This window comes from Limnohabitans sp. T6-5 (genome assembly GCF_003063315.1).
In the GTDB taxonomy this organism is placed as follows: Bacteria; Pseudomonadota; Gammaproteobacteria; order Burkholderiales; family Burkholderiaceae_C; genus Limnohabitans_A.
Window position 1 is genome coordinate 1,265,530 of the sequence record NZ_NERV01000001.1, and the last position, 54,777, is coordinate 1,320,306.

At 58.3% G+C, this 54,777-nt stretch carries 57 protein-coding genes, 2 tRNA genes and 1 pseudogene (2 of these 60 cut by a window edge); 37 read left to right on the forward strand and 23 right to left on the reverse strand.

Features of this window, described 5'->3' with window-relative positions:
• Positions 1-37: the 5' end (the start) of a phage integrase N-terminal SAM-like domain-containing protein gene (locus B9Z51_RS05405; protein WP_108372433.1), read on the reverse strand. 353 nt of this gene lie to the left of the window's left edge; the window shows 37 of its 390 coding nt (coding positions 1-37); the start codon lies at positions 35-37; its stop codon lies beyond the left edge, outside the window.
• Positions 38-777: 740 nt separating this feature from the next.
• Between B9Z51_RS05405 and B9Z51_RS05410 the strand changes: the two genes are divergently transcribed.
• From B9Z51_RS05410 to tatC, 8 genes are all read left to right on the forward strand, one after another.
• The gene (locus B9Z51_RS05410) at positions 778-2,019 is read left to right on the forward strand and encodes a serine protease (protein WP_108372435.1); all 1,242 of its coding nucleotides are present in this window, start codon (positions 778-780) and stop codon (positions 2,017-2,019) included.
• Positions 2,020-2,207: 188 nt separating this feature from the next.
• Positions 2,208-2,597, forward strand: coding sequence for a phosphoribosyl-AMP cyclohydrolase (hisI, locus tag B9Z51_RS05415; RefSeq protein ID WP_108372437.1), 390 nt, complete (start codon positions 2,208-2,210; stop codon positions 2,595-2,597).
• A 5-nt stretch (positions 2,598-2,602) separates the two neighbouring features.
• The gene (locus B9Z51_RS05420; RefSeq protein ID WP_108372439.1) at positions 2,603-2,971 is read left to right on the forward strand and encodes a phosphoribosyl-ATP diphosphatase; all 369 of its coding nucleotides are present in this window, start codon (positions 2,603-2,605) and stop codon (positions 2,969-2,971) included.
• Positions 2,972-2,994: 23 nt separating this feature from the next.
• Positions 2,995-3,357 carry a hypothetical protein gene (locus tag B9Z51_RS05425; protein ID WP_108372441.1) on the forward strand — a complete coding sequence of 121 codons (363 nt, stop codon included), beginning with the start codon at positions 2,995-2,997 and terminating at the stop codon, positions 3,355-3,357.
• Positions 3,358-3,376: 19 nt separating this feature from the next.
• Positions 3,377-3,733 (forward strand): histidine triad nucleotide-binding protein, encoded by a 357-nt coding sequence (locus B9Z51_RS05430; protein ID WP_108372443.1) that lies wholly within the window; start codon positions 3,377-3,379, stop codon positions 3,731-3,733.
• 98 nt (positions 3,734-3,831) lie between these two features.
• Positions 3,832-4,068, forward strand: a complete 237-nt coding sequence (gene tatA / locus B9Z51_RS05435) for a Sec-independent protein translocase subunit TatA (protein WP_108372445.1) — start codon at positions 3,832-3,834, stop codon at positions 4,066-4,068.
• Between the two features lie 26 nt (positions 4,069-4,094).
• On the forward strand, positions 4,095-4,562 hold the full coding sequence (tatB, locus tag B9Z51_RS05440; RefSeq protein WP_108372447.1) for a Sec-independent protein translocase protein TatB: 468 nt from the start codon (positions 4,095-4,097) through the stop codon (positions 4,560-4,562).
• Between the two features lie 42 nt (positions 4,563-4,604).
• Positions 4,605-5,387 (forward strand): twin-arginine translocase subunit TatC, encoded by a 783-nt coding sequence (tatC, locus tag B9Z51_RS05445; RefSeq protein ID WP_108372449.1) that lies wholly within the window; start codon positions 4,605-4,607, stop codon positions 5,385-5,387.
• Positions 5,388-5,499: 112 nt separating this feature from the next.
• On the opposite strand, the gene B9Z51_RS05450 is transcribed toward tatC, so the two are convergent.
• Positions 5,500-6,651, reverse strand: coding sequence for a S1C family serine protease (locus B9Z51_RS05450; RefSeq protein ID WP_108372451.1), 1,152 nt, complete (start codon positions 6,649-6,651; stop codon positions 5,500-5,502).
• Positions 6,652-6,797: 146 nt separating this feature from the next.
• Here B9Z51_RS05450 and B9Z51_RS05455 point away from each other — a divergent pair, with 146 nt between their 5' ends.
• Positions 6,798-7,550 (forward strand): Nif3-like dinuclear metal center hexameric protein, encoded by a 753-nt coding sequence (locus tag B9Z51_RS05455; RefSeq protein ID WP_108372453.1) that lies wholly within the window; start codon positions 6,798-6,800, stop codon positions 7,548-7,550.
• A gap of 22 nt (positions 7,551-7,572) precedes the next feature.
• Positions 7,573-8,622: a 4-hydroxythreonine-4-phosphate dehydrogenase PdxA gene (gene pdxA / locus B9Z51_RS05460; protein ID WP_108372773.1), complete on the forward strand. Its 1,050-nt coding sequence runs from the start codon at positions 7,573-7,575 to the stop codon at positions 8,620-8,622.
• Between the two features lie 14 nt (positions 8,623-8,636).
• Here pdxA and mscL read toward each other — a convergent pair whose 3' ends face one another.
• Positions 8,637-9,053 (reverse strand): large conductance mechanosensitive channel protein MscL, encoded by a 417-nt coding sequence (mscL, locus tag B9Z51_RS05465; RefSeq protein WP_108372455.1) that lies wholly within the window; start codon positions 9,051-9,053, stop codon positions 8,637-8,639.
• A 140-nt stretch (positions 9,054-9,193) separates the two neighbouring features.
• Here mscL and petA point away from each other — a divergent pair, with 140 nt between their 5' ends.
• From petA to B9Z51_RS05495, 6 genes are all read left to right on the forward strand, one after another.
• Positions 9,194-9,790, forward strand: coding sequence for a ubiquinol-cytochrome c reductase iron-sulfur subunit (petA, locus tag B9Z51_RS05470; RefSeq protein WP_108372457.1), 597 nt, complete (start codon positions 9,194-9,196; stop codon positions 9,788-9,790).
• Between the two features lie 11 nt (positions 9,791-9,801).
• On the forward strand, positions 9,802-11,211 hold the full coding sequence (locus tag B9Z51_RS05475; protein ID WP_108372775.1) for a cytochrome bc complex cytochrome b subunit: 1,410 nt from the start codon (positions 9,802-9,804) through the stop codon (positions 11,209-11,211).
• 29 nt (positions 11,212-11,240) lie between these two features.
• Complete coding sequence (locus B9Z51_RS05480; protein WP_108372776.1) at positions 11,241-11,999, forward strand: cytochrome c1; 759 nt, start codon at positions 11,241-11,243, stop codon at positions 11,997-11,999.
• A gap of 92 nt (positions 12,000-12,091) precedes the next feature.
• On the forward strand, positions 12,092-12,703 hold the full coding sequence (locus B9Z51_RS05485; protein ID WP_108372459.1) for a glutathione S-transferase N-terminal domain-containing protein: 612 nt from the start codon (positions 12,092-12,094) through the stop codon (positions 12,701-12,703).
• 18 nt (positions 12,704-12,721) lie between these two features.
• A complete protein-coding gene (locus B9Z51_RS05490; protein WP_108372778.1) occupies positions 12,722-13,165 on the forward strand; it encodes a ClpXP protease specificity-enhancing factor in 444 nt (147 codons plus the stop codon).
• A 56-nt stretch (positions 13,166-13,221) separates the two neighbouring features.
• Positions 13,222-13,297: transfer RNA gene (locus B9Z51_RS05495), tRNA-Thr, on the forward strand.
• Between the two features lie 56 nt (positions 13,298-13,353).
• On the opposite strand, the gene B9Z51_RS05500 is transcribed toward B9Z51_RS05495, so the two are convergent.
• On the reverse strand, positions 13,354-13,662 hold the full coding sequence (locus B9Z51_RS05500) for a DciA family protein (RefSeq protein WP_108372461.1): 309 nt from the start codon (positions 13,660-13,662) through the stop codon (positions 13,354-13,356).
• Between the two features lie 218 nt (positions 13,663-13,880).
• Here B9Z51_RS05500 and secA point away from each other — a divergent pair, with 218 nt between their 5' ends.
• The 4 genes from secA to B9Z51_RS05520 all read left to right on the forward strand — a co-directional run bounded on the left by secA (position 13,881) and on the right by B9Z51_RS05520 (position 19,320).
• The gene (gene secA / locus B9Z51_RS05505; RefSeq protein ID WP_108372463.1) at positions 13,881-16,628 is read left to right on the forward strand and encodes a preprotein translocase subunit SecA; all 2,748 of its coding nucleotides are present in this window, start codon (positions 13,881-13,883) and stop codon (positions 16,626-16,628) included.
• 114 nt (positions 16,629-16,742) lie between these two features.
• Positions 16,743-17,972, forward strand: a complete 1,230-nt coding sequence (argJ, locus tag B9Z51_RS05510; RefSeq protein ID WP_108372465.1) for a bifunctional glutamate N-acetyltransferase/amino-acid acetyltransferase ArgJ — start codon at positions 16,743-16,745, stop codon at positions 17,970-17,972.
• Positions 17,969-18,853 carry an ATP-binding protein gene (locus B9Z51_RS05515; RefSeq protein WP_108372467.1) on the forward strand — a complete coding sequence of 295 codons (885 nt, stop codon included), beginning with the start codon at positions 17,969-17,971 and terminating at the stop codon, positions 18,851-18,853. The genes argJ and B9Z51_RS05515 overlap by 4 nt, the downstream gene beginning before the upstream one ends.
• Positions 18,850-19,320 (forward strand): NUDIX domain-containing protein, encoded by a 471-nt coding sequence (locus B9Z51_RS05520; RefSeq protein ID WP_108372469.1) that lies wholly within the window; start codon positions 18,850-18,852, stop codon positions 19,318-19,320. Before B9Z51_RS05515 ends, B9Z51_RS05520 begins: the two co-directional genes overlap by 4 nt.
• 19 nt (positions 19,321-19,339) lie before the next feature.
• On the opposite strand, the gene B9Z51_RS05525 is transcribed toward B9Z51_RS05520, so the two are convergent.
• From B9Z51_RS05525 to B9Z51_RS05555, 7 genes and pseudogenes are all read right to left on the reverse strand, one after another.
• Positions 19,340-19,555, reverse strand: coding sequence for a DNA gyrase inhibitor YacG (locus B9Z51_RS05525; protein WP_108372471.1), 216 nt, complete (start codon positions 19,553-19,555; stop codon positions 19,340-19,342).
• Positions 19,552-20,307 carry a cell division protein ZapD gene (gene zapD, locus B9Z51_RS05530; RefSeq protein ID WP_108372473.1) on the reverse strand — a complete coding sequence of 252 codons (756 nt, stop codon included), beginning with the start codon at positions 20,305-20,307 and terminating at the stop codon, positions 19,552-19,554. The genes B9Z51_RS05525 and zapD overlap by 4 nt, the downstream gene beginning before the upstream one ends.
• Before the next feature lie 24 nt (positions 20,308-20,331).
• The gene (gene coaE / locus B9Z51_RS05535; protein ID WP_108372475.1) at positions 20,332-20,949 is read right to left on the reverse strand and encodes a dephospho-CoA kinase; all 618 of its coding nucleotides are present in this window, start codon (positions 20,947-20,949) and stop codon (positions 20,332-20,334) included.
• A complete protein-coding gene (locus B9Z51_RS05540; protein WP_108372476.1) occupies positions 20,946-21,779 on the reverse strand; it encodes an A24 family peptidase in 834 nt (277 codons plus the stop codon). The genes coaE and B9Z51_RS05540 overlap by 4 nt, the downstream gene beginning before the upstream one ends.
• A 1-nt stretch (position 21,780) precedes the next feature.
• Complete coding sequence (locus B9Z51_RS05545) at positions 21,781-22,995, reverse strand: type II secretion system F family protein (protein ID WP_108372478.1); 1,215 nt, start codon at positions 22,993-22,995, stop codon at positions 21,781-21,783.
• Positions 22,992-24,170: pseudogene (locus B9Z51_RS05550) on the reverse strand (GspE/PulE family protein); the annotation flags it as partial. The gene B9Z51_RS05545 and the pseudogene B9Z51_RS05550, both read right to left, overlap by 4 nt.
• Before the next feature lie 177 nt (positions 24,171-24,347).
• Positions 24,348-24,424, reverse strand: a tRNA-Pro gene (locus B9Z51_RS05555).
• A gap of 155 nt (positions 24,425-24,579) precedes the next feature.
• On the opposite strand from B9Z51_RS05555, the gene B9Z51_RS05560 reads away from it, so the two are divergent.
• Positions 24,580-25,086 carry a hypothetical protein gene (locus B9Z51_RS05560; protein WP_233254830.1) on the forward strand — a complete coding sequence of 169 codons (507 nt, stop codon included), beginning with the start codon at positions 24,580-24,582 and terminating at the stop codon, positions 25,084-25,086.
• Positions 25,087-25,236: 150 nt separating this feature from the next.
• Here B9Z51_RS05560 and B9Z51_RS05565 read toward each other — a convergent pair whose 3' ends face one another.
• The gene (locus tag B9Z51_RS05565) at positions 25,237-26,166 is read right to left on the reverse strand and encodes a polyprenyl synthetase family protein (protein ID WP_108372780.1); all 930 of its coding nucleotides are present in this window, start codon (positions 26,164-26,166) and stop codon (positions 25,237-25,239) included.
• Positions 26,167-26,425: 259 nt separating this feature from the next.
• Between B9Z51_RS05565 and rplU the strand changes: the two genes are divergently transcribed.
• From rplU to proB, 4 genes are all read left to right on the forward strand, one after another.
• The gene (gene rplU, locus B9Z51_RS05570) at positions 26,426-26,737 is read left to right on the forward strand and encodes a 50S ribosomal protein L21 (protein WP_019426390.1); all 312 of its coding nucleotides are present in this window, start codon (positions 26,426-26,428) and stop codon (positions 26,735-26,737) included.
• A gap of 12 nt (positions 26,738-26,749) precedes the next feature.
• Entirely contained in the window at positions 26,750-27,010 is a 261-nt protein-coding gene (rpmA, locus tag B9Z51_RS05575; RefSeq protein WP_019426391.1) for a 50S ribosomal protein L27, read from the forward strand.
• A 103-nt stretch (positions 27,011-27,113) separates the two neighbouring features.
• Positions 27,114-28,214 carry an Obg family GTPase CgtA gene (cgtA, locus tag B9Z51_RS05580; protein ID WP_108372483.1) on the forward strand — a complete coding sequence of 367 codons (1,101 nt, stop codon included), beginning with the start codon at positions 27,114-27,116 and terminating at the stop codon, positions 28,212-28,214.
• Between the two features lie 48 nt (positions 28,215-28,262).
• Positions 28,263-29,399: a glutamate 5-kinase gene (gene proB, locus B9Z51_RS05585; protein ID WP_108372485.1), complete on the forward strand. Its 1,137-nt coding sequence runs from the start codon at positions 28,263-28,265 to the stop codon at positions 29,397-29,399.
• 192 nt (positions 29,400-29,591) lie between these two features.
• On the opposite strand, the gene B9Z51_RS05590 is transcribed toward proB, so the two are convergent.
• Positions 29,592-30,209 carry an RNA pyrophosphohydrolase gene (locus B9Z51_RS05590; RefSeq protein WP_108372487.1) on the reverse strand — a complete coding sequence of 206 codons (618 nt, stop codon included), beginning with the start codon at positions 30,207-30,209 and terminating at the stop codon, positions 29,592-29,594.
• Positions 30,210-30,308: 99 nt separating this feature from the next.
• Here B9Z51_RS05590 and B9Z51_RS05595 point away from each other — a divergent pair, with 99 nt between their 5' ends.
• Both B9Z51_RS05595 and B9Z51_RS05600 read left to right on the forward strand, forming a co-directional pair.
• Positions 30,309-32,054: a proline--tRNA ligase gene (locus B9Z51_RS05595; RefSeq protein WP_108372489.1), complete on the forward strand. Its 1,746-nt coding sequence runs from the start codon at positions 30,309-30,311 to the stop codon at positions 32,052-32,054.
• Positions 32,055-32,086: 32 nt separating this feature from the next.
• Complete coding sequence (locus B9Z51_RS05600; RefSeq protein ID WP_108372490.1) at positions 32,087-32,692, forward strand: lytic transglycosylase domain-containing protein; 606 nt, start codon at positions 32,087-32,089, stop codon at positions 32,690-32,692.
• 53 nt (positions 32,693-32,745) lie between these two features.
• On the opposite strand, the gene grxD is transcribed toward B9Z51_RS05600, so the two are convergent.
• Positions 32,746-33,069, reverse strand: a complete 324-nt coding sequence (gene grxD / locus B9Z51_RS05605) for a Grx4 family monothiol glutaredoxin (protein WP_108372492.1) — start codon at positions 33,067-33,069, stop codon at positions 32,746-32,748.
• A gap of 186 nt (positions 33,070-33,255) precedes the next feature.
• On the opposite strand from grxD, the gene B9Z51_RS05610 reads away from it, so the two are divergent.
• Positions 33,256-33,648, forward strand: coding sequence for a VOC family protein (locus tag B9Z51_RS05610; protein WP_108372782.1), 393 nt, complete (start codon positions 33,256-33,258; stop codon positions 33,646-33,648).
• A 17-nt stretch (positions 33,649-33,665) separates the two neighbouring features.
• Here the strand turns inward: B9Z51_RS05610 and B9Z51_RS05615 are convergent, their stop codons facing one another.
• The 4 genes from B9Z51_RS05615 to hemA form a co-directional block, all read right to left on the reverse strand.
• The gene (locus B9Z51_RS05615) at positions 33,666-34,643 is read right to left on the reverse strand and encodes a tripartite tricarboxylate transporter substrate-binding protein (RefSeq protein WP_233254831.1); all 978 of its coding nucleotides are present in this window, start codon (positions 34,641-34,643) and stop codon (positions 33,666-33,668) included.
• A gap of 197 nt (positions 34,644-34,840) precedes the next feature.
• Complete coding sequence (prmC, locus tag B9Z51_RS05620) at positions 34,841-35,704, reverse strand: peptide chain release factor N(5)-glutamine methyltransferase (RefSeq protein WP_108372496.1); 864 nt, start codon at positions 35,702-35,704, stop codon at positions 34,841-34,843.
• The gene (gene prfA, locus B9Z51_RS05625) at positions 35,704-36,792 is read right to left on the reverse strand and encodes a peptide chain release factor 1 (RefSeq protein WP_108372497.1); all 1,089 of its coding nucleotides are present in this window, start codon (positions 36,790-36,792) and stop codon (positions 35,704-35,706) included. Before prfA ends, prmC begins: the two co-directional genes overlap by 1 nt.
• A 108-nt stretch (positions 36,793-36,900) precedes the next feature.
• A complete protein-coding gene (hemA, locus tag B9Z51_RS05630; RefSeq protein WP_108372499.1) occupies positions 36,901-38,172 on the reverse strand; it encodes a glutamyl-tRNA reductase in 1,272 nt (423 codons plus the stop codon).
• 123 nt (positions 38,173-38,295) lie between these two features.
• On the opposite strand from hemA, the gene B9Z51_RS05635 reads away from it, so the two are divergent.
• Complete coding sequence (locus tag B9Z51_RS05635; RefSeq protein WP_108372501.1) at positions 38,296-38,571, forward strand: hypothetical protein; 276 nt, start codon at positions 38,296-38,298, stop codon at positions 38,569-38,571.
• 57 nt (positions 38,572-38,628) lie between these two features.
• Positions 38,629-39,603 carry a tripartite tricarboxylate transporter substrate binding protein gene (locus tag B9Z51_RS05640; RefSeq protein WP_108372503.1) on the forward strand — a complete coding sequence of 325 codons (975 nt, stop codon included), beginning with the start codon at positions 38,629-38,631 and terminating at the stop codon, positions 39,601-39,603.
• Between the two features lie 218 nt (positions 39,604-39,821).
• Here the strand turns inward: B9Z51_RS05640 and ugpQ are convergent, their stop codons facing one another.
• The 5 genes from ugpQ to ugpB all read right to left on the reverse strand — a co-directional run bounded on the left by ugpQ (position 39,822) and on the right by ugpB (position 44,878).
• Complete coding sequence (ugpQ, locus tag B9Z51_RS05645; RefSeq protein ID WP_108372505.1) at positions 39,822-40,556, reverse strand: glycerophosphodiester phosphodiesterase; 735 nt, start codon at positions 40,554-40,556, stop codon at positions 39,822-39,824.
• 9 nt (positions 40,557-40,565) lie between these two features.
• The gene (ugpC, locus tag B9Z51_RS05650) at positions 40,566-41,585 is read right to left on the reverse strand and encodes a sn-glycerol-3-phosphate ABC transporter ATP-binding protein UgpC (protein ID WP_108372507.1); all 1,020 of its coding nucleotides are present in this window, start codon (positions 41,583-41,585) and stop codon (positions 40,566-40,568) included.
• A 110-nt stretch (positions 41,586-41,695) separates the two neighbouring features.
• Complete coding sequence (gene ugpE / locus B9Z51_RS05655; protein ID WP_108285036.1) at positions 41,696-42,550, reverse strand: sn-glycerol-3-phosphate ABC transporter permease UgpE; 855 nt, start codon at positions 42,548-42,550, stop codon at positions 41,696-41,698.
• Positions 42,551-42,584: 34 nt separating this feature from the next.
• Entirely contained in the window at positions 42,585-43,466 is an 882-nt protein-coding gene (ugpA, locus tag B9Z51_RS05660; RefSeq protein ID WP_108372509.1) for a sn-glycerol-3-phosphate ABC transporter permease UgpA, read from the reverse strand.
• A gap of 107 nt (positions 43,467-43,573) precedes the next feature.
• Positions 43,574-44,878, reverse strand: a complete 1,305-nt coding sequence (gene ugpB, locus B9Z51_RS05665) for a sn-glycerol-3-phosphate ABC transporter substrate-binding protein UgpB (protein WP_108372511.1) — start codon at positions 44,876-44,878, stop codon at positions 43,574-43,576.
• Positions 44,879-45,161: 283 nt separating this feature from the next.
• On the opposite strand from ugpB, the gene B9Z51_RS05670 reads away from it, so the two are divergent.
• The 7 genes in view from B9Z51_RS05670 to B9Z51_RS05700 are tightly spaced (at most 47 nt apart) and all read left to right on the forward strand, a layout consistent with a single transcriptional unit that may run on beyond the window.
• The gene (locus B9Z51_RS05670; protein WP_108372513.1) at positions 45,162-49,040 is read left to right on the forward strand and encodes a DUF3683 domain-containing protein; all 3,879 of its coding nucleotides are present in this window, start codon (positions 45,162-45,164) and stop codon (positions 49,038-49,040) included.
• A gap of 14 nt (positions 49,041-49,054) precedes the next feature.
• Positions 49,055-49,471 (forward strand): gamma-butyrobetaine hydroxylase-like domain-containing protein, encoded by a 417-nt coding sequence (locus B9Z51_RS05675; protein WP_108372515.1) that lies wholly within the window; start codon positions 49,055-49,057, stop codon positions 49,469-49,471.
• Positions 49,472-49,480: 9 nt separating this feature from the next.
• Entirely contained in the window at positions 49,481-50,212 is a 732-nt protein-coding gene (gene ubiE / locus B9Z51_RS05680) for a bifunctional demethylmenaquinone methyltransferase/2-methoxy-6-polyprenyl-1,4-benzoquinol methylase UbiE (protein ID WP_108372517.1), read from the forward strand.
• Between the two features lie 38 nt (positions 50,213-50,250).
• Positions 50,251-51,228, forward strand: a complete 978-nt coding sequence (locus B9Z51_RS05685; protein WP_108372519.1) for a Tim44 domain-containing protein — start codon at positions 50,251-50,253, stop codon at positions 51,226-51,228.
• Between the two features lie 47 nt (positions 51,229-51,275).
• Positions 51,276-51,842 (forward strand): hypothetical protein, encoded by a 567-nt coding sequence (locus B9Z51_RS05690; protein WP_108372521.1) that lies wholly within the window; start codon positions 51,276-51,278, stop codon positions 51,840-51,842.
• The gene (gene ubiB, locus B9Z51_RS05695) at positions 51,839-53,404 is read left to right on the forward strand and encodes a ubiquinone biosynthesis regulatory protein kinase UbiB (protein ID WP_108372523.1); all 1,566 of its coding nucleotides are present in this window, start codon (positions 51,839-51,841) and stop codon (positions 53,402-53,404) included. Before B9Z51_RS05690 ends, ubiB begins: the two co-directional genes overlap by 4 nt.
• Before the next feature lie 39 nt (positions 53,405-53,443).
• Positions 53,444-54,777, forward strand: the 5' portion of a protein-coding gene (locus B9Z51_RS05700) for a sodium:solute symporter family protein (RefSeq protein WP_108372525.1). The gene runs 112 nt beyond the window's last position; only the first 1,334 of its 1,446 coding nucleotides appear in the window; it begins with the start codon at positions 53,444-53,446; its stop codon lies off the right edge, out of view.

The window sequence follows — 54,777 nt, forward strand, 5'->3', positions numbered from 1 at the left end:
TAGCGGTAATTTTTTTGTTTTTGAGGCTATAGTGCAGAAACCGAACCTGCTCGCTCGCATGAGCGAGCGAGCAGGTGGACTATAAGGAAGGGGCACCGGGTTACGGGGTTAAGACCACATGGGAAATTTATGCCTGTGCGAAATCACAGCATATGAACCTGTATACCAAGGCGCGAGCGGCTTGCAGCTATTTAATCCAAAAAATGTATCGACTGCGCCCGGATGTATCCACAGGGTTTTGCGGCCTACATCACGTTAGGCTTTGTTGCTTAACGCAATGACCAAAATTCTGAACCAACTCACGGAGTCAGGCATCCTTCAAATTTAAAAATATGTGAAATGTAACCATGTTGAAATTATTTGTTTTTAATATTTTTTTTTCTATGCTCATTTGGGCTTCATGCTAATGAGGCTGAAATTTACGACTGTAGTCGTGATACGGATATTAAAATTAATCGACTATGGGTCAAATATCGAAGTGTTGTAACAGAGTCGCTACAGAAGGATCTTACTTTCTCTGAGATCCAGTCTCTTTATAAACAAACTTTAGATCGTAAAGTTTTTTCCTCGTGCCTTCGACAAGTTAGGGCTGAGTTTGATTTCTTTAAAAAACTAGAATCTATACAAGAATGTTCCAATAATATATTGGGATCACATAACATCTCACATAAAGACATCTTCGTACTGAATCGTCTACGACAAAATCGCTACGTTGACTATACTGAAACTGGTGCTAAGTTGGCTCATACTTGCATTTCAAAATTCTATGAAATAGAGATGCCAAAAGTTTGCACTAGGGAAAAATGGGGCGATATTGAGACATCCAAGACGAATGATTTTTATTCTAAATCCTTGGATGCACAGGAGGCAGAAATTAGGCAGATGACATCTTCAATGCAAACGCCGAGTTACACAGACTTAGGTCCAATGGGGAAAAGTTTATTTGCAGACTGTTTGGCGTTAAAAAATGCATCAACGAGTGATCGAATTAGATTCGCACAGTATCTTGATGCCCGGGTTTTTTGGCTTTCTTCCGAACAGAAAGTTTTAGAGATCGTTTCGAGATTTAAAGCAACAAGTTCCCCTTATCAAAAACTTATTGACGACAAAAGATATGAAGTAAGTACAGTTACAGCCCAGCCTATCAATACACTTGTGCGAGTAGAAGCCAAGATTGGCAGCATTTGTTCTGGTGCATTTATAGTTGATTTGCAAACTATTGCCACAGCGGCACATTGTTTTGGAAATAAAGGAAATAACAGTCTACCGATTAAAGTGCATTTAGTTCGAGAGAATGGCCAAATCATTGAAAGTCTTCCAGCAATTATCGCCGAAATGGGTGATTATGAATTTAATGGCAAAAAAGTCAGACCCAATACCCATGATGATGCCTCTGTTGATTGGGCCATTCTTCGACTTGCATACAAACCAAAATCGCAACATGTTCAAGCGCTTGAGGTCATTGAAGATAATTTCAAATTCGGAACCATACCTCGTGCAATATCCCCATTTTTGAGTATGGGTTTTCCTGGGGATTGGCCGGGGGGGCGACCAGTCTTTAAGCAATGCAAGCCAATTCTCAGAGAGGATACTCATTCAAAGCGACAGGTGGAATCCAGACGCAGAGTTAATGATACAAACTTGGTCTTTGACCAAAAGTGCGCAATGTACCCAGGCGATTCTGGGGGGCCTATGATTTTTTGGGATCGTGATGCTGATGTATATAGACTTGCTGGAATTTTGACTGGTGGTACTGGATTTTGGGCCCCAGACCTAACAGCTTTACCGAAAGAGGTCGGAGGTATAAGAGCAAAGCTGAAGGGGTTAGGTGCTATGAAAGATCGGTTCGGTGATGAGTTTGATGCTGTTGAATTTGATGGAAGCCTCATGCAACGCGATAGCAAATTCCTCATGAACTCCACGTTTCTTTGCGCACTTTCAAAGTACCATCCAAATCTTGCATCCAGTTGTAACCTTTCCCAAATACCAGAGTTGATGACTATGCCGTTCGAGTGGTAACTTAAAGTTGGGTCATTCGTAGGCGTTGATATAAGTTGTAGTCTTTCGAGCATCTTCCTAAGTCATAGCTTCCAATTCAGGCTGCACAGTTTTACAGACAATGCCGAGTCGTAGATGGTCACAACTGCGCATGGGTTGGTGCATATATGCCTAACTGTCGCATCCCAATGTCTTAAGATCAACCCCCTATGAACTGGCTCGATCAAATCAAATGGGACGACAAAGGCTTGGTGCCGGTCATTGCCCAAGAAAAAGACACTGGCGACGTGTTGATGTTCGCCTGGATGAACCGCGAGGCGCTGCAAAAGACGGCCGAACTCAAGCGGGCGGTGTATTTCAGCCGTTCACGCAACAAGCTGTGGTTCAAGGGTGAGGAGTCGGGCCATGTGCAGACGGTGCACGACATCCGCATCGACTGCGACAACGATGTGGTGCTGCTCAAAATCACCCAGCTGGGGCACGAGCCGGGCATTGCCTGCCACACGGGCCGCCACAGCTGCTTTTTCCAGAGCTTGCAGCCAGATGGCTGGCAGGCGACCGATCCGGTCTTGAAAGACCCAGAAACCATTTACAAGTGAATGCGATGAGTTCTACAGATACCTTAGATAGACTGGCCGCCGTGATTGAAAGCCGCAAAGTGGCTAATGGCGGCGACCCCGAAAAAAGCTATGTGGCCCGCCTGCTGCACAAGGGGCCTGACGCCTTTCTGAAAAAAATCGGCGAAGAAGCCACCGAAACCGTGATGGCCGCCAAAGACGTCGACCACGGCGGCGATGCCTCCAAGTTGGTCTATGAGGTGGCCGATTTGTGGTTTCACAGCATGATCGCATTGGCTCACTACGGCTTGACGCCCGCCGATGTGGTCAACGAATTGGCCCGCCGAGAGGGGCTGAGTGGGCTGGAAGAAAAAGCATTGCGCAAGGCCACCGAGCGGGAACGCCTGGGTGAGTGAGTTCAAACTTTGGAGACAATCCGATGCAGCAAGATCCTCTGAATGACAACACCCGTACGGTGAGCTGGGTCAGCTATATCCTGCACCTGATTGTGGCTGTCAGTGCCATCATCCCGGGGGCTCAGTTGGGGCCGACTTTACTGGTGGTGGCGCTGATCATTGACTTGGTGAAAAGAGGCGATGTCACGGGTTGGGAGGCGACGCATTTCAGTTACCGCATTCGTACCGTGATGTGGGTCGCCTTGCTTTATCTCCTGACGGCTCCCCTGTGGTTTCTTTTCATCTTCCCGGGTTTTGTAGCCTGGGGACTGATTTCAATTTGGTTTTTGTACCGCATTGTGCTGGGCATGGTGCGTTTGAGTGGGCACCGTCCCATGACTGAGTGAGTTGTAAGGTATTTGTCTCATGAGTGAATTGAACTGTATTTTTTGCAAAATCATTGCGGGTCAAATCCCGTCTCGCAAAGTGTATGAAGACGAGCATGTGTATGCTTTTCATGACATTGCGCCTTGGGCTCCTGTTCATTTTCTGATTGTTCCAAAGCTGCATATCCTGTCCATGGCCCAGTTGACGCAAGACGATTCGGCTTTGATGGGGCACATGATGACGCTCGCTCCCCGATTGGCTTTGCAAGAGGGTTGCCGACCATACCCGGATGGGGGGTTTAGGGTGGTGATCAACAATGGCGCCGAAGGCGGTCAGGAAGTACATCATTTGCACATGCATGTCATGGGCGGTCCCCGTCCCTGGCTCAGGGGTTGATCAGAGGCTTGGCACCCACAAGCCCCTGATCCAGGAAGGCCGTTCCGTTCGGGGCGTTCTATCCCCTTAGAATCCGTTCATCTAGACAGGAGAATTTCATGGGTTCCTTTTCCATTTGGCATTGGCTGATCGTGCTGTTGATTGTGGTCATGGTGTTTGGCACGAAAAAGCTCAAAAACATCGGCTCTGATCTGGGGGGCGCGGTCAAGGGCTTCAAAGATGGCATGAAAGACGGCGGTGCTGCTGCCGATGACAAGCCAGCTACAGGTCAGGTGTCTGCACCTGCCACCGCTGAAAAAACCACCATCGATGTTGAAGCCAAGACCAAGTCTTGAGCGCTTGATGCAACGGATCACTTGCTGTGCTTGATTTAGGTATTTCAAAAATGGCGCTGATCGGCGTCGTGGCGTTGATCGTCATCGGTCCCGAGAAGCTGCCAAAGGTAGCGCGCACGGTGGGCACCCTGATCGGCAAAGCACAGCGCTATGTGTCCGATGTCAAAGCCGAGGTCAGCCGGTCCATGGATCTGGAAGAGCTCAAAAAGATGAAGGAGTCGATGGAGTCGGCTGCGCGCGATGTGGAGCAATCGGTGCAAACGACGGCTTCCGAGTTTGAGAAAGACTGGGCGCAAACCACTGCGGGTATGACCAGCAGCATGCCCGATGTGGAGCCGCTGCCCCCGACTTATAAACATCCGGACAAAAACTGGCGTCTCAAGCGCGGCGCTATGCCTCAGTGGTACAAAGCCCGTACAGGTGTTCGCACCAAGGCGCTGTCAGGGGCTGCACGCGTGGCGCGTTATCGGCCCAAGTCTTTCAACTCCTTGTGATCGCCAGGCGCCTTGGGTGCTGGCTTTCCAACTGATTTTTCCATGTCCGATTCCAATTCCCAAGATGAACTCGCTGGCTCTGAACAGCCTTTCGTGGCCCATTTGATCGAGTTGCGTGATCGGCTGGTGCGTGCCGTGATCGCCATCGGTGTTGCTGCCGCCGTGCTGGCTATTTTCCCGGGCCCGGGAGAGTTGTATGACATTCTCGCGCAGCCCTTGGTGGCGCATTTGCCCAAAGGGGCGACGCTGATCGCCACTTCGGTGATCTCGCCATTCATGGTGCCGCTCAAGATTTTGATGATGGCCGCTTTCTTGATCGCCTTGCCTGTAGTGCTCTACCAGGTGTGGGCTTTCGTGGCGCCGGGTTTGTATGCGCACGAGAAAAAACTGGTGCTGCCCTTGGTGGTGTCCAGCACTGTGTTGTTTTTCATGGGGGTGGCGTTTTGCTATTTCTTCGTGTTTGGTCAGGTGTTCAAGTTCATTCAGGGCTTTGCGCCCAAGAGCATCACGGCTGCGCCAGACATCGAAGCTTATTTGAGTTTTGTGCTGACCATGTTCCTGGCCTTTGGTCTGGCCTTTGAGGTGCCTGTGGCCGTGGTGGTGCTGGCCCGCATGGAGGTGGTCAGTGTGCAAAAGCTCAAGGATTTTCGGGGCTATTTTGTGGTGCTGGCATTCGTGATTGCGGCTGTGGTCACGCCACCGGATGTGGTTTCCCAGTTGGCGCTGGCGATTCCCATGTGTCTGCTTTACGAGATGGGTATTTGGGCGGCGCAGATTTTCATCAAGCACACGCAAGCGCCGGACGAGGCGGCCAATGCAGGTTGAGTCCTTATGGGGGGTAATCCCCATCCATCCATGAAGGGGCCAGTTGGCCCCTTATTTTTTGATTCTTTGAGACTTTGACCAAAGGTGGGAAGGCCTACTCAAAGTGGTCAGTTCAGCGGGGCCTTTTAGCAGTGGGGCGTTCTGCGGGGGTCACGCGTAAGCTGGTTTCGCCCTGTCGGCGCCAAATTTGAACATCGGCAGGCGTGCCGGGCTTGAGCGCAGACACCTGGGTGAGTAAATCTGAGACGTTGGTGACGGGTGTGCCCGCTATTTTCAAAATCACATCGCCTGGGCGCAGGCCTGCTTTGGCAGCTGGACCGTTTTGCAAAACGCCCGTGATCACCACGCCTTGGGGCAAGACGTTTTGTGTTGCTTTGGGCAGCTGAAAGCTTTCAGCCAATTCGGTGGTCATGTCTTGCGGTTCCACCCCGATCCAGCCGCGTGTGACTTTGCCGTCTTTGAGCAGGTCTTGCATGACCTGGCGGGCTGTGGACACTGGAATGGCAAAGCCAATGCCCATGTTGCCACCAGAGCGTGAATAAATGGCGGTGTTGATGCCCATCAAGTGACCATTGACGTCGACCAATGCGCCGCCAGAGTTGCCCGGGTTGATGGCCGCATCGGTCTGGATGAAGTTTTCAAAGGTGTTGATGCCCAATTGGTTGCGTCCCAAAGCACTCACAATGCCGGATGTGACGGTTTGCCCCACGCCAAACGGATTGCCGATGGCCAGCACCACATCGCCAACTTGGAGGGCTTGGATTTGCCCCAGGACAATCACAGGCAGTTTGTCCAGCTTGATTTTCAGCAGTGCCAAGTCGGTGTCGGGGTCGGTGCCGATGACTTTGGCCGCAGCGTGGCGGCCATCGGTCAAGACGACCTCAATGTCGTCGGCATCTTCGATGACGTGGTTGTTGGTCAGGATGTGTCCCTCGGGGCTGACGATGACGCCACTGCCCAGTCCTGCGGTGTTTTGTTCGTCCTGTTCGCCGTAGAAGAATTTGAACCAAGGGTCTTGCGGAGTCTGGCGGTTGGCTTTGCTGGTGTTGATGCTGACCACGGCGGGTGAGGCTTTTTGGGCTGGGGTACTCAAACTGCCGGCTGGGCGGCTGAGCGAGGAGCTCGCCGGGGCTTGCTGGAGCGTGATGTCGCTGGTGGCGTGTTTTGCGCTGCGCAGCCATTCGGGCTGGAGTGTGGCAACGACGAACCAGACTGCCACAAGGACCGTCACCCATTGAGAAAAGAGAAGCCAATAGCGTTTCATAGGTGGGAATTGTCCTTGATCTGCGCGCCGTCTTGTGTGTTTTTGGGGCATAAGGGGCGATGCCAGGGGTGAATGTGGTGTCTCAAATTCACCTCTGGTGGTATCGGCTTCAGAGACAATAGAACGTTACTGCAAGAGACTCACTCATGACCGATGCCAAAACCTTAGGCCAGGCTTTAGATGCCTTGCTCCAACCGGAAAAATTTCGCGATTACGGCCCCAATGGCCTGCAGGTCGAAGGGGACCGGGACATTCGTTTACTGGTCAGCGGAGTGACTGCCAGCCGAGCCTTGATTGAAGCGGCCATTGAGGCGGGAGCGGATGCCATGCTGGTGCACCATGGTTTGTTTTGGCGTGGCCAGGACGGACGCATCACAGGTTGGATGCGTGAACGTTTGCGTTTGCTTCTGGCCCATGGCATTCATCTGTTTGCCTACCATTTGCCTCTGGATGCGCACCCTGAGTGGGGCAACAATGCACAACTCGGCCGTGTGCTGGGCTTGCAGGCCGATGGCCGCTTTGGTGAGCAGGACTTGGGTTTTGTCGGCGTTGGTGCCCAGACTTGGGCACTGCCTCAGGCTCTGGCGGATCATGTGGCTGCGGCACTGGGGCGGCAGGTGATTTGTGTGGGCGATGCCTCGCGGCCAGTTCGACGTGTGGCTTGGTGTACGGGTGGTGCACAGGGCTACTTCGAGTCAGCCATTGCTGCCGGGGCTGATGCGTTCATCACGGGCGAAATTTCTGAACCGCAGGCCCATTTGGCGCGAGAAACCGGTGTGGCCTTTTTGGCTTGTGGTCACCATGCCAGCGAGCGCTATGGTGCGCTTGCTGTGGGTGCTCATATCGCGCAGGAGTTGGGGCTTGAGCATCGTTTCATTGAAATCGACAACCCCGCTTGAAATAAGCTGAATGAAAACTGCCATGAACATTTTGACAAAGCCTGTTGCCATCACACCCGGTGATCCCTGTGGCATCGGCCCCGAAATCATCGCGCGGACCTGGTGTGAAGCACCGGATGTCGTGCAGGGCTGCTTTGTGGCCGGGGATGTCCAGTTGATGCGCCGCGCCATGGCGCTGGTGCAATCTACGCCTGCTTTTCCTGTCTGCGAAATCCTGGAGCCATCGGATGCTTTGCATGTGCCGCCACGTTGTTTGCCCGTGCTGCAAGTCGTGAGCGCTGCGCCCCCATTACCTTGGGGGCAAATTGATGCGCGGGCTGGGCAGTTGGCCGGGGAGGCGGTGTTGTGGGCAGCGCATGCAGCCTTGCGTGGGGAGGTGGCGGCGCTTGTGACAGCGCCGCTGCACAAAGAGGCCTTGCACGCAGCTGGCGCGCCGTATGACCAATATCCCGGGCATACCGAATTGCTCCAGGCTGAAGCTGCGCGTCATGCGGGGGTGTCGCTGGCGCAGATGCCTGTGCGCATGATGCTGGCCAATGAAGAATTGCGCACGGTGTTGGTCAGTATTCATGTGTCTTTGCGAGAGGCGCTGGATGCTGTCACGCCAGATCGCGTTCTGCAAACATTGCGGATCACGGATGCGGCTTTGACCCGAATGCTGGGGCACAAACCCCGCATGGCCGTCGCTGGCGTGAATCCACATGCGGGCGAGGGGGGCTTGTTTGGCCGGGAGGAAATCGAGGTGTTGCAGCCTTGCCTGGCTTTGGCACGCCGGGAGGGGCTGGATGTGCATGGTCCTTTTGCGCCAGACACCGTGTTCATGCGCGCTCGCAAGCAGGCCGATGGTCGGCGTGAATTTGATGTGGTCATCGCGATGTACCACGATCAAGGCTTGATACCGGTCAAGTACCTGGGCTTGGAGCAGGGGGTCAATGTGACCCTGGGCTTGCCATTGATCAGAACCAGTCCTGACCATGGCACCGCCATGGACGTGGCCGGAAAAGGCCAGGCCGATGCTCGCAGCATGATGCAAGCCATCCGCATGGCGCGGCAACTGGTGAGTGGCGGCTGAGTTGCCTCCGGTACTCAACCTTTGTTTTTCAGGCTGTCGCGGATTTCACGCAATAACTGCACATCCTCGGGGGTTGCAGGTGTTTCTGCGGGGGCGGTTGAGATGAGTTTGTTCATCTGACGAATGATCACAAAGATGATGAGCGCCAGGATGATGAAGTTCAGGGCCACGGTGATGAAGTTACCGTAAGCGAAAACTGCACCGAGTTTTTTGGCTTCAGCCAGAGGCAGACCCGCAGTTTGCCCCGCCAAGGCCAGGTAATAATTGGAAAAATCCAGACCACCAAAGGCTTTGCTGATGAGCGGCATGATCAGATCGCCAACGACTGAATCCACAATTTTGCCAAAAGCTCCGCCGATAATCACCCCGACAGCCAGATCCATGACGTTGCCTTTGAGGGCGAAAGCTTTGAATTCTTGAACTAAGGACATAAAAATTCTCTATAACAGTTGAGTGAAGCTCATGATTGTGAATCAAGAATTGTCACTCGCTTCAAGTTGTAAGACGCTTGTCTGTTTCACTCCGCTACAATCCCGGGTTGACCCTGATAACGACTCGCTAGAGGAATCCCATGAGTGACACCCCAGTCGACAGCAGCAAACGGACATGGCTTGCAGCCACCGTTGGCGTGGGCGCCGTAGGCGCTGGCTTTGTGGCCACCCCCTTCGTCAGCAGCTTTCAACCATCTGAACGAGCCAAAGCCGCCGGCGCAGCCGTCGAAGTGGACATCTCTGCACTCAAGACGGGTGAAAAACTCACCGTCGAGTGGCGTGGTAAGCCCGTTTGGATCATGAAGCGCTCGCCTGAGCAGCTCGAAGGCTTGAAAAAGATCGAAGGCAATCTGGCTGATCCAAACTCCAACCGCACGGCCTACCCCATCCCTGCATACGCAAAGAACGAATTCCGTTCTATCAAGCCTGAAATCATGGTGGCTGTGGGCATTTGCACCCACTTGGGTTGCTCGCCTGGCGACAAATTCGCAGCGGGTCCTCAGCCTTCTCTGCCTGATGACTGGCAAGGCGGTTTCTTGTGTGCTTGCCATGGCTCGACATTCGACCTGGCTGGCCGCGTGTTCAAGAACAAGCCTGCACCTGACAACCTCGAAGTGCCGCCGCACATGTACCTGTCCGACACCAAGTTGCTCATTGGTGAAGACAAGAAGGCCTGATGGAGACCGACATGGCTGAATTCAAAGAAATCTCTCCCAACGCCCCTGCTGGCGAAAAATTGCTCAATTGGGTGGACAACCGCTTCCCTCTGTCCAAGCTCTACAAAGAGCACATGAGCGAGTACTACGCACCGAAGAACTTCAACTTCTGGTACATCTTCGGCTCGCTGTCGCTGTTGGTGCTGGTCATCCAGATCGTCACTGGTATTTTCCTGGTCATGCATTACAAGCCTGATGCAGCCGTGGCATTTGCTTCGGTTGAATACATCATGCGTGATGTGCCTTGGGGCTGGTTGATCCGTTATATGCACTCCACGGGCGCTTCAGCGTTCTTCATTGTGGTTTACCTGCACATGTTCCGGGGCCTGATTTATGGCAGCTACCGCAAGCCACGTGAACTGGTCTGGATCTTCGGTTGTGCGATTTTCCTGTGCCTGATGGCAGAAGCCTTCATGGGTTATCTGTTGCCTTGGGGTCAAATGTCTTACTGGGGCGCTCAGGTGATCGTGAACCTGTTCTCCGCCATTCCTTTCATTGGCCCTGATCTGGCTTTGTTGATTCGTGGCGACTTCGTGGTGGGCGATGCCACCCTGAACCGCTTCTTCAGCTTCCACGTGATTGCAGTGCCATTGGTCTTGCTGGGTCTGGTGGTGGCGCACATCATTGCGTTGCACGAAGTGGGCTCCAACAACCCCGATGGCGTGGAAATCAAAGGCCCGAACGCACCAAAAGATGCTCAAGGTCATCCTTTGGACGGCATTCCTTTCCACCCTTACTACTCTGTGCACGACATCTTTGGTGTGGGCGTCTTCTTGATGGCCTTCACTGCGATTGTGTTCTTCGCGCCTGAGTTCGGTGGTTATTTCCTCGAATACAACAACTTTATCCCGGCCGATCCACTGACCACACCGTTGCACATTGCACCAGTCTGGTACTTCACACCGTTCTATTCGATGTTGCGTGCGATCACCAGCGAGATGATGTACGCCCTGATCGCTTGCGTGGTGTTGGGAGCTGTTTTGGCGGTGATCAAAGGCAAATTGCCTCAGGTGCTCAAGGGTGCTGTGATCGGTGCCGCTGTGGTGATTTCTGCCCTGATGCTGTCGATTGACGCCAAATTTTGGGGTGTGGTCGTGATGGGTGGCGCTGTTGTCATCCTGTTCTTCTTGCCATGGCTCGACAACAGCCCGGTCAAATCGATTCGTTACCGCCCTGATTGGCACAAGTATCTGTATGCCGTGTTCGTGATCAACTTCCTGATCCTGGGCTATTTGGGTGTGCAGCCACCTTCGCCTATCGGTGAGCGTGTCTCTCAAGTGGGTTCACTGTTCTATTTTGGCTTCTTCCTGTTGATGCCTTGGTGGAGCAAGCTGGGTACGCCCAAGCAGGTTCCAGACCGTGTGACCTTCACGCCTCACTGAGATCCCGGAGATTCAAGAACATGAAAAACATCAAGAAACTCGCATTGGGCTTTGTGATGGCCCTGGGCCTGATGGCCGGTGCACAAGCTTCCAGTGGCGGTGGCATTGCATGGGATAAAGCGCCCGTCAAAACCAATGACCTGGCATCTTTGCAAAATGGTGCCAAGTTGTTTGTCAACTATTGCCTCAATTGCCATTCGGCCGCTTTCATGCGATTCAATCGCCTGAAAGACATCGGTTTGACTGAGCAGCAAATCAAGGACAACCTGTTGTTCCCGACGATCAAAGTCGGTGACACCATGAAGTCTGCGATCGATCCGCTGCAAGCCAAAGAGTGGTTCGGCAAGAATCCACCTGACCTGACTTTGATGGCACGTTCGCGTTCTGGTCATGGCGGCACAGGTGCTGATTATCTCTACACTTACCTGCGCAGCTACCACCGTGATGCATCCAAGCCAACAGGCTGGAACAACATGGCTTTCCCGAACGTGGGCATGCCCAACGTGTTGTGGGAATTGCAGGGTGAACGTGAACCTGTCTTCGAAGAAAAAGAAGAGCACGGTCACACGGTTCAAATTTTCCAAGGATGGAAGCAAGTCAAGCCAGGCACAATGACACCTTTGCAATATGACCAGGCCGTGGGAGATTTGGTCAATTACATGCAGTGGATGGCCGAGCCAGCCCAAAATACCCGAGTTCGCATTGGCGTCTGGGTCCTGATTTTCTTGTCGTTCTTCACCTTTATCGCCTGGCGTCTGAATGCAGCGTACTGGAAAGACATCAAGTAATTGATCTTTCACCCGGCTATTCGTCGGGTTCTGTGGAGTGGTGGGTCCAAAAGACCCCCCACTCTTTTTGATTTTTTGAGGAGCCTCTTGCCATGATGGTGCTTTATTCCGGAACCACTTGCCCTTTTTCCCATCGTTGCCGATTTGTGCTGTTTGAAAAAGGCATGGACTTCGAAATCCGTGATGTGGACCTGTACAACAAGCCCGAAGACATCAATGTGATGAATCCCTACGGCCAGGTTCCAATTCTGGTCGAGCGCGACCTGATTTTGTACGAATCCAACATCATCAATGAGTACATTGATGAGCGCTTTCCGCACCCTCAACTGATGCCTGGTGACCCGGTTGACCGCGCACGAGTGCGTTTGTTCTTGCTCAACTTTGAGAAAGAGCTCTTTGCCCATGTGCTGACACTTGAAAATCGTGCTCTCAAAGGCAATGACAAGGCGCTGGAGAAAGCCCGTGCCCACATTCGTGACCGTTTGACGCAGTTGGCCCCTGTGTTCTTGAAGAACAAGTTCATGTTGGGTGACAACTTCTCGATGCTTGATGTGGCCATCGCACCGTTGCTGTGGCGTCTGGACTACTACGGGATCGAATTGAGCAAAAATGCAGCTCCATTGCTGAAATATGCCGAACGCATCTTTTCACGCCCAGCATATATCGAAGCTTTGACCCCATCTGAAAAGGTCATGCGCAAATAAACTCGCATGGAGTCCACAATGATCAGTGACACCGAATTGCCTTCAACGCGCCCGTATTTGATTCGGGCGCTGTATGAGTGGTGCTCTGAAAACGGCTTCACTCCCTATGTTGCTGTGAAAGTGGACAACTCTGTGCAGGTGCCGCGGGAGTATGTTCAAGGTGGTGAAATTGTGTTGAACGTGAGCATGGACGCCACCAGCTCCCTGAAATTGGGCAATGACTTCATAGAGTTCAAAGCCCGGTTTGGGGGCAAGCCGCGTGACATCATGGTTCCCATATCGCGCGTGATGGCCATTTATGCCCGTGAAAATGGCCAAGGCATGGCTTTCCCAGTCAGCGAAGAAGAACCTGCTGCATCCAGTCTGTCTGAAGCACGGATACAAGAACACGTATCAACCGATGATGACGCGACACCACCCCCTTCAACGCCTCCTAGGCCGACATTGAAACGTATCAAATAAAAAATAACGCCATGTGTCCTGGAATGTGCACTGGAGCACGTTAAAATCTAGCCCGTGCCGCTTTAGCTCAGTTGGTAGAGCACCCGCCTTGTAAGCGGTAGGTCGTCAGTTCGAATCCGACAAGCGGCACCAAAATCAAAAGGCCCTGATCATCCGATCAGGGCCTTTTTTCTTGAGGGGGTGACGAATCAACCGATTCGGCTTTGAACTTTGATCCGTATGGAGTTGACGGCCATCCCTTTGGTGTTGAGGTGTGCCTGCAAGGCGGGCACCAATTGACGCAACTTGGCAGCAACAGCGTTGGAACTCACCAGCAAACACCAGGCGCCGTCTTCAATAGGGCCTGCCTGAACACTGGCTCGCAGTGGTGCAGGTAACAAGTTACGTATGGTTTGCAGGCGTTCTGACGATTCGCGCAGTCTGCTGGCCAAGAGTGCAAAAGTGGGTGACTCTTGCACGGCTTGTTGCAGGGGAATGGCGTGATGTCGTCTTTGCATGGCCAGCCGATTATCCGGCAGATGCTCCTCACAGGATGACGTCTTGAAAACCAAGTGGGCACAGAGGCTAAAATCCCACGATTGAGCTGGCGTCCTTGGCGCTCAGCATGGCAAGTAGGGTCTTGTTACCCGGCGGCCTGGCTTCATATGAAACTTTTAACCTGACAGGATAGACGGTCTGTTTCTCAGCCTTTTGGCTGAAGGTGGATCTTGTAGACATGGCCATCCCATTCCTCACCAAAATTTTCGGCAGTCGCAATGACCGCCTGCTCAAGCAATACCGCAAATTGGTCGAACGCATCAATGCGCTCGAAACCAGTCTCGAGAGTTTGAGTGATGATGACTTGCGTGCCAAGACCCAAAGTTTCAAAGAACGCGTCGCAGCAGGTGAAACCTTGGACGCCCTGCTGCCTGAGGCTTTTGCCGTGGTCCGCGAGGGCTCCAAGCGGGTCATGAAGATGCGCCATTTCGACGTTCAGCTGGCGGGTGGCATTGCGCTGCACAACGGCAAGATCGCTGAAATGCGAACTGGCGAAGGCAAGACACTGACGTCCACACTGCCCGCCTATCTGAATGCGCTGGCTGGAAAAGGCGTGCATGTGGTCACGGTCAATGATTACCTGGCCAGCCGCGATGCACAGTGGATGGGCAAGCTGTTCAACTTCCTGGGGCTGTCTGTGGGCATCAACTTGCCGCAGATGCAGCGTGAGGACAAGCAAGGCGCTTACAACGCCGATATCACCTACGGCACCAACAACGAATACGGCTTTGATTACCTGCGCGACAACATGGTCTACGAAGCGCAAGACCGTGTTCAACGGCCGCTGAACTTTGCCATCATCGACGAAGTGGACTCGATCCTGATCGATGAAGCTCGCACGCCGCTCATCATCAGTGGTCAAGCCGAAGACCACACTGCCACCTACATGGCGATGAAGCAGGTTATTCCGCTTCTCACCCGCCAAGAGGGCGAGGCCGATCCACGCACTGGTGAAGGCATCATCACGCCCGGTGACTTTACGGTCGATGAAAAGGCGCATCAGATATTCCTGACCGAGCAAGGCCATGAAAAAGCCGAAGCGGTGTTGGCCGAAATGGGCATGATCCCTGAAGGCGCGAGCCTCTACGACCCCGCCAACATCACGCTGATGCACCACCTGAACGCAGCATTGCGTGCTCAGCATCTGTACCATCGTGACCAGCACTATGTGGTGCAAGACGGTGAAATCATCATCGTGGACGAGTTCACGGGCCGCCTCATGAGTGGCCGCCGCTGGAGCGATGGCTTGCATCAGGCTGTGGAGGCCAAAGAGGGTGTGCAAATCCAGGCTGAAAACCAGACGATGGCATCGATCACGTTCCAGAATTATTTCCGTTTGTACAACAAGATTGGCGGCATGACGGGTACGGCAGATACCGAAGCCTATGAGTTCCAGGAAATATACGGTCTTGAGACGGTGGTGATTCCGCCGCACCGTAAGAGCCAGCGTGAAGACCAGCTTGACCGCGTCTACAAAACTTCTCAAGAGCGCTACGACGCCGCCATTGCGGACATTCGCGAATGCCATGAGCGCGGGCAGCCCGTGCTGGTGGGTACCACCTCCATTGAGAACTCGGAGTTGATCTCCGAGATGCTCACGAAGGAGAAACTGGCGCACCAAGTGCTGAACGCCAAGCAGCATGCGCGTGAAGCCGACATCGTGGCGCAAGCGGGGCGTCCTGGCATGATCACTATCGCCACCAACATGGCTGGTCGTGGCACCGACATTGTGTTGGGCGGCAACATTGAAAAAGACATTCAGGCCTTCGAAGCCGATGAGTCATTGTCTAAAGAAGAGCTGCAAATGCGCGTAGACGAATTGCGTGAGCAGTGGAAAGTCGTGCACGAGCTGGTCAAGGCCAATGGCGGTTTGCGCATCATTGCGACAGAGCGCCATGAATCCCGCCGCATTGACAACCAGTTGCGGGGTCGTTCCGGCCGTCAGGGTGACCCCGGCTCATCACGCTTTTATCTGAGCCTGGATGACCCTCTGATGCGCATTTTTGCGGGTGATCGTGTGCGCGCCATCATGGACCGCTTGAAGATGCCCGAAGGTGAAGCCATTGAAGCGGGCATTGTCACGCGCAGCATCGAAAGCGCTCAGCGCAAGGTCGAAGGGCGTAACTTCGACATTCGCAAGCAGTTGCTCGAATACGATGATGTGTCCAATGACCAGCGTAAGGTGATTTATCAGCAGCGCAATGACATCCTGGATGCCCAGGACATGGAAGGTCAGATTGCCTCGCTGCGTGAAGGATGCTTTACCGATCTGGTGCGCCAATATGTGCCCGCTGAATCGGTGGAAGAACAATGGGATCTGGCCAGCCTGGAAAAGGTGCTGGCCGACGAATGGCAGTTGTCCGTGGATTTGCGTGGCAAGGTGCAGGCATCGAACGCCATCACGGATGAAGACATTCTGGAGACCGTGGTGGCAGCGGCGCATGCCCAATTCCAGGGCAAACTCGATCAGGTGGGCGCTGCCAATTTCACCCCGTTTGAACGCATGGTGCTGCTGCAAAGCATCGACACGCATTGGCGCGAACACCTCAGTTCACTGGATTACCTGCGCCAAGGCATTCATTTGCGCGGCTACGCACAAAAGCAGCCCAAGCAAGAGTACAAGCGTGAAGCCTTTGAGTTGTTTGGTCAATTGCTCGACTCAGTCAAAAACGAGGTCACGCGCACCTTGATGACGGTGCGCATTTCCTCAGGCGAGGAGATGGAGCAAGCCGCGCATGACATTGAAGAGCGCGCCGAAAACGTCAGCCACGTCACCTACACCGCACCCGATGAAAACGGGCAAGCGCAAACAGTGCCCGCAGACTTGGCTGGGATGGCGCCAGAATGGGGCCCTGTGGGCCGCAACGACCCTTGCCCCTGTGGCAGCGGCAAAAAATACAAGCAGTGCCACGGCAAACTGGCCTGAAATGGCATGGCGCATAAAAACGGGCCTCGGCCCGTTTTCTTTATGGTGCGCCTTGCTCAATGGCTTGAATGGACTGAATATTTCTGCATTTTTCCTGTTTACTGAAGGATCGACATGCCCGTGAATTTGCCCCCTCTGGACCCCGCTCAACTGAGCCCGATTGCCGGTGTTCGCATTGGCATTGCCGAAGCCGGTGTGCGCAAAGCGAATCGCAAGGACTTGACTGTTTTCCTGCTCGATGATGGCGCCAGCGTGGCCGGGGTGTTCACCAGCAACCGTTTTTGTGCAGCCCCAGTGCAGGTGTGCCGTGAACACCTGAGCGCGGGCAGTGCGGTGCGAGCGTTGGTGATCAATACCGGCAATGCCAATGCTGGCACGGGTGCGCCGGGTTTGGCCCATTCACGTCAAACCTGCGAGGCGCTGGCGGCATTGCTGAAGTGCCAGGCCAGTCAGATCTTGCCGTTTTCTACCGGCGTGATCATGGAGCCCCTGCCTGTGGACCGCATTGTGGCGAGCTTGCCCGCTGCTTTGGCCAACGCGCAGTCAGCGCATTGGGCACAAGCCGCCGAAGGCATCATGACCACCGACACTCAGCCCAAGGCGGCCAGTGTGCAGGTTCAGGTGGGTGGCAAAACCGTGAGCATCACCGGCATCAGCAAAGGCGCGGGCATGATTCGGCCCAATATGGCCACCATGCTGGGATTCGTGGCCACCGATGCCTGCATTGATCCCGCTTTGTTACCAGCCCTGGTCAAGCACCTGGCCGATGGGTCCTTCAACCGCATCACCATCGATGGCGACACATCGACCAACGATTCGTTCATGCTGATCGCCACGCACCAGGCGGATCATGACCCCATCACATCACTGGACAGTGTGGAGGGCCAGGCACTGGCAAGCGGGCTGCTGCAAGTGGCCCGACAACTGGCGCATGCCATCGTGCGCGATGGCGAAGGCGCCACCAAATTCATCACCGTTCAGGTCGACGGTGGCCGCACGGGCGAAGAGTGCCGTCAGGTGGCTTATGCCATTGCCCATTCGCCCTTGGTGAAAACGGCTTTCTTTGCCAGCGACCCGAATCTGGGCCGCATTCTGGCGGCAGTGGGCTATGCCGGCATCACCGACCTGGACCAGGGACTGATCGAATTGCATCTGGACGATGTGCATGTGGTCTCGAAAGGCGGACGCCGCGCTGAATACCGTGAAGAAGACGGCCAACGTGTCATGAAGCAAGCTGAAATCACGGTGCGTGTGGGTTTGGGGCGTGGCACGGCCAGTGACACGGTGTGGACATGCGATTTGAGCCACGAATATGTCACCATCAACGCGGACTACCGATCATGAGCAGCACACTGGAACAACTGCTGGCCCAGGTCAGCCAACTCGTGACCCGGATCGAAGCGGTTTTGCCTCAACCCCTTTCTGAACCCGACTGGACGCAGGCCATTGCCTGGCGCTACCGCAAACGGTCTTCCGGGCACGGTGTGCTGGAGCCGGTTCGTCATGTCGCGGCCATGACGCTGGATGACCTCAAGGAAATCGAGGATCAGAAAGAGAAGCTGCAACGCAACACCGAGCAGTTTGTGAACGGGCGTCCCGCCAACAACGTCCTGCTGACCGGAGCCCGTGGCACCGGCAAGTCGTCGCTCATCAAGGCCTGCCTGAACACCTATGCCCCACAAGGCCTGCGCCTGATTGAGGTGGACAAGGAAGACCTGACGGATCTGCCTGACATCATTGAAGTGGTGGCTGGTCGGTCCGAGAAATTCATTGTGTATTGCGATGACCTGAGTTTTGAAGACGGTGAGCCGGGTTACAAGGCGCTCAAGTCAATTCTGGACGGCTCAGTGGCTGCGGCCACGCCCAATGTGCTGGTGTATGCCACCAGCAACCGCCGCCATTTGTTGCCCGAGTACATGCATGAAAACCTGACCTACACCCACACCGATGACGGTGAAGTGCATCCGGGTGAAGTGGTGGAAGAAAAAATCTCGCTGTCGGAGCGTTTTGGCTTGTGGATCAGCTTTTATCCGTTCTCGCAAGACGAGTACCTGACCATTGTGGCGCAGTGGCTGGGTGCCCTGGGCGCCACGCCAGCACAGATTGAAGCCGCACGGCCTGATGCCCTGCTCTGGGCGCTGGAGCGCGGGGGCTCACGCAGTGGTCGCATTGCCTACCAGTTCGCCCGAGACATGATGGGCCGTCAGCCCGGTATTGCGGCATGACCGATTTGCTGGTCGCGCATGGAGATCGTCAGCGCGAAGGCGGCCCGGGCCGTCCGGTCGTGGATGTGGCTGTGGGCGTGCTCTTGCAGGCCGACGGGCAGTTTTTACTGACATCCCGACCTGATGGCAAAGTCTATGCCGGGTATTGGGAGTTTCCGGGTGGCAAGCTCGAAGCCGGTGAAACGGTCGAGCAGGCCTTGCGCCGAGAGTTGCAGGAAGAGTTGGGCATCACCATTGGCGAAGCCGCAGTCTGGAAAACCCAGATGGTGGATTACCCCCATGCCCTGGTTCGACTTCATTTTTGCAAGGTGTGGCAGTGGCAGGGTGATTTGCAGATGCGTGAAGGCCAGTCACATGCCTGGCAGGCCTTGCCTGTGCAAGTGGTGCCTGTGTTGCCGGGAACGGTTCCGGTATTGACCTGGCTGGCCCAAGAGCGCCAGTTTGACCGAGCCACCCACAAGGACTGAATGCCCTGCCCGAAGGCATTCACTGCAGCCGGGGGTCTCCAAAACTGTCGTCTGGCGGTGTGTCGTCCGGTAACTTGAACTCTTCGCTGGCCCAGGCGCCTAAATCCACACCCTTGCAACGGGCGCTGCAAAAGGGACGATAAGGATTGGCGCTGCTGTAGAGGCTGATGCCACCGCAAGCGGGGCAGCGGACTTTGCGCGGTGTAATTGGGGTGGGCTGATTCAAATCGCTCATGCGCACAAGGACATCTCAAAAGGCACATCTTCCGAGCAGGACAGCAAATGCCCATCACGCTCTTGCCGCATCATGCGGATCACGACCAGCAAGCGGTTACAGCTGATTTCAGGCGTGATGCCCATGGACGGATCGATTTTTAGCCGCAGCAATTGGAAGGTCCGGCCTTGGGGCAGCGTCTGTTGCAGCATACCGGAGGGGGCGATCACTTTTTGTGTGGTGCCTGATTCGCGCAGCATTTTCAGCAGCAGTTGCACGGATTGCGCCAATGGTGCAAAAGGCGCCACCCATTGGTTCAAATCGGCCATGCGCTCTGAAGCCTCGTGGTGTTGCCAAGCATGGTAAGCGGGCAAGTCAAATTCGCAGGTGCCGCCCGGAATCACGGCGCGGCTGCGCAGTGCCATCAGGAAATCATTGTCGTGCAGACTTTGGCCGATTTTTCCAGTCAATTGATTGAGCACATCGAAGTATTCATCGAGCTGGCCAATCAGACCATTGAGGGCTTTTTCAGAGATGGCAGGGTTGCCTCGGTAGCCGTTGTACAGCTGTTTTTGACGCTCCAGGTCCTTCAGCACATCAGACTTGAGCTCTGCGCGCGAAGCCACCTCCATGATTTCAAACAAGGTGGTCAGGGCAAAGTGATGATCCACCGCTTCAGGGCGGGCCATCAATTGCCCCAGGCGGGTAAAGAGTTGTTGCAGACGCAAATAGGTGCGGATGCGTTCGTTAAAGGGGTATTCGTACAGTATCACGCGGCATCTTCCAGATGCCGCCAATCATAGCCCGAAGTCAGCGGCCACTTGAGTGATCTGGGCCTCTAATTCGATCAAGGTCAAAGACTGGTTGAAGATCACCACATCGGCACAGGCCAGGCGTTGCTCTCGGCGGGCTTGCTGGGCGATGATGCGGTCTACCTCTTCAGCGGGAAGGCCGCTGCGGGCCATGACCCGCTGCCGTTGGGTGTCGGTGTCGCAATCGACCACCAGCACCTGGTTCAACTGGCGGCGCCAGCGTTCTCCGGACTCCACCAACAGTGGCACATCAAACACCAGACAGCGGCTGCCGTTTTGCAGTGCAGCCTGGACTTGCTCGGTCGTGATGCGACTGACCAGGGGGTGGATGATGGCCTCGAGTTGGCGTTTGGCGCTGGCGTCCCGAAAAATCCTTTCGCGCATGGCCTGACGATCCATGGCGCCATCCGGCCCGATCATGGCTGCGCCGAAAGCCCGTCCAATGGGTGCGATCGCCAGGCCACCAGGTGCAGTCACGCTGCGGGAGATGGCGTCGGCGTCCATCACAACGGCACCACGCGCCGCGAGCATGCCCGCCACGGTGCTCTTGCCGCTGCCGATGCCGCCTGTCAGGCCAAGGCGCCAGATACGTGGATTGTTCATGCCATCAAATAAGCAACAGAGGGCAGGGGGCCAAATACCATCACCCACAAGCCCGCCAAAGTCAAAAAAGGACCAAACGGAATATAGCCGTCTTCGGACAGGCGCTGCGAAGCGCGCATGGCCAAACCGACCAGGGCGCCGGAGACCGAGGCGATGAGCACCAGCGACACCAGCGCTGGCCAGCCCAACCAAGCCCCAAGGGCGGCCAGCAGTTTGAAGTCCCCCTGGCCCATGCCCTCTTTGCCCGTGACCAGCTTAAAGAGCCAATACACCGACCACAAAAACAGGTAGCCTGCTGTCGCGCCCCACAAGGCGTCTGTCAACGACGTGCCGCTGAGCCCCAGATTGGCGGCCAGCAAACCCGACCAGACCAGGGGTTGGGTGATGGCGTCGGGCAGCAAGGTGGTGTCCGCATCAATGGCCGCCAGTGCCACCAGTGCTGAAGCAAAGCCCGCCCAGGCACAGGCTTGAAAGCTCAAGCCATGTGTTGCGACGCTCCATGCAAACAGTGCGCTGGTGAACAACTCCACCGCCGGGTAGCGCCAGCCAATCGGGGCGTGACACTGACTGCAACGGCCTCGGAGAAAAAGATAGCTGAGGACGGGGATGTTCTCTTTCCACGACAAGGCGTGTGTGCAGTGCGGGCAGTGAGAACCGGGAAAGGCAATGTTGTAGCGGCTGCTGGGTTCTGGAGCGTCTTCCGCAGCGAGCTCGGCGTTCCACTGGGCTTCCAGCATGCGCGGTAGCCGGTGGATGACCACATTCAAAAAGCTGCCAATCGTCAGGCCCAACAGCGCTGCTAACACCCATCCCAAGTGGTGTGCGTCCATGTCAGAACACCTGACCCAGGCGAAAAATGGGCAAATACATGGCCACCAGAATGCCGCCGATCAGACCGCCCAGCACCACAATGATGAGGGGCTCCAGCAAACTCGACAGCCCGTTGACGCGGTCATCCAGTTCCGACTCCATCAGGCCACCGGCCCGCGCTAACAAATTTTCCATGGCCCCTGTCTCTTCTCCGGTTGCGCACAATTGCACGATCATGGGCTGAAAACGCCCCGTTTGCGCCATCGCCTCACTCAAGCCGCTGCCTTGTGCCACGCGGCGTTGCACTTGAAGCGTGGCGCGTTCAAAGACCGAATGATCGCATGCCTGCGCCACAGGCCCCAAGGCTTCAGCCAAAGGCACGCCAGCAGCCAGCAAGGCCGAGAGGGTTTGCGTCCAGCGCGCGACCACGGCACTGCGAATGAGTGAGCCCAGCAGTGGCCAGTGAAGCCACCAACGGTCCAGCCACAGCTTGAACTGTGTGGCCCGTACGGTGTGACGCTGCCAGAGCCAGCCGCCCAGCAGCAGGCCCGCTGCAACAAAGGGGCCTGAGGCGCTCAGCCCCTGACTCAGTGTCACCACCACTTGCGTGGGCCATGGCAGGTCCGCCCCAAAAGACTTGAAGACATCCTCAAAAACCGGCACCACAAACACCAGGATCAGCACCAAAACCGCCAAGGCCACCAGCAAAACAATGCAGGGGTACATCAAGGCCGACCGCACACGGGAGCGCACGGCTTCATTTTTTTCCAGCGTGCTGGCCAGGCGTTCCATCATGGTGTCCAGAATGCCCGCAGACTCACCGGCTTGCACCATGCTGATGTACAGCGCAGAAAAGTGTTGTGGATGACGTGCCAGCGCAGCATGCAAGGCCAAGCCGGAGGCCACATCGTTCTCGATGGTCTGGATCAATTCTTTCAGCAGCACCGAGGGCAAGCTCTGGATGAGCATGTGCAGCGCCTGCATCAGGGGCACGCCCGCACGCAGCAGTGCGGACAATTGCCGAGTCATTTGTGCCAGATCACGCATGCGCAGCTTGGGTGGGCGGTGCCACCACAAACGGTGCAATTGAACCTGTTCAATGCCTTGCCTGCGCAACTGGGCGCGTGCCAGATGGGCGTTGACCGCATGCACCTGCCCCTGCAAGGGATGGCCTTGTCGGTCTTGGCCTGTCCAGGCAAAAGTCGGCAGCTGGCGTGTGGGGGCCGCGCGGTTCATGTGCCGTCCCGTGTGGCGGCCAGCACTTCCTCCAGCGAGGTGATGCCCTGCAAAACCTTGCGCAATCCGGCCTGCCGCAATGTAGCCACCCCCTCGCGCTGCGCTTGCAAGCTCAATTCCTGGATGCCTGCATCGCGCAACACCAGGTTTTGCATCTCAGCACTGACCGGCATGACCTGAAAAATACCCGTGCGCCCTGCAAAACCCTTGTGGCACCGATCGCAACCCGTGGGACCATAGACCTCTACGCACTCGTCGCTCAGCAGGTCTTGCGGCAAGCCCGCTTTGACCAGCACGGCAGCCGCCAGCCGCAAGCTGTGCTTGCAATGCGGACAAAGGCAGCGCACCAGCCGCTGCGCGGTGATCAAAGTCACGCTGGCGGCAATGTTGTAAGACGCCGTGCCCATGTTGCGCAAACGCACCAAGGTGCTGGGCGCATCGTTGGTGTGCAGGGTGGACAGCACCAGATGGCCCGTCTGCGCAGCCTGGATGGCGATGTTGGCCGTTTCCAGATCACGCACTTCGCCCACCATGAGAATGTCCGGGTCTTGCCGCAAAAAAGCCCGCAAGGCCACGGCAAAGGTCAAACCCGGTTTGTCTTGCACATTGACCTGGTTGATGCCTTGCAGCTGGATTTCGCAAGGGTCTTCGACGGTGGCAATGTTCACCTCGGCCGTGTTCAGCAGGTTCAAACAGGCATAGAGCGATTGCGTCTTGCCCGAACCCGTAGGGCCGGTGACCAGCACCATGCCGTACGGGTGGCGAATGGCTTGGGTAAGCCGCTCCAGATCCGCCGTTTCATAGCCCAGACGGTTCAGGTCCAGCTGGGCTTGCGCAGAGTCCAGCACCCGGATCACCAGCTTCTCGCCAAACAGCGTGGGCAAGGTACTCACGCGCAAGTCCAGATCTCGGCCATCGGGCATGTGCAGCTTCATCCGCCCATCCTGCGGCAAACGCTTTTCAGCAATGTCGAGGCGAGAGAGCACTTTGATGCGGGAGGACAAACGGTCCTTGAGCACCAGAGGCGGTGTGGCCATTTCGCGCAATTCACCGTCAATGCGCATGCGCACCCGGTAGTGGTGCTCATACGGCTCAAAGTGCAGATCGGAAGCCTTCACGGTAACGGCTTGTTCCAGCAGTTGCTGCACGTAGTTGACCACCGGCGCATCTTCGATGGCCCCGATTTTCGATTTGTTGCCCAGACTGTCCTGCATGACGCCTCCTGATGGGTAATGAATACCTCTGTATTCGGATCATGGGGTTTGCAGGCGCGTTTGTAAATGGACTTTGACGATCAACCAGACAAGAAAAAGCCGCGGACTTTAGATGGGCAGTGGCTTTTGGCAATGATGTGGTCGGGGTGAGAGGATTCGAACCTCCGGCCTCTACGTCCCGAACGTAGCGCTCTACCAGGCTAAGCTACACCCCGCATTGAAGCGGTGAAAATTCTAGCAAAACGTCTGGCAGCCACTGAGACGCTCTCAGGTTTGAAAATTGTGTGGTTTCTATCGAATTTTTAATCTGAACTCATCAATGATTTTTTGATAAAAATGAAAATTCAAACAATCAACGGCGCATCAGTTGATGGGAAAAAAGCTCAAAAACACCGTGGAGTGTGTGGCGTGTGCAATAGCTGCGGGTCTGGCGAGCGCAGGTCAAACGTCGAGCGCAGATGCGACCCAGGACGAAGCGTATACGGCCAGGGTCTGGACCCTGGGAAATTCGTCTTGGATGCCCGATGCTGTGCGGGGCTTGCGCCATGTCAAGTCCACGCAGGCCTCAGAGGTGTCAGGCTACGATGTCTCGGCCCGCTTCAAGCTGTGTGGCACGTTGGCGTTTGACAGTGCGAGCGTGGTGTATTTGGATGGCAAGCGCAATTCGCATTTCAATGTGGGATTGGGCTACTCTGCGACGCATCAGACAGCGTTTGGCAGTGTAGGCGCCAGTGCGGAGTACTTGAAATTGGGGTTGGACTATGCGTTCAAACATGCAAAGTTCATGCCATTTGTCGAACTCAATACGCCGGAAAAGCCTGTGGAGGTGAAGTCAGAGCTTGCACCTGTGGTCCTGCCTGCGTTTGGACCGGTTTGAGTCGTTCAAGTTTTAACCCCTCCCACCAAAGCCGACTTGACGTCGGATTTTCTCGACGCTTGGTCTGACAGCGGGCTGGTCTGCTCGCAAGCGTTGAATGGGCTGGGTTGAAGTCTCTTAAATGCGCAAGTCTGGCTGAAACATACATGCTCAGGTTCTGCGGTTGAGCAGCTGCGAGGCCAGCACCACCATGGCCTGGCGGTAGGCGTTGTCTGGCAGTTGCATGGCGGCATGGATGGCGCGTTGTGCTTCTGCGGCAGCGGCATCTCGAGTCGCGTCCAGGGCGCCGGTTTCGCGCACGATGCGCACGATGTCGTCGAGCTGGTCGACGCTGCCGGTTTCAATGGCTTCACGCACCACTTGGCTTTGCGCCGAGGTGCCCCGTTGCATGGCCAAGATGAGTGGCAAAGTGGCTTTTCCTTCGCGCAGGTCATCGCCCAGATTCTTGCCCATTTCTGCGGCATTGCCGTCATAGTCGAGCACGTCGTCAATGACCTGAAAGGCCGTGCCAAGGGCTTGACCGTATTCGGCGCAGGCGGCTTCGATGTCTGCAGAACTTTGGGCCAGGATGGCGCCCAGCCGGGCGCTGGCTTCAAACAGCTTGGCTGTCTTGGAGCGGATCACACGCAGATAGCCTTCTTCGTCGAGTGAGGCATCGTGCATGTTCATGAGTTGCAATACTTCGCCTTCAGCGATCACATTGGTGGCGTCGGCCAAGGTTTGCATGACGCGCATGCTGCCTGCGTCCACCATCATCTGGAAGGCCCGCGAATAAAGGAAGTCGCCCACCAGCACGCTGGCCGGGTTGCCAAAGTTTTCATTGGCGGTGGGGCGTCCGCGCCGCAGGGTGGATTCGTCCACCACATCGTCGTGCAGCAATGTAGCCGTGTGGATGAATTCGACCACAGCAGCCAGGTTGTGACGCTGCGCCCCCGTGAAGCCCAAGGCGCCACAGCTGAGCAGCAACAGCACGGGGCGCAAGCGTTTGCCGCCTGCCGAGATGATGTAACGCGCCACATCGCCGACCAAAGGCACCCCGGAGTCCAGGCGTTGTGCAATGACGCGATCGACCTCGGCCATGTCGGGGGCCACCAGTGCAAGAACGGCGGCGGTGCTGTTTTCGGAGGCTGACAACTTGGAGGTTCCGGAAAAAATTTTTGCCAGCAGGAACTGGCAGGCAGGGGAGAAAACTCAGCGCATTATAGGGACTGCCCCTGTGCAAGCCGTGCCAAGATGGTGGCGCTGGATCGTGCGCGATTGTCGGGAGTGATATTGCGTGTTAGAATCTTTGGTTCCTTGGGGATTAGCCCTTGGAAACTTCCATTCAAAGAGGTCATTTATGTACGCGGTCATAAAAACCGGTGGCAAACAGTATCGTGTTGTCGCTGGCGAAAAAATTAAAGTAGAACAGATTGCTGCGGACGTTGGCCAGGAAATCGTGATTGATCAAGTTTTGGCCGTCGGTACCGGCGCTGAACTCAAGATCGGCACGCCCCTGGTGTCCGGCGCCACAGTCAAAGCCACAGTTTTGGCGCATGGCAAGCACGACAAAGTGCACATCTTCAAGATGCGCCGTCGCAAGCACTATCAGAAACGTCAGGGTCACCGCCAGCAGTTCACCGAATTGCAAATCGGCGCGATCTCTGCCTGAGGAGAATAGGTCATGGCACAGAAAAAAGGCGGCGGCTCTACGCGCAACGGTCGTGATTCCAAGCCAAAGATGCTGGGTGTCAAGGCTTTCGGTGGTGAACTGATCAGCGCTGGCTCGATCATTGTTCGTCAACGTGGTACCAAGTTCCATGCTGGCAGCAATGTCGGTATCGGCAAGGACCACACTCTGTTTGCCTTGGTTGACGGCCACGTGTCGTTCTCAACCAAAGGTGAGCTCAGCAAGCACATGGTCAACGTGACACCGGCTGTTTAAGCCTGTCTCGCCCATTGCGAAGAGGAGCCCCGCAAGCCGGGGCTTTTCGCATTTTGGCTCGCTGGTATTTTGATGGCGAGCCCCAAGCTACACTGGAAAACTCATGAAGTTCGTTGACGAAGCCTATATTGACATCTCCGCGGGTGACGGCGGGAACGGCTGCGTCTCGTTCCGTCATGAAAAGTACAAAGAATTCGGCGGTCCCAACGGGGGCGATGGCGGTCGCGGTGGGCATGTGTTCGCTTATGCAGACATCAACCTGAATACTTTGGTGGATTACCGCTATTCGCGACGCCATGAAGCCAAGCGCGGCCAGCACGGCATGGGCTCCGACATGTTCGGTGCGGCCGGTGACGATGTGACGCTGAAAATGCCGGTGGGCACGATCATCACCGACGCTGAAACCGGCGAAGTGCTGTACGAGTTGCTGGTGCCGGGCGAAACCATCATGATCGCCAAGGGCGGCGATGGCGGTTTTGGCAACATGCGCTTCAAAAGCGCCATCAACCGTGCCCCGCGTCAAAAAACACCGGGCTGGTTGGGTGAAAAGAAAGAACTCAAGCTTGAATTGAAGGTGCTGGCCGATGTGGGCCTGCTGGGCATGCCCAACGCCGGTAAATCCACTTTCATTGCGGCCGTCTCCAATGCTCGCCCCAAGATCGCTGACTACCCCTTCACCACTTTACACCCCAACTTGGGCGTGGTCCGTGTGGGCCCCGAGCAAAGCTTTGTGGTGGCCGATGTGCCAGGTCTGATCGAAGGTGCATCTGAGGGGGCAGGCCTCGGTCACTTGTTCCTGCGCCACTTGCAGCGCACCCGCTTGTTGCTGCATGTGGTGGACTTTGCGCCTTTTGATGAAAACGTGGACCCTGTAGCACAGGCCAAGGCCATCGTGGCTGAGCTCAAAAAATACGATCCGGGCCTGTACAACAAGCCGCGCTGGCTGGTGCTCAACAAGCTGGACATGGTGCCTGTGGAAGAGCGCGAAGCCCGTGTGAAGGACTTCATCAAGCGAATGCGTTACAAAGGCCCGGTGTTTGAAATTTCGGCTTTGACCCGCGAGGGCTGTGAGCCCTTGATCAAAGAGATCTACAAGCACATCAAGGCTCAGCAAATCGTGGAGCAGGGACCGATTGACATTGATCCCCGCTTCAAGGAACAAGAGCCTGAGCAAGATGATCCACGCTTCAAAAAGCCTGACTAGTCGCCGGTATAACCCAGGTCCCCCGTTCGGGCCGCAGCATCCTTGAGCATGACCACTCCTGCCCTTTCTTCTGTTTTGCGTGACGCACGTCGCATCGTGGTCAAAGTCGGCTCCAGCCTGGTGACCAATGAGGGTCGCGGTCTGGATGAGGCGGCGATTGGTGAATGGTGCCGTCAGATGGCTTTGCTGGTCGGGCAGGGCAAAGAAGTGATCATGGTCTCCAGCGGTGCGATTGCTGAGGGCATGAAACGCCTCGGCTGGACGACCCGCCCGAGCGAAGTGCCCGCCTTGCAAGCCGCGGCCGCCGTCGGCCAAATGGGCTTGGCGCAAATGTACGAAACCAAACTGCGTGAAAACGGCATGGGCAGCGCCCAGGTGCTGCTCACGCACGCGGACCTGGCCGACCGTGAGCGTTACCTCAACGCCCGTTCGACCTTGCTCACTTTGTTGCAACACCACGTGTTGCCAGTCATCAACGAAAACGACACGGTGGTCAACGACGAGATCAAGTTTGGCGACAACGACACCCTGGGTGCCTTGGTGGCCAATTTGGTGGAAGCCGATGTGCTGGTTATCCTGACCGACCAAAAAGGTCTGTACACCGCCGATCCGCGCAAAGACCCTGCGGCCCAATTTGTGCACGAAGCCCGTGCAGGTGATCTGGCGCTGGAAGCCATGGCCGGTGGCGCGGGATCGAGCATCGGCAAGGGCGGCATGATCACCAAAATCCTGGCGGCCAAGCGCGCAGCGGGTTCCGGTGCATCCACCGTGATTGCCTGGGGGCGTGAGCCCGATGCGCTGCTGCGCCTGGCGCAAGGCGAAATCATTGGTACCTTGCTGGTGGCCCAAACGGCCAAGCAGCAAGCGCGCAAGCAATGGATGGCCGATCACCTGCAATTGCGTGGCTCGGTCACGGTCGATGCCGGTGCGGCCCACAAGGTGCTGACCGAAGGCAAGAGCCTGTTGCCCATCGGCATGAGCAGCGTATCCGGGGAGTTTTCCCGCGGCGATGTGATCGCCATACGCGATGTGCAAGGGATGGAAATCGCTCGCGGCTTGGCCAACTACGCCAGCGCCGAAGCCCGCTTGCTGTGCCGCAAGCCTTCACACGACCACGAGGCTTTGCTGGGGTACACGGCCGAGCCCGAGATGGTGCACCGGGACAACATGATCTTGTCGCACTGAAAGCGCGGCCGGGCGCTCTGGCATAGACACAGCTCAGACATGTCGGGCTCTTCGAGCGCCGATCTAAGGAGCGCAGTGCTGCTGTAGTTCGGTACTCGAAGGGTCCGACGTTGACTATTGACCCATAAAGCCTGAAAAGTCCTGCTGCTACGTGTGCAGGCTTAGTCGGCCTGCCCATGAAGCAAGCTGCGTTCAACCTTGCGGATTGGGATCGAAACTTGCCCCCGGCGGCAACTCCATGTGCAGTGGCGCTTGCATGTCGTGGGATGGGGGCTCTTGTTCAAACCCATCACGACCGCCCCGAGGCACACCCCGTAAATAGCGGTTGTGTCTTTCTTGGCGGGGCAGAAAACGTGCCAGCTCGGTCAGCGCCATTTCATACACACCACGCTTGAACTCCACCACCACGTCGAGCGGTACCCAGTAGTCGTTCCAACGCCATGCGTCGAACTCCGGATGATCGGTGGCGCGCAAGTTCAGGTGGTGGTCGTGCGTAACCAATTGCAGCAGATACCAGATCTGTTTCTGGCCTTTGTAAAAGCCGCGAGCATCCCTGCGGATGAAGCGGTCTGGCACTTCATAGCGCAACCAGTCACGGGTTCGGGCCACGATACGCACATGCTCCGGGTGGAGCCCCACTTCTTCATGCAGTTCTCTGAACATCGCCTGTTCTGGACTCTCGCCCCGATCGATGCCGCCTTGTGGAAACTGCCAGCTGTGGGTTCTGATGCGCTTGCCCCAGAAAACCTGATTTCTCTGGTTGAGCAGAATGATGCCGACGTTCGGCCTAAAGCCTTCACGGTCAAGCATAATCAACCCCAAATTTTTAAATTGTGTCCATTATGCACGCCGCATTGGCGCTCGCTCTTGGATGTTTCCCTGATTCCCCTGTTTTGTTAGCGTGCCGCGATGAAAGCTTCCCGATTCCTCATTTCCACTCTCAAAGAAGCGCCCGCAGACGCTGAGGTCGTCAGTCACAAGCTCATGACCCGTGCCGGCATGATCAAGAAACTCGGCGCTGGCATCTACAACTACATGCCCATGGGCTTGCGGGTGATCCGCAAAGTCGAGGCCATCGTTCGCGAAGAGATGAACCGCGCAGGCGCCATCGAGATGACCATGCCCGTGGTGCAGCCTGCTGAACTCTGGCAAGAGACGGGCCGCTTTGACAAGATGGGCCCAGAATTGCTGCGCATCAAGGATCGCCATGGCCGCGATTTCGTGATCCAGCCGACCAGTGAAGAAGTGGTGACCGACGTGGTGCGCCAGGAAGTGCGCAGCTACAAACAGCTGCCGAAGAACTTCTACCAAATCCAGACCAAGTTCCGCGACGAGCGCCGTCCGCGCTTTGGCCTGATGCGTGGCCGCGAGTTCATCATGAAAGACGCCTACAGCTTTGACCGTGACATGGTCAGCGCCAAGGCCAGCTACCAGGTGATGGCCGCCGCTTATCGCCGCATCTTTGACCGCTTTGGCTTGACCTACCGCGCCGTGGCTGCCGATAGCGGGGCCATTGGGGGCGATTTGAGTGAAGAGTTCCAGGTGATCGCAGCCACCGGTGAAGACGCCATCGTCTATTGCCCCACCAGCAGCTACGCCGCCAACATGGAAAAGGCCGAGGCCCTGGCACCCAGTCAGCCGCGCGGTGCGGCCACGCAAGTGCTGACCAAGACGGCGACACCCGGCAAGAGCACCTGCGAAGACGTGGCTGCCTTGTTGAATGTGCCGCTGACCACCACCGTCAAGTCGCTGGTGCTGGCGACTGACACGCTCAATGAACAGGGCGAAATCGTGAAATCGCAAGTCTGGCTCTTGCTGCTGCGCGGCGACCACGACATGAACGAGGTCAAGGTCGGCAAACTGCCCGGCATGGAAGGCGGTTTCCGCTTTGCCACGCTGAGCGAAATCGAAGATCACTTCGGCTGCAAGCCCGGCTACCTCGGCCCCTTGAACCTGAAAAAGCCCGTGCACCTGGTGGCCGACCGCGACGTGGCTGTGATGGCCGACTGGATCTGCGGCGCCAACGAAGAAGACTTCCACATCACCGGCGTCAACTGGGGCCGTGACCTGCCCGAACCTGCCCTGGTGGCCGACATCCGCAACGTGGTCGCTGGCGACAAGTCGCCCGACGGCCAGGGCGAGCTGGCCATCGAGCGCGGCATCGAAGTCGGCCATGTGTTCTATTTGGGCACCAAATATTCCAAGGCCATGAACGCCACTTTCCTGGGCGAAGACGGCAAGCCCCAATTTTTGGAAATGGGCTGCTACGGCATCGGCGTCACGCGCCTGCCCGCCGCCGCCATTGAGCAAAACCACGACGAGCGCGGCATCATCTGGCCGGACGCGATTGCGCCATTTACCGTGGTGGTCTGCCCCATTGGCATGGACCGGAGTGAAGCCGTCAAGGCGGAAGCCGAGCGGATCTACGCCGCTTTCCTGGCCGATGGTATTGATGTGATCCTGGACGACCGTGGCGAGCGCCCCGGCGCCATGTTTGCCGACTGGGAGCTGATCGGTGTGCCGCACCGCATCACCATCGGCGACAAGGGCCTCAAAGACGGCTTGGTCGAATACCAGCACCGCCGCGATGCCGAGTCCAGCAAAGTCGCTGTGGCCGACATCGTGGCCCACCTCAAGGCACGCCTGGCGGGCTGAAGCCTGTACAAAGGCTGCTGAGGATTCGCCCGATGCGCCGTGCATTTTTGGCTCAAGTCCTGCTGGGGCTGTGGCCTTCGGGTTTTGTTTGGGCGGGCTCTCAAATTGAAGAGCCGCTATCTCATTCGGTGCGCTCGGCCTTGAGCGCCGCCATATCGGCCGCTGCTCCGCCTGAACCGCTTTTAAGCACGCCCCAGGAGCAGCAGGCCTACTCCCAATGGCAGGCGGCCAGTCAGCAGCGGATTGCGCGCTACAAACACCATCCCACCGAGCGAGTCGAGTTTTTGCAAACCCTTTGGTACGAGGCCCGCCGTGCCGGCCTGCCTTTGTCACTGATTCTGGGGGTGGTGCAGGTTGAAAGCGCGTTCCGCAAATATGCGGTCTCCAGCGCCGGGGCCATGGGCTACATGCAAGTCATGCCATTTTGGGCGCGCACCATTGGAGATGGTGATGCGAGCAGACTGTTTCACATGCAAAGCAATCTGCGCTTTGGTTGTGTGATCTTGCGCCACTACCTGGATCGAGAGCGTGGTGACACTTTTATGGCACTGGGCCGCTACAACGGCAGCCGAGGGCAGGCGGCCTATCCGCAAGCCGTGCTGGCAGCGCAACGGCAGTGGCTGCATCCTGCGGACTGAAAACCACAGAGCCACCCGAAGGTGGCTCTGATGTGCGGGTGCACGCCAGTCGTTCAGGCCTGACCGTTGATCACCTGTTGCAACTCGCCCGATTCGTACATGTCCATCATGATGTCGGAGCCGCCAATGAACTCGCCCTTGACGTAAAGCTGGGGGATGGTGGGCCAGTTGCTGTATTCCTTGATGCCTTGACGGATTTCAGCGTCGTCCAGCACGTTCACGGTCTTGACGGTCTTGGTGTCCACGCCACAAGCCTTGAGGATCTGGATCGCGCGGCCGGAGAAGCCACACATGGGGAAGCTGGCGCTGCCCTTCATGAACAGGGTGATCTCATTGCCTTTGACGAGTTCGTCGATGCGTTGCTGGGTGTCGCTCATGGTCTTTACTCCAAATAGGGCCGATTTCGAATGGACTGAATTATCCCCCCGATTGAAAACCTGCAACGCTACAAGGGGTCAGCCCAGGCCTGAGTGGGTGGCAATCCGAAGGGCTTGGTCAGGGACAATCGGCCAAAATGTGCCTGCATGCTGAGAACCCATGAACGCAAGAATGGAGCCAATCCCATGATTGACCACCTCGACCACCTGGTGCTGACCACCTTCAACGAAGACGCCTGCGTCGACTTCTACACCCGTGTCATGGGCATGACGCGGGAGCGCTTTGTGGGTGGCACGCCGCCCGTGACGCGCCAAGCCTTCAAATTTGGCCACCAGAAAATCAATCTGCATGTGCGCGGCAAAGAGTTCGAGCCCAAGGCCCACTTGCCTGTGCCGGGGGCCCTGGACCTGTGTTTCATCGCCTCGGTACCGCTGGACGAGGTGATGGCCCGGCTGGCCGCGCAGAACTGGCCCATCGTCGAAGGACCGGTCATGCGCACAGGGGCTACCCAAAAAATCAGGTCGGTCTATGTGCGCGACCCTGACCTGAACCTGATCGAAATCTCCGAGCTGGCCTGAGCAGCAGGGCAGGGGTCTCAGTCGGCGTAGACACCGGCTGAGCGGATCACCGGGCCCCATTTGTTGATTTCAGACTGCAGCCAGGTCCGCAGGCCTTCGGGGGATTGCTTGGATTCCGGCACGATCTCGGCCCCCAGGTCGGCCATGCGGGCGGCAAAGGCGGGGTCTTTCAGGCTGGCGCGGATGGCCGAGCCCACCTTCTCGATCACGGCTGCGGGCGTGCCTTTGGGGGCATAGACGCCGTGCCAGACCAGGACTTCAAAGTCCTTCAAGCCGCTTTCGTTCAGAGTGGGTGCATCGGGCAGTGCGCGGATGCGCTGCTTGGTGGTCACGCCGTACATGCGCACCGTGCCCGCCTTGATGTGTTGCGTGGTTTGGGTGGTCTGGTCGCACAACAGGTCCACTTGCCCACCCAGCAGGGCGTTCATGGCAGGCGCCGTGCCCGAAAACGGCACCGTGGTCAGATCGACCCCCATCGCCTGCTGGAACAGCATGCCGCACAGGTGAGACACCGCGCCCAGGCCCGCGTTGGCCAGGTTGATGGTCTTGGCGTTGGCTTTGACGTAGCTGCTGAGCTCCTGCAGATTTTTGGCCGGCAGGTCCTTGCGGCCCAGCAGGGTCATGGGCACGTCCACCACCTGGCTGACGTACTCGAAGTCGGTCAGTGGGTTGAAGGCCATCTTGCGGTACAGCGCGGGTGCGGTCGACATGCCGTTGTGGTGGATCAGGAAGGTGTAGCCATCAGGGTTGGCCTTGGCCACGTAGGCGCCAGCCAGCGTGCCCCCGGCACCGACTTTGTTCTCGACCAGCACGGTCTGACCCAGTGATTTGCCCATGGTGGCGGCCAGCGTGCGCGCCACGATGTCGGTGGGGCCGCCTGCGGCAAAAGGCACCACCAGGGTGATGGGTTTGGCCGGGTAAGTCTGGGCGCAGACGATGCCGCTGAGCAGCAAACATGCAGCGCTCAGCAAAGTTTGGATGAGGGGTAGGGGCATGAGACGCATGGAGGTGCCTTTCAGTACAAAACGGACGAACCGAAAAGCATGCTGCGGCAAATGGGACTCTGGCGCAATGGGAAGAACACCCATAGACCAGTGCTTGCTGACGTATGTGTGGCGCGTTGTGCATGTCTGACTCTGCGAGTGTCGACCTACGGAGGAGGGGCGCAGCCAAGGCTTGGGGGCGCGGGTTTTCACCGGCCGGTGCCCAAAGCCTCCGACGTTGGCATGACCAGCCTTGCGCCTGTGCAGCGGTCCACCCCGGCCAGATCCTGGCGGGACTGCACCTCGGTGAATCCGGCTTCTTTGAGCAGGGCCTGCACGGCGGCGGCCTGGTCCCAGCCGTGCTCGAGCAGCAGCCAGCCACCCGGCGCGAGGCGGCTGGGGGCTTGGGCGATGATCTGGCGGATGTCATCCAGGCCATCAGCGCCGCTGGTCAGGGCTTGCAGGGGTTCGTGCGTCAGGGCGGCCAGGTGCGGGTCGCCATCGGCCACATAGGGCGGGTTGGAGACGATCAGCTCAAACGGACCGGGCACAGCGTCCATCCAGTGGCTCAGCACGCACTGCACGGGCAAATTCAGGCGCTGGGCGTTGGCGCTGGCCACGGCCAGGGCGTCGGCGCTGGCGTCCACCGCCGTCACCTGCGCGGCAGGGCGTTGATGCTGCAGGGCCAGTGCCACGGCGCCGCTGCCGGTGCCCAGGTCCAGCACGCGGGCTGGCTGCCCTTTAGGCAGCAGTTCCAGCGCCCATTCGACCAGGATTTCTGTGTCGGGACGCGGGTCCAGCACACGGGCGTCCACGTTCAAGGTCAGGCCAAAAAAGTCTTTGAGCCCGGTGATATATGCCACCGGCTCGCCCTGCAGGCGGCGTTGCAGGGCTTGGTCCCAGTTGTGTTGTTGCGCTTCGGTCAACATATCGGTGTCGTGGGTCAGCAGCCAGGCGCGGTCATGCAGCGGGCGCGCCAGAGCGCGCAGCAACAGCATCTGCGCGTCCACCCGCGCCAGGCCCTGGGTTTGAGCCTGGCGCAGGCATTGGGCCACGGTGTCAGTGGTGAGCATCAGGCAGCGGCCCCAATCTCCAGCGCTGCCAGTTGCTCTGCGGCTTCGTAGGCCTGCAATGCATCAACCACGTCTTTCAAATCGCCTTCCATGATGGTGAGCAGCTTGTACAGGGTCAGGTTGATGCGGTGGTCGGTCAGGCGGCCTTGCGGAAAGTTGTAGGTGCGGATGCGGTCAGAGCGGTCGCCGCTGCCGATCAGGCTCTTGCGCTCAGCCGCGTCTTTGGCGGCGCGCTCGGACCGGTCTTTTTCCTGGATGCGGGCCGTGAGCACTTTCAGGGCCTGCGCCTTGTTGCTGTGCTGGCTGCGGCCATCCTGGCATTCGGCCACGATGCCGGTGGGCAAATGGGTGATGCGCACGGCCGAATCGGTCTTGTTGATGTGCTGCCCGCCCGCACCGCTGGCGCGGTAGGTGTCAATGCGCAAATCCGACGGGTTGATCTTGATGGCCTCGGCTTCGTCGGGCTCGGCCAACACCGCCACGGTGCAGGCGCTGGTGTGGATGCGGCCTTGGGTTTCGGTGGCGGGCACGCGCTGCACGCGGTGGCCGCCCGACTCAAATTTGAGCGCGCCATAAACCTGGTCGCCCTCAATGCGCACCACCACTTCCTTGTAGCCACCCAACTCGCTGACCGATTCGGACACGATCTCGCACTTCCAGCCCTGGCTTTCGGCAAAGCGCGTGTACATGCGCAGCAAGTCGCCCGCAAACAGGGCCGACTCGTCGCCCCCGGTGCCAGCGCGGATTTCGACAAAGGCCGGGCGGGCATCGTCAGGGTCTTTGGGCAGCAGCATGCGCTGCAGTTCGGCTTCGAGGGTTTGCAGTTCGGTGCTGGCGCTGGCGATCTCTTCTTCGGCCATGTCGCGCAGGTCGGGGTCGTCCAGCATGGCTTGGGCGGCGGTCAGGTCAGCGTTGCGTTGCTGAAAGCGAGCAAAACGCGACGCCACCGCACTGACCTCGGCGTGTTCCCGCGACAGCTTCAGGAACTGGCTCATGTCGCCCATGATGTCTTCACGCGAGAGCAAAAAGTCCAGCTCGGTCAGCCTGAGGGCGTAGCGTTCGAGTTGTTGGATCAGAAAGGGTTTCATGGCACGGGATTCAGGGGTGGTCAGAGCTTCAGCTCCGACGATCAACGCGCGGGGGGCGCCAAAACTTTGTCGGAGCTCAAGCTCCGACCTACAAAGTCAGGGCCAGCGCTAACGCTCTTGCCGCAAAAACAGGCGCTGCACCGCGTGCATGGTCTGCTCGCGGTGGGCCGGGTCGGCGCTGCGCAATTCGGCCAGTGCGCCGTGCAGCATTTTCTGCGTCAGGCCTTTGGCCAGGGCTTCGAGCACCGCATCGGGGTTATCGCCTTTGGCCAGAAGCTTGCGGGCGCGGGCCAGTTCGGCTTCGCGCCAGCTGTCGGCTTGTTGGTGCAGTTGCTGGATCAGGGGCACCGCATCGCGCTGGCCCAGCCAGTGGCTGAAACTTTGCACACCAGCGTCGATGATGACTTCGGCCTCGGCCACCGCCGCCTGGCGTTGGGCTTGGCCCGCCTGCACCACGCTGGCCAAGTCGTCCACGGTGTAGAGGTAAACGTCTTCCAGCGCTTTGACTTCGGGCTCGATGTCACGCGGTACGGCCAGATCGACCATGAACATCGGGCGGTGCTTGCGTTTCTTCAATGCCCGCTCCACCGCGCCCAAGCCGATCAGGGGCAAGGTGCTGGCGGTGCAGCTGATGACGGCGTCAAATTCGTGCAGACGGTCGGGCAGATCGGCCAGGCGCATGACTTCTGCGCCAAAGCGGCCAGCGAGCTTCTCGCCACGCTCCAGGCTGCGGTTGGCAATGGCGATGGCCTTGGGCTGGCGGGCGGCAAAGTGCGTCACCACCAGCTCAATCATCTCGCCTGCGCCGACAAACAGCACCTTGATGTCCTTGAGGTCTTCAAACAGCTGGCTGGCCAGACGCACCGAGGCGGCCGCCATGCTGATTGAATGGGCGCCGATTTCGGTGGCCGTGCGCACTTCCTTGGCCACGGCGAAAGTGCGCTGAAACAGCTGGTTGAGCGTGCTGCCCAAAGCGCCTGCCTGCTCGGCGGCACGCACAGCGTCTTTCAGCTGACCCAGAATCTGCGCTTCGCCCAGCACCATCGAGTCGAGACCGCTGGCGACCCGAAAGGCGTGCCGTGCTGCTTCGTTGCCTTCGAGCAAATAGATGTGCGACTGCAGCTCTTGCGCCGAAACACCACCGGCTTCGGCCAACCAGTGCAGTGTCTGGGCGGCAGCGGTTCGGTCGGCAGCACAATAAATTTCGGTGCGGTTGCAGGTGGACAAGATGGCCGCTTCATGCGCTTGATCGGTGCGTTGGGCCAGATTGGCCCGCAAAGCCTGCAAAGTGGGGGGCAATTGGTCCACGGCAAACGCAAACCGGCCGCGCAGATCGAGCGGCGCAGTTGTGTGGTTTAAACCGAGGGTCCAGACAGCCATGCGCCGATTATAGGAACCCCCTCTTGGTGGGCAGCTGAGGCCCAGGATCAGGGCCTCTTTCAGGGCACAATCTGTGCGGCGCCGTTGCTTTGAGACCCACCGTTTACGCTTTTTCCACCCCACATGACTGTCTGGTTACTGATCTTGCATCTGTTTAATTTTGTGCTGCCCGCGTTGGCCATGGCCGTGTTCATGCCCGGGGCCGGTCGTTGGGTGATGGGCCCCAGCCGCAATCGATGGGGGCGACACATGCTGTGGCATGCACTGGCCGGCGTAGTGGTCTTGACAGGGGGCCTGGTCTTGCAAGGTCACGATGGCGCCATGGCCACCTATGCTGCGCTGGTGCTGGTGTCTGCAGCGCTGGAGTGGGTGCTGCACAGGGGCTGGGCGCAAATCTAAGGCACAGCCTGGCGGACGCAGGCACCACCTACCCCTCAATCAATCAAGGAGACAAACATGACCGGGACAAAGCGACGTGCACTCGCCACTTTTTTGGGGCTTTGCCTGGCAGGAGCCGTGGGCAGCGCCTGGGCTTTTCCCACCAAACCGATCCGCATCGTGATGGGCTTTCCGGCGGGCGGGCCGCTCGATCAGCATGCCCGTTTGTTGTCTGACCGCTTGCAGGCCCAACTGGGGCAGCCCATCATCATCGATTACAAGTCAGGCGCGGGCGGCACTGTGGGGGCGCAAGAGGTCATGCGCGCCTCGCCCGACGGCCACACATTGTTGCTGGCCAATACCGGGGTGATGGTCATCAACCCAGCGCTCTACAGCAAACTGCCTTACAACACGCTCAAGGACTTTGTGCCCGTGGCCCGCACGGCCATGCAACCTCTGGCCTTGCTGGTCAATCCCAAAGTGCCTGCACAGACCCTGTCCGAATTCATGGCTTATGCCAAAGCCCGGCCCGGCCAGATCAATTACGGCTCGGCAGGCAATGGCGGCAGCAGCCATCTGGTGCCCGAAATGTTCAAAGCCGCGACGGGCTTGTTCATGGTGCACATCCCCTACCGGGGCAGCGCACCGGCTTTCACCGACCTGATCGCCGGACAGGTGCAGTTCATGGCCGAAAGCATTCCGCAAGCGGCCCAGTACCACAAGCAGGGCAAGGTGCGCGCCCTGGCCGTGACCAGCCGTGAGCGCAGCCCCGCTTTGCCCGACGTGCCCACCGTGATGGAGTCCGGCATCAAGAACTTCGAGGTGGTGGGCTTTTATGGCTTTTTGGCCCCGGCGGGCACGCCCAAAGAAGCCGTCAACAAGCTCAGTGACGCCTTCAAGGCGGTGTTGGCGCAGCCCGACATCAAGGCCCGAATGGTGGCGCAAGGGGCCGATCCGGCTTTCCTGGGAGCTGACGATTTCGCCAAGTTCCTGGCGCTTGAGATGCCGCGCTGGGCCGATGTGGTTCAGAAGTCGGGCGCCAAGCTGGATTGATGCGGGCCCACCAGGGCAGCCAGCTCGGGCGTGCTTGGTATGCGGGCATTTGTCGGAGTCTTCGACCGCCGACCTACGGGGGGGGCTGCGTATTGGTCGGTAATCGACGCGTCCGACTCGGTCATCGTGAGGGTGCGGGCATTTGTCGGGGTCTTCGACCGCCGACCTACCAGGATTGCCGTAGGTCGGTACTCGAAGAGTCCGACGTTTTTGCCCCTTTACGCCGGACTGAACAAATCCACCCTATCGGTGATGATGCCGTCGGTGCCCAGGGCCAGCAGGTGCTGGGCGGCCCAGTCGTCGTTGACGGTGTAGCTCAGGCACTTGAGGCCTGCGCCGTGAACCTGGGCCACGGTGCGGGCGTCCCACAGCGCATAGTTGGCGACCACGGCCACACACTGAAGAGCCAGGGCTTTGTCCAACCAGCCGTTCCACAGCGTGTCCACCAGTAAGCCTCGCGGCAACTCGGGGGCCGCTGCTTTTGCGGCGGCTAACGCGTCGGGTTTGAAGGAGGTCAGCAATGGCGGCACTTCTGCGCTTTGCCACAGTTGCGCAGACAGACGTGCAACCGCCTCACCCGTGGCCGCTTCGGTGCCCGGCGTGGGCTTGATCTCGATGTTGAGCAGGTAGCGGTTGGCCAGGCAGAACCGGGCCAAGGCTTCCAGTGTGGGCAGAGGTTCACCCGCAAAGGCGCGTGAATGCCAGCCGCCTGCGTCCAGTTGAGACAGATCGTGCCAAGTCTGCTCGCCACCCACGCCTTGACTGTTGGTGGTGCGCTCCAAAGTGGCGTCGTGCATCAAAAACACCACGCCGTCGGCGCTGAGCTTGGCGTCGCACTCGAACATGCGAAAGCCGTGCGCCGCCCCGAGCCGAAAGGCAGCCAGGGTGTTTTCGGGGGCGAGTTTGCCAGCGCCTCGGTGGGCGATCCAGCGCGGGTAGGGCCAGTGTTTCATGGGCTCAGTTCAGGCGATGCGTTTTTGGGTTTTCGCGTCAAACCAGTGCACGCGGTCGGCGCGTGGCGTGGCGTGGAAGGTGCTGCCCGGCTGCGGCGCGGGCAGCGACTCGTCCAGCCGCAGGGTCAGTGTTTCCTGGCCCAGACGGGCGTGCACCAGGCGCTCCGCGCCCAACAGCTCCACCGTGTCCACGCTCAGTGTCCAGCTACCGTTTTCGGGTGTGGGCGTGATGTCCAGGTGTTCGGGTCGGATGCCCAGGATTTGTCCGACGGGTGTGCCCGGCGCGTGCTTGAGCAGGTTCATGGGCGGCGAGCCGATGAAGCTGGCCACAAAGGTGCTGGCGGGGCGGTTGTAGACCTCTTCTGGCGTGCCAAACTGCTCCATGTGGCCGCCGTTCATCACGATCATGCGCTGGGCCAGCGTCATGGCTTCGACCTGGTCGTGCGTGACGAAAAGGCTGGTGATACCCAGTTCGCGGTGCAACTTTTGAATTTCGAGCCGGGTCTGGGCGCGCAGCTTGGCGTCCAAATTCGACAGCGGCTCATCAAACAAAAAAACCTGTGGCTGGCGCACGATGGCGCGGCCCATGGCCACGCGCTGGCGCTGGCCACCCGACAACTCACGCGGCTTGCGCTGCAGCAGGTGCGAGAGTTCCAAAATGCCTGCCGCTTTGTCCACACGGGCCTTGATTTCTTCCGGCGGGCGTTTGGCGATCTTCAAGCCATAGGCCATGTTGTCGAACACGCTCATGTGCGGGTAGAGCGCGTAGTTCTGGAACACCATGGCGATGTCACGCTCGGCCGGCTCCAGCTCATTGACCACGCGATCGCCAATCGAAATCGTGCCGCCCGAGATGTCTTCCAGGCCCGCCACCATGCGCAGCAGGGTGGATTTGCCGCAGCCAGAAGGCCCGACGATGACCACGAACTCGCCGTCGGCAATGCTGGCGCTCAGGTCTTGGATGACGGTGTTGGCCTTGGCGCCAGCGCCATAGGTTTTGAGGATGTGGGAGAGGGTGATGGATGCCATGGTTTCTTTGATCAGACGGGGACAGAGCAACGCTTCAAATGGGTCTGTCCCCGGGTTTCTATTCAGACGGGGACAGAGCAACGCTTCGCATTGGTCTGTCCCCGGGGTATTTATTTCTCCGTATCGACCAGGCCCTTGACGAACCATTTTTGCATCAGGACCACGACCAGCGCCGGGGGCAGCATGGCCAAAATGGCGGCGGCCATGACCACGTTCCACTCGGTCCAGGACTCGCCTGAAATCAGGCGCTTGATGCCCAGCACGACGGGGTACATGTCTTCGTTGGTGGTCACCAACAGCGGCCACAGGTACTGGTTCCAGCCGTAGATGAATTGGATGACGAACAGCGCCGCGATGTTGGTGGCCGACAGGGGCAGCAACACGTCCTTGAAAAAGCGCATCGGCCCGGCACCGTCCATGCGGGCGGCTTCCACCAGTTCATCCGGGATGGTCAGAAAAAACTGCCGGAACAAAAAGGTGGCCGTGGCTGATGCGATCAGCGGCACCGTCAGGCCCGCAAAGCTGTTGAGCAGGCCCAAGCCCGCCACCACTTCGTAGGTGGGGCTGATGCGCACTTCGACCGGCAACATCAGGGTGACGAAGATCATCCAGAACACCAGGTTGCGCAGCGGAAAGCGGAAATACACGATGGCAAAGGCCGAGAGCAGCGAAATCGCGATCTTGCCAATGGCAATGCCCAGGGCGCTGATCAGGCTGACCTGCATCATGGGCCACATGGCGGGCAGCGGGCTGCCCTGCGAGTTGGGGCCGCCAAACAAGGTCAAGCGGTAGGTTTCCCAGAAGTGGCCGCCCGGCAGCATGGACATGGGCACGCTTTGGTTGATTTGTTGGGCGGTTTGGGTGGAGCCGATCAAAGTCAGGTACAGCGGAAAGGCCACGATGGCCACGCCGATCAGCAAGATGACGTGCCTCAGAATTTGCAGGCCAGGGCGTCTTTCGATCATGGCTGGCCTCTGAAGTGAATGGGTGGTCGCAACATCAGTACTGCACTTTCTTTTCGACAAACTTGAACTGCAAGACGGTGAGTGACACCACGATGACCATCAACACCACCGATTGCGCGGCCGAGCTGCCCATGTCCAAGGCCTTGAAGCCGTCGTAATAAACCTTGTAGACCAGGATGGCCGTGTCCTTGCCGGGGCCGCCGTGGGTGGTGGCGTCCACGATGGCAAAGGTGTCAAAGAAGGCGTAGACGATGTTGATCACCAAGAGGAAAAACGTGGTGGGCGAGAGCAGCGGGAACACGATGCTCCAAAAGCGCCGCCAGGGGCTGGCCCCGTCGATGGCGGCCGCCTCGATCAGCGACTTGGGAATGGACTGCAAACCCGCCAGAAAAAACAGGAAGTTGTAGGAGATTTGCTTCCAGACCGCGGCCATCACGATGAGTGCCATGGCGTGGTTGGGGTTGAGCAAGTGGTTCCAGTTGATGCCGACGGCCCGCAGCGCATAGCCCACCACGCCCATGGGCGAGGCAAACATGAACAGCCACAACACGCCCGCCACGACCGGGGCCACCGCGTAAGGCCAGATCAGCAAGGTTTTGTACAAGCCCGCGCCGCGCCCGACCCGGTCGGCCATCACGGCCAAGAGCAGCGACACCGACAGGCCCGTCACAGCCACCAAGAGCGAAAAAACGGCGGTGGTCTTGAATGACTCCAGGTAACCGCTGTCGTTCCAAAGGCGTGAGAAGTTCTCCAACCCCACAAATTCGCGGGACGCACCAAAGGCGTCTTCTTGCAAAACGCTTTGGTACAGCGCCTGCCCGGCGGGCCAAAAAAAGAACACCAGCACGATGCTCAGTTGGGGCGCGATCAGCAGCCAGGGCAGCCAGCGGGATTTGAAACGGACGCGTTTTTCCATAAATTCTTTGAAGGATTCAAGCTTGAAGTTTCAGCCCAAAATGCGCAAAAGCAGAGGCTCGGCCTCTGCTTTTTCAGTGAAAACCACCCCGAAGGGTGGTTTGAGCATCACTTATTGACTTTTTCGAAGCGTTCGAGCTGTTCGTTGCCGCGTTTGATGGCCATGTCCAAGGCTTCTTTGGTGCCTTTTTTGCCGCTCCAGACGCCTTCGAGTTCCTCGTCAATGATGGTGCGAATCTGCACAAAGTTGCCCAGACGCACGCCACGCGACTTGTCGGTGGTCTTGCGGATCATCTGGGTGACCGAAACGTCGGTACCGGGGTTCTTTTTGTAGAAACCGGCTTTTTCGGTCAACTCAAACGAGGCCTTGGTCACGGGCAGGTAGCCCGTGCGCTGGTGGCTGGCCGCAGCCACATCGGCCTTGGACAGGTGGGCAAAGAACTGCGCCACGCCTTTGTATTCGGGGGCTTTCTTGCCACTCATGACCCACAGGCTCGCGCCGCCGATCACGGTGTTTTGGGGGGCACCGTTCACATCGGGGTAGTAGGGCAGGGCACCGATGCCGTAGCCGAATTTGCCGTTGCGCACCACGCTGCCATACAGCGCCGAGGAGCCCGTGGCCATGGCGCACTCGCCCGAGACAAAGGTGGCGTCGGCCGCGTTACCACGGCCTTTGTAGACAAACAGGCCCTGCTTGGCCATGTTGGCCAAGTTGTCAATGTGGCGCACATGCAGCGGTGTGTTGAAGCTCAGGCGAGCGTCCATGCCGCGCATGCCGTTGCCCTTGGTGGCGAATTCGGTGTTGTGCCAGGCCGAGAAGCTTTCCAGCTGCGTCCAGCTGATCCAGCTGGTGGTGAAGGGGCACTTGTGGCCGCTGGCTTTGAGCTTGGCAGCCGCCAGAGCCACTTCAGGCCAAGTGGTGGGCGGGGTGTTCGGGTCCAGGCCTGCGGCCTTGAAAGCGTCTTTGTTGTAGTGGAAGACGGGCGTCGAGCTGTTGAAGGGGAAGCTCAGCATCTGGCCATTGGGGGCGGTGTAATAACCGGCCACAGCGGGCACATAGGCGTTCTGGTCGAACTTCAGGCCCGCATCGGTCATGACCTTGCCCACGGGCACGATGGCGCCCTTGCTGGCCATCATGGTGGCGGTGCCCACTTCAAACACCTGCAGGATGTGGGGCGCATTGCCCGCCCGGTAGGCGGCGATGGCGGCTGTCATCGACTCGTCGTAGTTGCCCTTGAAGGTGGGCACGATTTTGTAGTCCTTTTGGCTGGCGTTGAAGTCCTTGGCCAGATCGTTGACCCATTCGCCCAGGGCGCCGCCCATGGAGTGCCACCACTGGATTTCGGTCTGGGCTTGGGCTGAAAAGCCAGCCAATCCCAGTGCCAATGCGGAAAGAGCGTGTTTGAGTTTCATCGCGGATCCTGAAAAAAAAAGAGGGCTAGAGTGCTCTGTTCGCCTCAGAAATGGGCGGTTTGCAAGTTCACTTTCGCACCCGAACGTGACAGTAGCATTAAAGCGGCATGACTTTGTGGCGACAACTCGGGGTTTCCATGATGAATGGCCCCTGCGGGACAGGTGCCCTTGCTCACGGCGCGTGTTTGTTGCACTGCGGTAACATTCACCCTCAGCCGGGTTCAAGCCAGTTTCCGGGTCTGGCTGAATGCGTATTGACACGCTGCTGACCGCGCCTATTCCCATGAATGCACCCACCACGCTCCAACATTTGATGCAAGCCGACGCCGATGCGCCGCGCCTGCGCGAGATCCCTTACAACTACACGAGCTTTTCCGACCGCGAGATCGTGGCCCGTCTGCTCGGCGAGAAAGCCTGGGATCTGCTGAACCAGCTGCGCCAAGAGCGCCGCACAGGCCGCTCGGCCCGCATGCTTTACGAAGTGTTGGGCGACATCTGGGTGGTCGAGCGCAACCCTTATCTGCAGGATGACCTGTTGGACAACCCCGGCCGCCGCAAGCTGCTGGTGGACGCCTTGCAACACCGCTTGGGCGAAGTGCAAAAACGCCGCACCCCCGATGTGGACGCCGCCCGCGATGCCTTGGTGGGGGCTTTGCTGGACTTGGCGGGCCAGGCCGTGGCGCAGTTCAACGAGCGTTTTGCCAACCGCGCCAAGCTGCGCAGCCAGGTGCAAAAGACCCTGGGGCGGCTCACGGCCAAAGACAACATCAAGTTCGACGGCCTCTCACGGGTGAGCCATGTGACCGACGCCACCGACTGGCGCGTCGAGTACCCCTTTGTGGTGCTGACCCCGGACAGCGAGACCGAGATGGCGGGTCTGGTCAAAGGTTGCATTGACCTGGGCCTGACCATCGTCCCACGCGGCGGCGGCACCGGCTACACGGGTGGCGCGATCCCGCTGACCTGGAAGAGCGCGGTCATCAACACCGAAAAGCTCGAAGCCATGACCGAGGTCGAGATGATCGACCTGCCTGGTATCGATCACAAAATCCCGACCATCTACACCGAAGCCGGTGTGGTGACCCAGCGCGTGGCCGATGCGGCCGAGCGCGGCGGTTTTGTCTTTGCGGTGGACCCGACCTCTGCCGAGGCCAGCTGCATTGGCGGCAACATCGCCATGAACGCGGGCGGCAAAAAAGCCGTGCTCTGGGGCACGGCCCTCGACAACCTGGCCAGCTGGCGCATGGTCACGCCCGACGCTGAGTGGCTCGATGTGGTTCGCATGGACCACAACATGGGCAAGATCCACGACGCCGAAGTGGCCACCTTCGAGCTGCGCTACTTCAAGGCCGACGGCAAGACCCCGATCCGCACCGAAACCCTGGTCATCCCGGGCAAGACTTTCCGCAAGGAAGGCCTGGGCAAGGACGTGACCGACAAGTTCTTGAGCGGCCTGCCCGGCGTGCAAAAAGAAGGTTGCGATGGCCTCATCACCAGCGCCCGCTGGGTGGTGCACCGCATGCCCACCCACACCCGCACCGTGTGCCTGGAGTTCTTTGGCCATGCTCGCAACGCCGTGCCGAGCATCGTCGAGATCAAAGACTTCATGTTCGCCGAGCAAAAGCGCACCGGCACCGTCATGGCGGGTCTGGAGCATCTGGACGACCGTTATTTGCGGGCGGTGGGTTACTCCACCAAATCCAAGCGCGGCGGCTTCCCCAAGATGGTCTTGATCGGTGACATCGCCGGTGACAACGCCGACGACGTGGCCAAGGCGACCAGCGAGATCGTGCGCATTGCCAACTCGCGCAGCGGCGAAGGCTTCATCGCCATCAGCCCCGAAGCGCGCAAAAAGTTCTGGCACGACCGCAAAAAGACCGCTGCCATTTCGCGCCACACCAACGCCTTCAAGGTCAACGAAGACGTGGTGATCCCGCTGCCGCGCATGGCCGAGTACACCGACGGCATCGAGCGCATCAACATCGAACTGAGCCTGCGCAACAAGCTCAAGTTTTGTGCCGAGCTGGAAAGCTTCCTGGAGCGCGGCAACCTGCCACTGGGCAAGCAAGACGACGTCAACGAAATCGCTTCGGCCGAGTTGCTGGAAGACCGCGTGGCGCAGGCCCTGGCCGTGGTGCGCGAGGTGCGTGACCAGTGGCAAGCTTGGTTGACGCAAGTGGACGAGCTCTTCCCCCAGTTGCAAGACCACAGCCTGCGCGCCAGCTGGAAGACGCAGATCCGCCCAGCGTTGCAAAACATTTTCTCCGGCTCGGCTTTCCAGCCCATCCTGACGGAAGTCACGGCCATTCACCAGCGCGTGCTCAAGGGCCGTGTCTGGGTGGCGCTGCACATGCACGCCGGTGACGGCAATGTGCACACCAATATTCCCGTGAACTCCGACAACTACGAGATGCTGCAAACCGCGCACGAAGCGGTGGCCCGCATCATGGTGTTGGCGCGCAGCCTGGACGGCGTGATCTCGGGTGAACACGGCATCGGCATCACCAAGCTGGAGTTTTTGACCGACGCCGAGTTGGCCAACTTCACCGCTTACAAAGCCAAGGTCGATCCGCAAGGCCGATTCAACAAAGGCAAGCTGCTGCGCGGCGCGGCCCTGACTGGCTTGGGTGACGATGTGCATGCGGCCGACCTGACGCACGCCTACACCCCCAGCTTTGGCCTGATGGGCCACGAGTCGCTGATCATGCAGCAGTCCGACATTGGCGACATCGCGGCCAGCGTCAAAGACTGCCTGCGTTGCGGCAAGTGCAAGCCCGTGTGCTCGACCCATGTGCCGCGTGCCAATCTGCTCTACAGCCCACGCAACAAGATTTTGGCCACCTCACTGCTGGTCGAGGCCTTCTTGTATGAAGAGCAAACGCGCCGCGGTGTGTCGATCAAGCACTGGCAAGAATTTGAAGACGTGGCCGACCACTGCACGGTGTGCCACAAGTGCCTGACGCCTTGCCCGGTGAACATCGACTTTGGCGACGTGACCATGAACATGCGCAACCTGCTGCGCAAGATGGGCCAAAAGAGCTTCCGACCCGGCAATGCCGCGGCCATGTTCATGCTCAACGCCACCAACCCCGAAACCATCAAGCTGGCGCGCGCCGCCATGGTGGGTGTGGGCATGAAGGCGCAGCGCTTTGCTGCGGGCCTGCTCAAAGGCATTGCCCGCAAGCAGACCAGCGCACCACCGGCCACCGTGGGTACCGCCCCGATCAAAGAGCAGGTGATCCACTTCATCAACAAGAAGATGCCGGGCAACCTGCCCAAGAAAACGGCGCGTGCCTTGCTGGACATCGAGAACAACGACTACGTGCCGATCATCCGTGACCCGAAGGCCACGACGTCGGAAACCGAGGCGGTGTTCTACTTCCCCGGTTGCGGGTCTGAACGCCTGTTCAGTCAAGTCGGTTTGGCCACGCAGGCCATGCTCTGGCACGCAGGTGTGCAGACCGTGTTGCCACCCGGCTACCTGTGCTGCGGCTACCCGCAAAAAGGCTCGGGCCAGTTCGACAAGGCCGAGAAGATCATCACCGACAACCGCGTGCTGTTCCACCGCGTGGCCAACACGCTCAACTACCTCGACATCAAGACGGTGGTGGTCAGCTGCGGCACTTGCTACGACCAGCTGCAAGGCTACGAGTTCGACAAAATCTTCCCAGGCTGCCGCATCGTGGACATCCACGAGTACCTGCTCGAAAAAGGCATCAAGCTCGAAGCGCAAGGTGCTTACCTGTACCACGACCCTTGCCACTCGCCCATGAAGCTGCAAGACCCGATGAAGACGGTCAAAGGTTTGTTGGGTGATCAGGTGCTCAAGTCTGACCGCTGCTGCGGCGAGTCGGGCACGCTGGGCGTCACGCGCCCCGACATCTCCACGCAAGTGCGTTTCCGTAAAGAGGAAGAAATCCTCAAAGGCGAAGCCGCCTTGCGCGCCAGCGGTGCGGTGGGCCCCAAAGACAACGTCAAGATCCTCACCAGCTGCCCCAGCTGCTTGCAAGGCCTGTCGCGCTTCGGCGACGACTTGCAAAACGGCCTGCTCGAGGCCGACTACATCGTGGTCGAGATGGCCAAGCACATCCTGGGCGAGAACTGGATGCCCGAGTACGTCAGCGCCGCCAATGCCGGTGGCATTGAGCGCGTGCTGGTTTAACCCGAAAGAATGCCATGGCTGGATTGACCCAAGCAACGCCCACCCCCGAATTCCTGACCCTGCACGGTAAAAGCCAAGTGCTGGAAATCGGCTTTTCGGACGGCAAGCAGTTCCGCATCCCGTTTGAGCTGATGCGTGTGTATTCGCCTTCCGCTGAAGTGCAGGGCCACGGCCCCGGCCAGGAAGCGCTGCAAACGGGCAAGCGCCATGTCGCCGTGACGGACATCGAGCCCGTGGGCAATTACGCCGTCAAGCCGACGTTTTCGGACGGGCACGATACGGGCCTGTTCACCTGGGAGTACCTGTACTTTCTGGGCGACCAACAAGCGGCTCTGTGGCAACAATACGAAGAACGCCTGCAAGCCGCGGGCACCGACCGAGATGCGCCCATGCCCGAAAAAGCAGGCAGCAGCTGCGGCCACAACCACTGAAGCATTCCCATGAGCACCACCCATTTCGGTTTCAAGACCGTCGACGAAAAAGAAAAAGCCCAGCATGTGCGTGGCGTGTTCGATTCGGTCGCGTCCAAATACGACGTGATGAACGACCTCATGTCCATGGGCCTGCACCGCGTGTGGAAGGCCTACACCGTGCAGGTGGCCAACCTCAAAGAGGGCGACCAGGTGCTCGACATCGCAGGCGGCACGGGCGACTTGTCGATGGCGTTTGCCAAGAAGGTCGGTGCCACCGGCCGCGTGGTCCACACCGACATCAACGAGGCCATGCTGAGCACCGGTCGTGACCGCCTGGTCAACCATGGCCTGGCCCTGCCCACGCTGGTGTGCGATGCCGAAAAGTTACCCTTCCCGGACAACCATTTCAACGTGGTCAGCGTGGCCTTTGGCCTGCGCAACATGACACACAAGGACGTGGCTCTGAAAGAGATGTGTCGAGTCCTCAAGCCCGGTGGCAAATTGCTGGTTTTGGAGTTTTCCAAAGTGGCCAAGCCGCTGGAAAAAATCTACGACTGGTACAGCTTCAACATCCTGCCCAATCTGGGCAAGCTGGTCGCTGGCGATGCAGAGAGCTACCGCTATCTGGCCGAATCCATTCGGATGCACCCCGGTCAGGAGGAACTGAAAACCCTTATGAAAAACAGCGGATTTGGCCATGTCGATTTTCACAACTTGTCGGCGGGGGTGGTAGCCTTGCACGCAGGTATCAAGTGTTGATATCAAAATTGTGATTTTTCCGAATCATTGGAGACATTGTGAACAAGTTTTTGACCCTGTTGCTCGCTGGCGTTTTGGCTTTGGGCAGTTTGAATGCCGAAGCCGCTCGGCGTATGGGCGGCGGTAAATCGATCGGTCAGCAATCGAGCCAAGTCACCCAACGTGAAGCTGTGCGCCCTCAGCAGCCCGCAGCGCCGGCCCAACAGTCGGCGGCCAAACCCGCTGCGCCCACACAGGCAGCCCCTGCACCTAAAAAGCCATGGGGTGCCATGCTCGGCGGTCTGGCCGCAGGCTTGGGCCTGGCTTGGTTGGCCCATTCTTTGGGTATGGGCGGCGCTTTTGGCAACGTCTTGATGGCTTTGTTGATCGGTTTTGCCGTGATGGCCGTGATCGGCATGATCATGCGCCGTCGTTCAGCGCCTGCTGCGCAAGCCGGTGGTTTGGCTTACCAGGGCGCTGGCGCCACGGCTGAGCAGCCTGCGTCGTTCAAGCAATACAACCCCGAAAAAGTGGGCAACGATGCGTCTGCACGCCCTTGGGAGGCTCAGCCCACCCATTTCGACGGTTCTGCTGCAGCCCATACGGGTGGCTCCATGATTGGCTCTGCCTTGAATGGCTCACAAGCCTGGGGCATTCCGGCTGGCTTTGATGTCGATGGTTTTGTCACGGCTGCCAAACGCAATTTCGTGACGCTGCAAGACGCCTGGGACCGCTCGGACATCAACACACTGCGCTCCATGATGACGGACACGATGGTGGCTGAAATCCGCAGCCAGCTCGCCGAACGCGAAGCCCAGTTCCCGGGGCAGCCCAACAAGACCGAAGTGGTCATGCTCGAGGCCCAGCTTTTGGGTATTGAAGAGCAGGCCGACGCCTATCTGGCCAGCGTCGAGTTCAACGGCATGATCCGTGAAGACGCCTCCGCAGGCCCCAGCCCCTTCCGCGAAGTCTGGAACATGACCAAGTCCAAGCAAGGTGGCGGCTGGCTGGTGGCTGGCGTGCAAGCCCTGCAATAAAGACATGGCCCCGGCTGGGGGCCAGCTTTCGGGAATAATCGGGGACTATGGCAACACAGTCCCCTTTTTCTTGGGCCGTTCAGGCCCTGCCCCAAATGGTCACCGATCTGGCCGCCAACTTTCAGCCTCCGGGCTGGGTGGTCGATGAAACGGTCAACCGTCTCGTCTTGTTCCTCAACCATGTGCTGCAAAGCGAACCCGAGGCCATGGCCCGTCTGGCGCGTCAAAAAGGCCAGCGCATTGAACTGGCCTGGGACCGCATCCAGCTGCAGTTGACGCCCACCCCCGCAGGCTTGCTGGAGCGTGGCCACTTTGAAGGCTTTGACCTGCGCTTGAACGTGGTGGAAGAGTCGCCCGTTTCGCTGGCTTCGGCGCTGGCCCGTGGCGACAAACCCAAAGTCCGCATCGAAGGCGATGTGCAACTGGCCGCTGAAATCAACTGGCTCATTGACCATGTGCGCTGGGATGCCGAAGAAGACCTGGCCCGCCTGATCGGAGATGCCCCGGCCCACACCCTGGCGCAGGCAGCGCGCAAAGCCATGGAGGCCTTGCGCGGCTTTGTGGCCTCGCGGCCCGGCACGGGTCTCGCCCGTTCTTCGGGTGGTGCAGCATGAGCCGTTTGGGTCGCGGCGCCTTCATCGTCTTCATCGTCTTGCGCTATGGCCTGGACGAGCTGGTGCTCTCCAGCTTCCAGAAACCCTGGATTCGCCTGCTGGCCCGCATCTTGTCGGTGGGCCGTGACCTGAGGTCTCCCCGTGCCGTGCGCCTGCGCGAGGCGCTCGAACGCCTGGGGCCGATCTTCGTGAAGTTTGGCCAGGTTCTGTCCACCCGGCGTGATTTGCTGCCGCTGGACATTGCCGAAGAGTTGACCAAGCTGCAAGACCGTGTGCCGCCATTCAGCTCAGACATCGCGGTGGCCACCATTGAGCGTGCTTTCCACAAACCGGTGGATGTCATTTTTGAAAGCTTTGAGCGTGAACCCGTGGCCAGCGCATCGATTGCTCAGGTGCACTTTGCCACCTTGCGCAGCAAGTCCGGCGAGCTGCGCGAGGTGGCCGTCAAGGTGTTGCGCCCCGGCATGCTGCCCGTGATCCAGAAAGACCTGAGCCTCATGCGCATGATGGCCGGCTGGGTCGAAAACCTGAGCGCCGATGGCAAACGCCTCAAGCCCCGCGAGGTGGTGGCCGAGTTCGACAAGTACCTCAATGACGAGCTGGACCTAGTGCGCGAAGCATCGAACGCCGCGCAACTGCGCCGCAATATGGAAGGCCTCGATCTGGTGCTGATCCCTGAGATGATCTGGGACTATTGCCAAAATGAAGTGCTGGTCATGGAGCGCATGCACGGCGTGCCCATCAGTCATGTGGACCGCTTGCGCGAAGCGGGGGTGGACATCCCCAAGCTGGCCCGCGACGGTGTGACCCTGTTCTTCACGCAGGTGTTCCGCGATGGGTTTTTTCACGCCGACATGCACCCGGGCAACATCCAGGTCAGCTTGGCGCCAGAGACGTTTGGTCGCTATATCTCGCTGGACTTTGGCATCGTCGGCACGCTGACCGAGTACGACAAGGAATACCTCGCACAAAACTTCACGGCCTTTTTCCGCCGTGACTACAAGCGCGTGGCTGAGCTCCACATTGAATCGGGCTGGGTGCCCGCTGACACCCGTGTGGACGAGCTTGAATCCGCGATTCGCGCTGTCTGCGAGCCGTACTTTGATCGTCCATTGAAAGAAATATCGCTGGGCATGGTGCTGATGCGGCTGTTTCAGACGTCGCGGCGCTTTCATGTCGAGATCCAGCCGCAGCTGGTCTTGCTGCAAAAAACCTTGCTCAACATCGAAGGCCTGGGCCGTCAGCTCGACCCCGAGCTGGACTTGTGGAGCACGGCCAAGCCCTTCCTCGAAAAGTGGATGCTCGACCAGATCGGTCCCAAAAAGCTGTGGGAAGAACTCAAGGGCCAGGCTCCGCATTACGCCAAGCTGCTGCCGCAGTTGCCACGCCTTTTGCACGACTACCTCAAGCAGCCACGACACAACGATGCCAGGCAGCTCGAACAACTGCTGGCTGAGCAGCGCCGCACCAACAATTTGCTGCAAATCCTGATGTATTTGGGCGTCGGCTTTTTACTCAGCTTGCTGGTTTTGCAGGTCTGGTCGCATCTTCAGCTGTACTGAGCTGCTGCTTTTTTACCCCGATAGACAGGAGACTTTGCTGTGTTGCTGACCCTCGTGATCGCCTACCTGCTGGTGACCATCGCGATTGGCCTGTTGGCCGCCAAGCGCGTTAAAAACTCGGCCGACTTCGCCATTGCAGGTCGGCATTTGCCCTTGTCCATGATCGTGACCACCACGTTTGCGACCTGGTTCGGGTCCGAGACGGTGCTCGGCATCCCGGCCAAGTTTGTCAACAATGGCCTGCACGGCGTGGTGGAAGACCCCTTTGGCGCAGGCAGCTGCCTGATCCTCGTGGGCTTGTTCTTTGCGGCCAAGCTCTACCGCATGACACTCTTGACCATCAGTGACTACTTTCGTGAACGCTATGGTCGCAGTGTGGAGGTGATCTGTTCCATCATCATCATGGTCAGCTATCTGGGCTGGGTGTCGGCCCAGGTCACCGCGCTGGGTCTGGTGTTCAATGTGTTGTCCGACGGTGCCATCAGTTTGCCTGTGGGCATGGTCATCGGGGTGGTGTCCATCCTGGCCTACACCCTGTTTGGTGGCATGTGGTCGGTGGCCATCACCGACTTCATCCAGATGATCATCCTGGTGGTTGGCCTGTCCATTCTGGCGGTGTTTGCCGGGCAACAGGCGGGCGGCGCCGACAAGGTGCTGGCGCTGGCCGTGAGTCAGGACATGTTCAAGTTCTGGCCCGAACCCCACCTCAAAGACATCCTCTTCTTTGTGGCCTCGGCCATCACCATCATGTTGGGCTCCATTCCTCAGCAAGACGTGTTTCAGCGCGTCATGTCAGCCAACAACGAATATGCCGCCACCCGGGGGCCGGTGATTGGCGGCATTTTTTACATCCTGTTTGCCTTTGTGCCCATGTTTTTGGTGGTCAGCGCTTTGATCATCATGCCAGAGCAGGCCACGCAGCTGATTCAGGATGATCCGCAAAAAGTCTTGCCCATGCTGGTCATGACCCAGATGCCTTTTGTCATGCAAGTGCTGTTTTTCGGGGCGCTGCTCTCGGCCATCAAGTCATGTGCTTCGGCCACCCTGCTGGCGCCCAGCGTGACCTTCACTGAGAACATCTGGCGCCAGTTCTTTCCGCACCGAAGCGACAAGCAAGAGCTTCTGGCCATGCGCGTGACCGTGTTGGTGTTCAGCGGGCTGGTGCTGACATATGCCATCGCGATGCAGGGCAGCAGCATCTACGAAATGGTCTCAGGGGCGTACCAAGTCACGCTGGTCGGGGCTTTTGTGCCGCTGGCCTGTGGCTTGTACTGGCAAAAAGCCACCACCCAGGGCGCACTGCTTTCCATTGTTCTGGGCCTGTTGACGTGGTTGCTGTTCACTTTTACACCTGCGGGCCAAGAATTTCCTGC

Excerpts from the sequence above, each read along its gene's own strand:
- B9Z51_RS05425 (WP_108372441.1), top strand. The coding sequence starts at position 2,995 with ATGCAGCAAGATCCTCTGAATGACAACACCCGTACGGTGAGCTGGGTC.
- rpmA (WP_019426391.1), top strand. The coding sequence starts at position 26,750 with ATGGCACAGAAAAAAGGCGGCGGCTCTACGCGCAACGGTCGTGATTCC.
- B9Z51_RS05450 (WP_108372451.1), bottom strand. The coding sequence starts at position 6,651 with ATGAAACGCTATTGGCTTCTCTTTTCTCAATGGGTGACGGTCCTTGTG.
- B9Z51_RS05590 (WP_108372487.1), bottom strand. The coding sequence starts at position 30,209 with ATGCTTGACCGTGAAGGCTTTAGGCCGAACGTCGGCATCATTCTGCTC.
- tatC (WP_108372449.1), top strand. The coding sequence starts at position 4,605 with ATGTCCGATTCCAATTCCCAAGATGAACTCGCTGGCTCTGAACAGCCT.
- mscL (WP_108372455.1), bottom strand. The coding sequence starts at position 9,053 with ATGTCCTTAGTTCAAGAATTCAAAGCTTTCGCCCTCAAAGGCAACGTC.
- petA (WP_108372457.1), top strand. The coding sequence starts at position 9,194 with ATGAGTGACACCCCAGTCGACAGCAGCAAACGGACATGGCTTGCAGCC.
- B9Z51_RS05560 (WP_233254830.1), top strand. The coding sequence starts at position 24,580 with ATGGGAAAAAAGCTCAAAAACACCGTGGAGTGTGTGGCGTGTGCAATA.
- ubiE (WP_108372517.1), top strand. The coding sequence starts at position 49,481 with ATGAGCACCACCCATTTCGGTTTCAAGACCGTCGACGAAAAAGAAAAA.
- pdxA (WP_108372773.1), top strand. The coding sequence starts at position 7,573 with ATGAACATTTTGACAAAGCCTGTTGCCATCACACCCGGTGATCCCTGT.
- prfA (WP_108372497.1), bottom strand. The coding sequence starts at position 36,792 with ATGAAACCCTTTCTGATCCAACAACTCGAACGCTACGCCCTCAGGCTG.
- B9Z51_RS05475 (WP_108372775.1), top strand. The coding sequence starts at position 9,802 with ATGGCTGAATTCAAAGAAATCTCTCCCAACGCCCCTGCTGGCGAAAAA.
- B9Z51_RS05595 (WP_108372489.1), top strand. The coding sequence starts at position 30,309 with ATGAAAGCTTCCCGATTCCTCATTTCCACTCTCAAAGAAGCGCCCGCA.
- B9Z51_RS05500 (WP_108372461.1), bottom strand. The coding sequence starts at position 13,662 with ATGCAAAGACGACATCACGCCATTCCCCTGCAACAAGCCGTGCAAGAG.
- B9Z51_RS05490 (WP_108372778.1), top strand. The coding sequence starts at position 12,722 with ATGATCAGTGACACCGAATTGCCTTCAACGCGCCCGTATTTGATTCGG.
- hemA (WP_108372499.1), bottom strand. The coding sequence starts at position 38,172 with ATGGCTGTCTGGACCCTCGGTTTAAACCACACAACTGCGCCGCTCGAT.
- B9Z51_RS05485 (WP_108372459.1), top strand. The coding sequence starts at position 12,092 with ATGATGGTGCTTTATTCCGGAACCACTTGCCCTTTTTCCCATCGTTGC.
- secA (WP_108372463.1), top strand. The coding sequence starts at position 13,881 with ATGGCCATCCCATTCCTCACCAAAATTTTCGGCAGTCGCAATGACCGC.
- ubiB (WP_108372523.1), top strand. The coding sequence starts at position 51,839 with ATGAGCCGTTTGGGTCGCGGCGCCTTCATCGTCTTCATCGTCTTGCGC.
- ugpA (WP_108372509.1), bottom strand. The coding sequence starts at position 43,466 with ATGGAAAAACGCGTCCGTTTCAAATCCCGCTGGCTGCCCTGGCTGCTG.
- B9Z51_RS05430 (WP_108372443.1), top strand. The coding sequence starts at position 3,377 with ATGAGTGAATTGAACTGTATTTTTTGCAAAATCATTGCGGGTCAAATC.
- B9Z51_RS05670 (WP_108372513.1), top strand. The coding sequence starts at position 45,162 with ATGAATGCACCCACCACGCTCCAACATTTGATGCAAGCCGACGCCGAT.
- proB (WP_108372485.1), top strand. The coding sequence starts at position 28,263 with ATGACCACTCCTGCCCTTTCTTCTGTTTTGCGTGACGCACGTCGCATC.
- hisI (WP_108372437.1), top strand. The coding sequence starts at position 2,208 with ATGAACTGGCTCGATCAAATCAAATGGGACGACAAAGGCTTGGTGCCG.
- B9Z51_RS05565 (WP_108372780.1), bottom strand. The coding sequence starts at position 26,166 with ATGGCCGAGGTCGATCGCGTCATTGCACAACGCCTGGACTCCGGGGTG.
- B9Z51_RS05515 (WP_108372467.1), top strand. The coding sequence starts at position 17,969 with ATGAGCAGCACACTGGAACAACTGCTGGCCCAGGTCAGCCAACTCGTG.
- B9Z51_RS05525 (WP_108372471.1), bottom strand. The coding sequence starts at position 19,555 with ATGAGCGATTTGAATCAGCCCACCCCAATTACACCGCGCAAAGTCCGC.
- B9Z51_RS05615 (WP_233254831.1), bottom strand. The coding sequence starts at position 34,643 with ATGCCCCTACCCCTCATCCAAACTTTGCTGAGCGCTGCATGTTTGCTG.
- B9Z51_RS05600 (WP_108372490.1), top strand. The coding sequence starts at position 32,087 with ATGCGCCGTGCATTTTTGGCTCAAGTCCTGCTGGGGCTGTGGCCTTCG.
- B9Z51_RS05455 (WP_108372453.1), top strand. The coding sequence starts at position 6,798 with ATGACCGATGCCAAAACCTTAGGCCAGGCTTTAGATGCCTTGCTCCAA.
- ugpB (WP_108372511.1), bottom strand. The coding sequence starts at position 44,878 with ATGAAACTCAAACACGCTCTTTCCGCATTGGCACTGGGATTGGCTGGC.
- B9Z51_RS05675 (WP_108372515.1), top strand. The coding sequence starts at position 49,055 with ATGGCTGGATTGACCCAAGCAACGCCCACCCCCGAATTCCTGACCCTG.
- ugpE (WP_108285036.1), bottom strand. The coding sequence starts at position 42,550 with ATGATCGAAAGACGCCCTGGCCTGCAAATTCTGAGGCACGTCATCTTG.
- B9Z51_RS05610 (WP_108372782.1), top strand. The coding sequence starts at position 33,256 with ATGATTGACCACCTCGACCACCTGGTGCTGACCACCTTCAACGAAGAC.
- B9Z51_RS05640 (WP_108372503.1), top strand. The coding sequence starts at position 38,629 with ATGACCGGGACAAAGCGACGTGCACTCGCCACTTTTTTGGGGCTTTGC.
- tatA (WP_108372445.1), top strand. The coding sequence starts at position 3,832 with ATGGGTTCCTTTTCCATTTGGCATTGGCTGATCGTGCTGTTGATTGTG.
- B9Z51_RS05540 (WP_108372476.1), bottom strand. The coding sequence starts at position 21,779 with ATGGACGCACACCACTTGGGATGGGTGTTAGCAGCGCTGTTGGGCCTG.
- B9Z51_RS05545 (WP_108372478.1), bottom strand. The coding sequence starts at position 22,995 with ATGAACCGCGCGGCCCCCACACGCCAGCTGCCGACTTTTGCCTGGACA.
- ugpQ (WP_108372505.1), bottom strand. The coding sequence starts at position 40,556 with ATGAAACACTGGCCCTACCCGCGCTGGATCGCCCACCGAGGCGCTGGC.
- B9Z51_RS05635 (WP_108372501.1), top strand. The coding sequence starts at position 38,296 with ATGACTGTCTGGTTACTGATCTTGCATCTGTTTAATTTTGTGCTGCCC.
- ugpC (WP_108372507.1), bottom strand. The coding sequence starts at position 41,585 with ATGGCATCCATCACCCTCTCCCACATCCTCAAAACCTATGGCGCTGGC.
- rplU (WP_019426390.1), top strand. The coding sequence starts at position 26,426 with ATGTACGCGGTCATAAAAACCGGTGGCAAACAGTATCGTGTTGTCGCT.
- coaE (WP_108372475.1), bottom strand. The coding sequence starts at position 20,949 with ATGAACAATCCACGTATCTGGCGCCTTGGCCTGACAGGCGGCATCGGC.
- cgtA (WP_108372483.1), top strand. The coding sequence starts at position 27,114 with ATGAAGTTCGTTGACGAAGCCTATATTGACATCTCCGCGGGTGACGGC.
- B9Z51_RS05520 (WP_108372469.1), top strand. The coding sequence starts at position 18,850 with ATGACCGATTTGCTGGTCGCGCATGGAGATCGTCAGCGCGAAGGCGGC.
- B9Z51_RS05690 (WP_108372521.1), top strand. The coding sequence starts at position 51,276 with ATGGCAACACAGTCCCCTTTTTCTTGGGCCGTTCAGGCCCTGCCCCAA.
- B9Z51_RS05420 (WP_108372439.1), top strand. The coding sequence starts at position 2,603 with ATGAGTTCTACAGATACCTTAGATAGACTGGCCGCCGTGATTGAAAGC.
- prmC (WP_108372496.1), bottom strand. The coding sequence starts at position 35,704 with ATGCTCACCACTGACACCGTGGCCCAATGCCTGCGCCAGGCTCAAACC.
- B9Z51_RS05410 (WP_108372435.1), top strand. The coding sequence starts at position 778 with ATGCCAAAAGTTTGCACTAGGGAAAAATGGGGCGATATTGAGACATCC.
- grxD (WP_108372492.1), bottom strand. The coding sequence starts at position 33,069 with ATGAGCGACACCCAGCAACGCATCGACGAACTCGTCAAAGGCAATGAG.
- argJ (WP_108372465.1), top strand. The coding sequence starts at position 16,743 with ATGCCCGTGAATTTGCCCCCTCTGGACCCCGCTCAACTGAGCCCGATT.